Origin of the sequence: Actinoplanes sp. L3-i22 (assembly GCF_019704555.1) — a bacterium.
In the GTDB taxonomy this organism is placed as follows: domain Bacteria; phylum Actinomycetota; class Actinomycetes; order Mycobacteriales; family Micromonosporaceae; genus Actinoplanes.
In genome coordinates, this window is record NZ_AP024745.1 from 4,012,683 (window position 1) to 4,070,353 (window position 57,671).

Sequence of the window (57,671 nt, forward strand, 5' to 3'; positions counted from 1 at the left end):
CGGCGATGATCGAGGACGCGCGGCCAGTGGTCACGATCGTGGTGGACGAAACTGCAAATCTCCTCCCAGAGACGCCAACAATAAAAGCAAATATCGGAAATATACGGAACGGCGGCACGCTGCCGGCGATCAGCCCCGACCAGCCCGCCTACGTGATCTACACGTCCGGCTCCACGGGGCGGCCCAAGGGCGTGCTGGTCCCGCATCGGACCGTGGTCAACCTGTTCGCCAGCCATCATCACCGCATCCTCGGCCCGGCCGCGGAACGACTGGGCCGTCCGATGCGGATCGCCCACAACTGGTCGTTCGCGTTCGACGCCTCCTGGCAACCGCTGCTCGCCCTGCTCGGCGGCGACGAGCTGCACCTGGTCACCGACGAGCCGCGCAAGGACCCGGACCTGCTGGCGGCGCTGCTGCGCGACAACGGCATCGACATGATCGAGGTCGCGCCCTCGCACCTGGACCAGCTCGTCGCGTCCGGTTTCGACGCGGCCGGGCTGGCCGTGCTCGGGGTCGGCGGCGAGGCCGTTCCTGATCAGTTGTGGGCGGCGATGGCGGCGCTGCCGGAGACCGAGTCGTACAACTTCTACGGCCCGACCGAGTGCACCGTCGACGCGCTCGTGCAGCGGGTCAAGGAGGTGCCGCGCGCGCTGATCGGCCGGCCGGTCGCCAACACCGCGCTGTACATCCTGGACGCCCGGCTGCGGCCGGTGCCGCCCGGGGTGGCCGGCGAGCTGTATCTCGGCGGCGCCGGGGTGGCCTACGGCTACCTGCGGCAACCGGCGCTGACCGCGACCCGGTTCGTCGCCGACCCCTGGTCGCCGGGGCAGCGGATGTACCGCACCGGCGACGTGGTCCGGTGGACCGCGGACGGGCGGGTCGACTATCTCGGGCGCACAGACGACCAGGTCAAGATCCGTGGGCACCGGGTCGAGCTGGGCGAGGTCGGCACCGTTCTCAGCGAGCACCCGGAGGTGGGGCAGGCCGTGGTGATCGCCGACGGGGGGCGGTTGGTGGCGTACGCCGTGACCGCTCTTGATCCCGCCCAGCTGCGGGCGTGGGCCGCCGGTCGGCTCCCGGCCTACCTGGTCCCGGCCGCGGTCGTCGCGCTGGACGCGCTGCCGCTGACCGTCAACGGCAAGCTCGACCGGGCCGCCCTGCCCAAGCCGTCGTTCGCGCTCACCGGTCGCGCCCCCGAGGGCCCGGCCGAGGAGCGGATCGCCGCCCTGTTCGCCGAGGTGCTGGGCCTCGACGCGGTCGGCGCGCAGGACAGCTTCTTCGACCTGGGCGGCGACAGCATCGCCGCGATGCGCCTGGTCAGCCGGGCCCGGACGGCCGGCGTGGACCTGCGGTTGCGCGACCTGGTGTCGACGCCGACCGTGGCCGCGCTGGCGGAGGTGACCCGGTGACCCGCGGTGAGCTGCTGAGCTGGGCGGCCCGGCAGTCCCGGGCCGGATTGCTCGCGTCGTGGATCGGCGGGCTCGGCTACCAGGGTGGGCTGCTCGCCCTGCCGTGGGCGATGGGCCACGGCGTCGACGCGGTCCGCACCGGCGACCGGCCGGCCCTGCTGCTGTGGGCCGGCGCCACCCTGGCCGTCTCGGTCGCGCTGACCGGCGCCGAGTGGGCGATGCGCTGGTGGTCGACGCTCGCCGGGGTCCGCACCGGCAACGCGCTGCTGCTGCGCCTGGCCGGGCGGGTGCTCGGCTGGGACGCCGCGACCGCGCACCGGTTCAGCTCCGGTGACCTGGTGGTCCGCGGCACCCGCGACGCCGAGCAGGTCACCGTCTGGCTGTCCACGGTGCCGTCGCTGGCCAGCGGAGTGCTCGGGATGATCACCGTGCTGGTCCTGATCGCCACGCTGGACCCGCTGCTCGCGGTGATCGGGCTGGCCGCGCTGCCGCTGCTGGTGCTGGTCAACCTCTGGTACCCGCGCCGCTACGAGCGGGCCAACGAGCAGCTCTCCGCCGCGCACGGCGCCCGCGCCGATGCCGTCGAGGACCTGCTCTCGGCCAGCACCGCGGTCCGTGGCCTGGGCGGCGAGGCGGTGCTGATCGAGCGGCACCACGCGGCCAGCCGGACCGTCCGGGACCGCACCCTGGCGGTGGCCCGGGTCGCGGCCGGCTGGTCGGCGCACGCCCCGTTCGTCCCCTGGCTGGCGACCGCGGCCGGGGTCGCCGTCGGTGGTCTCGCGGTGCTCGACGGGCGGCTCTCGGTCGGCGGCCTGACCGTCTTCGCCGGCTGGATGGCGCTGCTCGGCCGGCAGGTGATGATGCTGACGCTGCGGTTCAGCCAGTTCGGCGACGCGTGGACGGCGGCCGGCCGGATCGCCGAGGTCCTCGAAGCGTCCCCGGAGCTGGTCGCCCCGGCGGATCCGAAGCCGGTGCCCGAGGGGTCGTTGCGGACCGCCGGGATCACCGTGCGCGACGGCTTCGCGCTGCCGGACCTCGCCGTCGCGCCCGGCGAGTTCGTCGCGGTGATGGGGCCGGTCGGCAGCGGCAAGTCCACGCTGCTGCGGCTGCTCGCCCGGCTCGCCGACCCGGCCACCGGCGCGGTCACGCTCGGCGGGACCGACCTGCGCGAACTGGACCTGGACCAGCTGCGCGGCGCGGTCACCCTGGTCGGGCAGCGGCCGCTGCTGCTGTCCGGGACGATCGCCGACAACCTGCGGCTGGGCCGGCCCGGGGTCACCGACGAGCGGATCCGCGAGGCCTGCCGGCACGCCGCGATCCTCGCGCACGTCGAGTCGCTGCCCGCCGGGTTCGGCACCGAGCTCGGCGAACGCGGCGCGGGCGTCTCCGGTGGCCAGGCGCAGCGGCTCGCGCTCGCCCGCGGCCTGCTGCGCGACGCCCGGGTGCTGCTGCTCGACGACGTGACCTCGGCCGTCGACGCCGGCACCGAGCAACGCATCCTCGACGGCCTCCGTGCGCAGGGGTGCACGGTCGTCTTCGCCACCTCGCGCCCGGCGGTCGCCGCGCGCGCCGACCGGGTCATCCACCTGGGCGTGCACGACGGGGAGCTGGTCCATGGCTGACGTACGGATGCTGACCGAGGAGCCCGACCAGCGGCACGTGCTGCGCCGGTTCTGGCCGCACCTGCGCCGGCACCGGGCCGCGATGGCCGGTGCGGTCGCGGTGAATCTGCTGGCCACCCTGGCGCTGACGCTGGTGCCGGTGGCCGTCGGCCGGGCGGTCGACGCGGTGCTGGACAAAAACCGGCAAGGGCTTATCGCGTACGCCGCAATGGTCTTGATCCTGGTTGTCGCCCGCACGGTCCTGCTGCGGTGGTCGGAGCTGCTGCTGACCCGGGCCGGCGAGCGGGTCGTGCACGACCTGCGCGACCTGGTGGTGGAGCGGCTCGGCGGGACACCGTTGCGGTTCCTGGAGGCGCATCGCGGCGGTGACCTGCTGCAACGGGCGACCGTCGAGATCGCCGAGCTGGCCACCTTCGTCCGCGGGCAGCTGCCCGACCTGATCTCGCTCGCCGGGTACGTGGTGTTCGCCACGGTCGTCCTGCTCACCTCGTCCTGGCAGCTGTTCCTGCTGCTGGTGCTGGTGTTCGCGCCGCCGATGTGGCTGTTGGCCCGGATCGTGCGGCGGGCCGCCGAGCGCGCCTACCCGGCCGAGGCCGCGGCCCGCTCGACGCTGACCGCGACGTTCTCGGAGAGCCTGCTGGCCCGGGAGCAGCTGCAGATCGACGGGGCGACCGGGACGTGGCTGGCCCGGCTGCGCGGGGACACCGAGGGGTACTACCGGCGGGCCCGGGCCGCGCAGGGGGCGGCGACCTGGATCGACGCCACCTGGGTGGTGCAGGGGTTCACCAGCGCGGCGCTGCTGGTCGCCGGTGGGATCCTCGCCGCGAACGGGCACGTCACGGTCGGTGTGGTGGTCACGTTCGTGCTGGCCAGCCGGGATCTGTTCAGTTCGGTCGACGATCTGACCCTGGTGGTCGGGGAGCTGCTGGAGACCCGGGTCGGGCTCGCGCGCCTGCTGGATCTGCTGGAGGCGACCCGGCCGGTTTCCACGCTGATCAAGGCTGATAAATCGGATGCACGCGGTCTGTCGGCCGACCGGGTCACCTACAGCTACGCCGCCGGGGAACCGGTCCTGCACGGCGTCACCGTCCACTTCGCGCCCGGCGAGCACGTCGGCCTGGCCGGCGAGACCGGCTCCGGCAAGACCACCCTGGCCAAGCTGCTCTGCGGCCTCTACCTGCCGGACTCCGGCACGGTCCGGCTCGGCGGCGTCGACCTGGCCGACCTGGACGCGGCCGACCTGCGCCAACGCCTGGTCCTGATCCCGCAGCAGGTGCACATGATCGCCGGCACGCTCGCCGACAACCTGGCCCTGACCCCGGGCGGCAAGACCCACGACGACTTCGCCGCGGCCGCCGGCGCGCTGGGGCTGGCCGGCTGGATCGACGCGCTGCCGGCCGGCTTCGACACCGACCTGGGCCGGCGCGGCGAGCGCTTCTCGGCCGGGGAACGGCAGCTGGTCGGCCTGATCCGGGCCGCGATGACCGACCCCGAGGTGCTGATCCTCGACGAGGCCACCGCCGACCTCGACCCGGGCACCGCCGAGCGGATCGAGCAGGCCCTGGCCCGGCTCCGGGACGGCCGCACGGTCCTGGTCATCGCCCACCGCCCCGCCACCATCGCCCGCCTGCCCCGGGTGGTGCGACTGCACGCCGGTCGCCTGGCAACTCCCGGCCCGGAGAAAGACGAGGAACCATGCCCCTGATCGATATCGGCGGGGTCCGCCTGAACTACGACGAACGTGGCGCCGGCCCGGCGGTGCTGTTGCTGGCCGGCACCGGCGCCCGCGGCCGCACCTGGCACCTGCACCAGGTCCCGGCCCTGGTCAAGGCCGGTTTCCGGGTGGTCACGTTCGACACCCGGGGGATCGCGCCGTCGGACACCCCGCCGGTGGTGACCATGCCGGACCTGGTCGCGGACGCGGCCGGGCTGATCGAGCGGCTCGGACTCGGGCCGTGCCGGGTGGCCGGCTCGTCGATGGGCGCGCGGGTCGCCGCCGAGCTGTGCCTGCGCCGGCCCGAGCTGGTCGACCGGGCGGTGCTGATGGCGACGTTCGGCAGGCCGAGCGCGTTCCTGAGCGCGCTGACCGCGGGGGAGCGGGCGCTGCGCGAGAGCGGGGCGAAGCTGCCGGAGGAGTACCTGGGCGCGGTGCGGGCGATGCTCAACCTGTCGCCGCGGACGCTCGCCGACGACCGGGTCGCGCAGGACTGGCTGGACATCTTCCGGCTGCCGGTGCCGGGGGAGCCGGACGGCGAGGCCAGCCGGCTGGAGGCCGAGTCGGAAGTGGACCGGTTCACGGCGTACGCCGAAATCTCTGTTCCTTGTCTTGTCCTCGGCTTCGCCGACGACCTGATCGCCCCCGCCCGCGGTAATCGCGCCGTCGCGGCGGCCATCCCCGGTGCCCGGTACGCGGAGATCCCCGACGCCGGTCACTACGGCTATCTGGAGCAGCCCGAGCCGGTCAACGCCGAGCTCATCCGGTTCCTGACAGAGGAGAAATCATGATCACCGCCCGCGAGGTCGAACTGGTCTGGCACGACCTGACCCCCAGGCTGCTCGAGGTGGTCCGCACCGAGGCGGTCAGCCCGCGCATGCTGCGCGTCACCCTCGGCGGCGAGCAGCTCGACGGGTTCCGCTACGGCGCGCCGGACGACCACGTCAAGGTGTTCTTCCCGGAGCCGGGCGCCGAGCTGCCGGTGATGCCGACGCTCGGCGAGGACGGCCTGGAGCCGCCGCCGCCCGGCTCGCCGCTGCCGACGTTCCGCGACTACACGATCCGCTACCTGCGGCCCGAGCAGCGCGAACTCGACATCGACTTCGCGCTGCACGGGCACGGCCCGGGCGGGTCCTGGGCGGCGAAGGCGCAGCCCGGCGACCGGGTCGGCATCCTCGGGCCGCGCGGCTCGACGGTGGTCCCGCTGACCTTCGACTGGTACCTGCTCGGCGCCGACGAGACCGCGCTGCCGGCCCTGGGCGCCTGGCTGGAGCAGCTGCCGGCCGGCGCGACCGTGCTCGCCTTCGCCGAGGTCGCCGACGCCGCCGAGCAGCAGCCGCTGGCCCGGCCGGCGACCTGGCTGCACCGCGACCGCGGGCAGTCCCTGCAGGCGGCGATCCTCGCGGCCGAGCTGCCCACCGGCGACGGCTACGTCTGGGTCGCCGGCGAGGCCACCGGGCTCAAGCCGATCCGCCGGCACATCCGGTCGCGGGGCCTGAACCGGGACTGGACCGAGATCGACGGCTACTGGAAGCGCGGCGTCGTGAACCTGGACCACCACGAGGACGAGAATGAGTGAGTCACTGCCCGGCCTGGACCCGCACGTGCTGCTGGTCTTCCTGCTGCAGGTGTCGCTGCTGCTGCTGATCGCGTTCGCGCTGGGCCGGCTCGCGGTCCGGATCGGGCTGCCCGCGCTGGTCGGTGAGCTGCTCACCGGGGTCCTGCTCGGGCCCTCGCTGCTCGGCGCGCTGACCCCGGAGCTGTTCTCCTGGGTGCTGCCGAACGACGCGGACCAGTTGCACCTGGTCGACGCGGTCGGCCAGATCGGCGTGCTGCTGCTGGTCGGCGTCACCGGCATCCAGCTCGACGGGCGGATGCTGCGCAAACGCGGCTCGACCGGGCTCAAGGTCAGCCTCGCCGGGCTGCTGCTGCCGCTCGCGCTCGGCATCGGCGCCGGCTTCCTGGTGCCCGCCGCGCTGCTCGCCGACGGCAGCGACCGCGGCGTGTTCGCGCTGTTCCTGGGCGTCGCGATGTGCGTCACGGCGATCCCGGTGATCGCCAAGATCCTGGCCGACATGGGTCTGCTGCACCGCGACATCGGCCAGCTGACCCTGGCGGCCGGCACGGTCGACGACGCCGTCGGCTGGTTCCTGCTGTCGGTGGTCTCGGCCGCGGCCACCACCGGGGTACGCGCCGGCACCGTCTCGATGTCGGTGCTGTACCTGGTCCTGTTCGTCGCCGCCGCGTTCCTGCTCGGCCGCCCGGCCGTGCGCTGGGTGATGCGGCGCGTGCACGGCGGCCCGCGGGTCACCGTCGCCGTGGTGGTGATGCTGCTCGGCGCGGCCGTGACGCAGTCGATGAGGATGGAGGCGATGTTCGGCGCCTTCATCGCCGGCATCCTGATCGGCCAGGCCCGCGACGACGAGGGCATCCTCTGGCGGGACCTCACGCCGCTGCGCACCGTGGTGCTCAGCGTGCTCGCGCCGATCTTCATGGCCACCGCCGGCCTACGGATGGACCTGACCGCGCTGGCCGACCCGAAGGTGCTGCTCGCCGGGTTCGCCCTGCTGCTGGTGGCGATCGTCGGCAAGTTCGCCGGGGCGTACCTCGGCGCCCGGGCCAGCCGCCTCTCGCACTGGGAGGGGATCGCGCTCGGCGCCGGGATGAACGCGCGCGGCGTCGTCGAGGTGGTGGTCGCCACCACCGGCCTGCGGCTGGGCGTGCTGACCATCGCGACGTACACGATCGTGGTGCTGATCGCCGTGGTCACCTCGGTGATGGGCCCGCCGATCCTGCGCCTGGCCATGTCCCGGATCGAACCGACCCCCGACGAGCGGGACCGTGAGCTCGTGCTGGCCGGAACGGCGGTGCGCCGATGACCGCCGTCTCCACCGCCACCACCGGCGCCGAGCTGCTCGCCGGCTACCAGCCCGGGGAGTCCTCGCTGTTCGCGTCGCCGCGGGGCACGCTGCTCGCCGAGGGCACCTGGTTCGCGGTGCCGCCGTCCGGCCGTCCGGACGGCCACGCCGACCTGGCCCGCCGGGTCGAGGCGGTGCTCGGCGTGGCCGAGGCGGCCGGGCACGAGGTGCGGACCGTGGTCGGCGCCGTGCCGTTCGCCCCGGGCGCCGACGCCCGCCTGATCGTTCCGCAGCGGCTGCGCCGCGGTGGCGCCCCGGTGGCCGCTGATCATCGGCGGTCGGCGCTCGGCATCGCCGGGCTGCGGCCGGTGCCGACGCCGGAGGGCTACCGCGCGTCGGTGGCCCGGGCGGTCGCCGAGATCCGGGCCGGGCAGTACACCAAGGTCGTGCTGGCCCGTTCGCTGCACGCCGAGGTGACCGGTTTCGATCCGGCGCCGGTGGTCCGCGCGCTGGCCGGCCGGGACCCGGGCGGCTACACCTTCGCCGTCGACCTGGGCGCTGGGCGCACGCTCTTCGGGGCCAGTCCGGAGCTGCTGGTGGCCCGGCACGGGCGGACCGTGACCGCCAATCCGCTGGCCGGTTCGGCGGCCCGCAGCGCGGACCCGGCCGAGGACCGGCGCCGGGCCGCGGCGCTGCTCGCCTCGGCCAAGGACCGCCACGAGCACGCCGTGGTCAGCGAGCAGGTGGCCTCGGTGCTGCGCACCTACTGCACGGACCTGGACGTGCCGGCCGAGCCGTCGCTGGTCGCGACGGCCACCATGTGGCACCTGTCCACGCTGGTCACCGGGGAGATCGCCGACCCGGCGGTCTCCGCGCTGGAACTGGCGACCGCGCTGCACCCGACGCCGGCGGTCTGCGGCACGCCGACCCCGGCCGCGCGCGCCGCGATCGGCCGGCTGGAGGAGTTCGACCGGGGCTTCTACACCGGGATGGTCGGCTGGGTGGACGCGTCCGGCGACGGCGAGTGGGCGGTCACCATCCGCTGCGCGACCGCCTCGCCCGAGGGCCTGGACATCTACGCGGGCGCCGGCGTGGTCGGCGACTCGGATCCGCGGGCCGAGCTCGCCGAGACCACCGCCAAGCTCGGCACCATGCTCACCGCGCTGGGAGTGGAGAACGCCGATGTGGCCTGACGACTTCGCCGAGCGCTACCGCAAGCTCGGCTACTGGACCGGCCAGACGCTCTTCGAGCTGCTGTCCGATTCTGACCGGATCGCCGTGGGCGCGCTCACCTATCGGCAGCTCCGGGCGAGATCTCTGCGGCTTGCCGCCGGGTTCCATCAATGGGGGGTACGGCCGGGAGACCGTGTCGTGGTCCAACTGCCGAACGTCACCGAGTACTTCGAGGTGATCTTCGCGCTGTTCCGGCTCGGCGCCCTGCCGGTCTTCGCCCTCCCGGCCCACCGCAGCTCGGAGATCGGCTACTTCTGTTCGCACACCTCCGCGGTCGCGTTCATCACCGAGCACGCCGAGCTGGCCGCCGCGGCCGGTGACGCCAAGGTGATCCTGATCGGCGAGCTGGCCGGCATCGACGGCGACCCGGCCACCCTGCCGCCCGGCCCGCAGCCCTCGGACCTGGCATTCCTGCAGCTCTCCGGCGGCAGCACCGGCCTGCCGAAGCTGATCCCGCGCACCCACGACGACTACCTCTACAGCGTCCGGGAGAGCGCCACCATCTGCGGCCTGACCGAGGACAGCGTCTACCTGGCGGTGCTGCCGGTCGCGCACAACTTCACCATGTCCTCGCCGGGCGTGCTCGGCGTCTTCCACGCCGGCGGCCGGGTCGTGCTGTCGCCCCGGCCGGACCCGGCGACGGTGTTCCCGCTGATCGAGCGGGAGCGGGTCACGATCACCGCGGTCGTGCCGCCGCTGGCGCACCTGTGGCTGGAGGGCAGTTCGCTGGCGTCCGATCTGTCCAGCCTGGAAGTGCTGCAGGTGGGCGGCGCCAAACTCGCCGACACCGTCGCCGAGCGGGTGCGGCCGGTGCTCGGCTGCCAGTTGCAGCAGGTCTTCGGGATGGCCGAGGGCCTGGTCAACTACACCCGGCTGGACGACCCGGACGAGATCGTGCTGCACACCCAGGGGCGGCCGATCTCGCCCGACGACGAGGTGCTGATCGTCGACGACGACGATCGGCCCGTGCCGGACGGGACCGTGGGGCATCTGCTGACCCGGGGTCCGTACACCATCCGGGGTTACTGGCACGCGGAAGAGCACAACAAGACCGCGTTCACCGAGGACGGCTTCTACCGCACCGGCGATCTGGTGCGCCGGGTCGACGGCGGCTACCTGGTCGTCGAGGGCCGGGCCAAGGACCAGATCAACCGTGGCGGCGAGAAGATCGCCGCCGAGGAGGTGGAGAACCACCTGCTCACCCACCCGGCGGTGCACGACGTCGCGGTCGTCGCGGTGCCCGATGTGTACCTCGGCGAGCGCACCTGCGCGTTCGTCGTGCCCAGGACCGGGGCGACCGCCCCGAAGCTTGCCGAGGTCCGCGCCTACCTGCGCGACCGCGGCCTGGCCGAGTACAAGATCCCGGACCGGGTCCGGGTGCTCGACACGTTTCCCGTCACCGGCGTCGGCAAGGTCAGCCGGCGCGAGCTGCGCGCGGCGTTGCGTGCCAGTGCCCGCTGAGTCAATGGAGGCCACCACCATGCAGGACAACGACGTGTACGACCTGGTCGGCATCGGCTTCGGACCCTCGAACCTGGCCCTGGCCATCGCGATCGAGGAACACAACAACGGCTGCCCGCCCGCCGAGCGGCTGCGCGCGGTCTTCCTGGAGAAGCAGGACGACTTCGGCTGGCACCGCGGGATGCTCTTCGAGGACGCGACCATGCAGGTCTCGTTCCTCAAGGACCTGGTCACCATGCGCAACCCGAACAGCGACTACAGCTTCGTGTCGTACCTGCACGCCAACGGGCGGCTGGCCGACTTCATCAACTACAAGAGCATGTATCCGCTGCGGGTGGAGTTCCACGACTACCTGTACTGGGCGGCGAGCCGGGTCAAGGACAGCGTGCACTACGGCCACACCGTCACCGACGTCGTTCCGGTGCGGGGCGGCGCTCTGCTCGATGTGACGGCGGGCGCGCGGACGTTCCGTACCCGCAATGTCTCGGTCGCCGTCGGCCTGGAGTCGAGTCTGCCGCCGGGAGTGGCATCGGCCGAACGCGTCTGGCACAACCTGGACATCCTGCACCGGGCGGCCGCGTTCGAGGTGGCCGAGCCGCGGCGCTTCGTGGTGGTCGGTGCCGGGCAGAGCGCCGCCGAGTCGGTGTCGTTCCTGCACGAGCGCTACCCGAGCGCCGAGGTCTGCGCGGTCTTCTTCCGCTACGGCTACAGCCCGGCCGACGACAGCAACTTCGCCAACGGGATCTTCGACCCGGAGGCCGTCGACCTGTACTTCGACGCGCCCGCCGACGTCAAGCGGATGCTCTTCGACTACCACCGCAACACCAACTACTCGGTGGTCGACGGCGACCTGATCGAGGACCTGTACCGGCGCGCCTACCGGGAGAAGGTGCTCGGCCGGACCCGGCTGCGGATGCTCAACGCGTCCCGGATCGCCGACCTGACCGCCGTCCCGGACGGGATCACCGTGGTCGTCGAGCACCTGCCGACCGGCGAGCGCACGCCGCTGGACGCGGACGCGATCGTGTTCGCCACCGGCTACCGGCCGGTCGACGTCACCCGGATGCTCGGCGCGGCCGGCGAGCACTGCCTGCGCGACGAGCAGAACCTGCTGCGGGTCACCCGGGACTACCGGATGGTGACCGATGATGATCTGCGGGCGGGCATCTACCTGCAGGGTGGGACCGAGCACGTGCACGGGATAACGTCCACGCTGCTCTCCGCCGTCGCGGTCCGCTCCGGCGAGATCGTGGCCTCGCTCGCCGCCTCGCCCCGCGATGTCGCGGACCGTCCGCTGGCCCTGATCGGGGACCGCTGACCTGGAAGTATTGTCGGCCGATGGGTAACGGCCGGATGCTTGCCAAAAATCAGAAATGCCGGATTTTTACGTACGACGTGGGCACCGGTGCCGTGGCGCCGGTGCACACCGGCGCGGACGTGCTGTTCGAGGCGCCGAACTGGACCCGGGACGGCGAGCTGATCGTCAACGGCGACGGGCTGCTGTGGCGGCTCACCTCGGGCGGGCCGATTCTGATCCCGCTCGAGGGGGTGCCCGACCTGAACAACGACCACGTGCTCGGGCCGGGGGACTCGATCTTCCTGTCCGCGAACGACGGGCACCTCTACGAGGCGTCGCTGCGCGGGGGCGCCGCGCGGCGGATCACGCACGAGGATCGGATGCACTTCCTGCACGGGGTCAGCCCGGACGGGACGACGCTTGCGTACGTGGGGATCGAGAATCAGCGCTGGGACGCCGGGAACCTGTGGACGATCGGGGCCGCGGGCGGGCCGTCGACCCGGCTCACCTTCGACGGCGGGCCCGACGACGGCCCGGAGTACACGCCGGACGGTGCGTGGATCTACTTCAACACCGAGCGGTTCTCGGCCAACGCGCAGATCGCCCGGATCCGCCCCGACGGGACCGGGCTTGAGCAGCTCACCTTCGACGAGCGGGTGAACTGGTTCCCGCACTTCTCGCCGGACGGCAGCCGTGCCGTGTACCTGAGCTACCCGCCCGGGACCCAGGGGCATCCGGCCGACCGGCCCGTCGAGTTGCGGCTGGTGACCGGTGGGGACTGGGGGTCGGCGCGGACCGTGGTGTCACTGGCCGGTGGTCAGGGGACGATCAACGTCAACAGTTGGTCGCCCGATTCGCGCAGTTTCGCGTACGTCGACTATCCGTTCCTCTCGCTGTCGTAGCGACCGGCGCGGTGGGCAATCCTGGTTGTCCAGGGTTGTCGAGTTCTTCGAGGTTCTTCGGGGGGCGCACGTGGAAATCACCGGCATCTTCACCGCGATCATCATCGGCCTGGTCGTCGGCGCGCTCGGGCGCCTCGTCGTGCCCGGCAAGCAGGCCATCCCGATCTGGCTGACCATCGTCATCGGCATCGTGGCCGCGCTGATCGGCACGTTCATCGCGGCCGCCATCAACGTCGACGACACCAAGGGCATCGACTGGATCGAGCTCTTCCTGCAGATCGGCCTCGCCGCCATCGGGGTCGCCCTCGCGGCGGGCGCCCGCGCCCGCCGCTGACTCCCGCCGTCGCTGCTTGCTCTTGCCGTCGCGCGCCTGATCAGTCGCATGATCGTTGATCATGCGACTGATCGGACTCGGTGCGGCGTGGGCCGCAGGAGGCGGACAACAGCGTGACGCGGTCAACGGACGACGACGCCCAGATCGAACAGCAGGAGCCGGCCCCTTCGCCTTCGCCGGCCCCTTCGCCTTCGGCAGTCCCTTCGCCTTCGGCAGTCCCTTCGCCTTCGGCAGAACCGGCGCCGGAGGCTCGCCGGAACCGGCTGGCCGATCGGGTGCGGCGGTTGCTCAAGCACGTGGAGGGCCAGGTCAGCTCGGACGGCATCGCCGTGACCGGGCTCGGCAAGGTCGGGGTGGCCGTGGTCCTGGTCTTCCTGGTCGGCGTCGGCGGCTACTGGGTCTTTCAGCAGCTGCAGAAGTCGCAGGTGCCGCCGCTGGTCGGGGTGTCCCGGGCCGAGGCGGAGAAGCAGCTCACACGGGCCCACCTGGTGCTGGGCGGATTCCGTGAGGAGGAATCCGGCGAGCCGAAGGGCACCGTGCTGCGCACCGAACCGGGCATCGGCAGCAACCTGGCGTACGGCACCGGGGTGACGCTGGTGCTGGCCAAGCCCGTCGAGCAGCCGGCCCCGCAGATCGGCATCGCGCAGCTCAAGGCGGGGACGGCCGGACTGCCTCAGCTCCCCGGCCGCGGCGCCGGCCCGCACGTCGACGTCCGGGTGATCCCGGCGCCCGCCGGCCCGGTGAGCCGCCGGACTCTCCCGCCGGCCACCCGGCCGATCGGCACGTCACCGCCGGAGTCGTCGCAGCCGCCGGTCCCGCCGGTGCCGGAGGTGTGGCTCGACGAGGGATCGGCCGAAACGGCTCCGGAGTCGCCCGACTGCCAGTCCGGGCTGCTGACCGTCGTCACCCAGCGGGTCTCGATGAGTGGGCCCGGCGCGCTGACCTTCCAATGGGTCGGCTCGGACGGCACGACGACCCCGGCCGAGACCCGCGAGATCGGCGCCGCCTCGACCACGGTCGTCCGCGGCGAATGGCGGCGCACCGGCCTGCCCGGCGACACGCTGACCGGCTGGCGGCGACTGGCGATCCTGAGCCCGAAGCAGCTGACCGGCGACCCGCTCACCGACGACCACGTGTGCCCCCAGCCGGCGACCTGATCGGGTCGGGTCAGCGGGTGGGGTCGATCATGGTCATGCCGGCGACCGTGGCGCGGTCGAAGGTGGGCAGCAGCGCCGCCGCCTCGTCGAGGCCGACGGTGCGCTCGATCAGCCGCTGCGGCTGCAGCGAGCCGTCCGCGATCAGGGCCATCATCGCCGGATAGTCGGCCGCCGCCATGCCGTGACTGCCCAGCACGTCCAGCTCCCACCCGATCACCCGGGCCATCGGCACCCGCGGGTGCCCGCCGACCGGCGGCAGCAGGCCGATCTGCACGTGCCGGCCGCGCCGGCGCAGGCTCAGGATCGCGTCCGAGCAGGTCTGCTCGCTGCCGACCGCGTCGACCGCGACGTGCGAGCCCCCGCCGGTGAGCCCGGCGACCGCGGCCGGGATGTCCGAGCCGTCGGCGAGCACCACCCGTTCCGCACCGAGCGCGGAGGCGACGGCGAGCGCCTCCGGATTCCGGTCCACCGCGATCACCCGGCCACCCAGCGCCCGGGCGATCATCACGGCGCTCAGCCCGACCCCGCCGGCGCCGACCACGGTCACCCACTCACCCTCGACGACCCGGGCCCGGCCGGCGAGCGCCCGGAACGCGGTCGCGAACCGGCACCCGAGCGCGGCCGCGGTCGCGAAGTCCACCCGCTCGGGCAGCGCGACCAGATTGGTGTCGGCGGCGTGCAGCACGACCAGCTCCGCGAACGACCCCCAGTGGGTGAACCCGGGCTGCTGCTGATCCGGACAGACCTGGCCCTGCCCGGACCGGCACCACTCACACCGCCCGCACGCGCACACGAACGGCACGGTCACCCGGTCACCGGCCGCCCACCGGGTCACCCCGGCGCCCACCTCGGCCACCACGCCGGCCAGCTCATGCCCCGGCACGTGCGGGAACACGATCTCGTCGTCGTGCCCGGCCCAGCCGTGCCAGTCGCTGCGGCAGAGCCCGGTCGCCATCACCCGCACCACCACCGCGCCGGGCGGGGCGACCGGATCGGCCACCTTCCGGACCTCGGGCTGGGCTCGGACGGCATCGAGGACCACGGCACGCATCCCGTCATCCTGTCAGGCCGGGGCGGTACGGTGCGCAGATGTCCGACGTCGTGATCGTCGAGCACGGATCGGTGACCGAGATCCGGCTCAACCGGGTCGCCGCCCGCAACGCGCTCTCCACCGGGCTGGCCGAGCGGCTCGCGGCGGAGGCCGCGGCGGTGGGGGAGTCCGGGGCTCGCGCGGTGGTGCTCAGCTCGGCGGCGCCCGGCGCGTTCTGTGTCGGCGCCGACCTGAAAGAGCGGGACGGTCTGGACGATGCCGGCTTCCTGGCCCAGCGGGTGGTGTTCCGGCGGCTCTTCGCGAGCATCCTGCACCTGTGCGTTCCGGTGGTGGCGGCGGTGCACGGTTACGCGCTCGGCGGTGGGTACGAGCTGGCGCTGTCCTGCGATCTGATCGTCGCGGACGAGACCGCCGTGGTCGGGCTGCCCGAGGTGCGGGTCGGCATCGTGCCCGGTGGTGGCGGCACCCAGCTGTTGCCGCGCCGCGTCGGGCAGGGGATCGCCACCGATCTGATCCTGACCGGCCGGCATGTTCGGGCGGCCGAGGCGGAGCGGTTGCGTCTGGTCGACCGGGTGGTCCCGGCCGGTTCCGCGACCTCGGCGGCCCTTGAGCTGGCCGCTCAGATCGCCGGGAACTCGCCGGTGGCGGTCACGAACGCGCGCACGGCGATTCGCCGGGGTCTCGACGTCGACCTGTCGTCGGGCCTGGAGATCGAGGATGCGGCGTGGCGTTCGGCGGTGCTCTCCAACGATCGGCGCGAGGGCGTCCGCGCCTTCGTCGAACGCCGCCCACCGGTCTGGCCGACCTGACCCTGCTGACCTGACCTGACCGCCTGCCGGCCTGGCCGAGCTGACCGGCCGTGCGGGGCCGGTCTGCGGTGATCGGCCCGCGTCTTTGTTGCCTTTGTTGCCTTTGTTGCCGACCCGGCGGGCGTGGGTCTACCGCCGTACCGAAATGATTTGCTCTTAAATGGTCTTGGGTGTTGCCGAACGACGCAGAGTGACTGCCGCCGCGACCACCGGGATCATGCAGACCGCCTGGGCGATCGTGTACCAGATCGGGCATACGCCGGGGATCAGATCGACCCCGACGATCGCGATCGGCATGATGACCGTCACCGTGCGGACCCGATCGACCGCTCCCGCCCTGGTCATCACATACAGCGTGACGGCGACGGCCGGCAGGAGGAACCCGCGAACCCACATGAACGTGTTGACGGTGTGACCACTCGCGGCCATCGCGATCACCGCCCCGAGGGCGAAGACACTGAGCGCGGCGAATTCCTTGAAGTACTGCTTGGCGTTGTTCATGCCGATAACGCTACGGAGCGTGAAGCCTCTCCAGAATCCGTCTGGCCGCCCGTCCGGGTGGGCCTGGACCCACTCCCGCCCCGGACCAGGATCAGGTCTGTTGGGCCCGTCTTACGACGCAGTCCCGGTCGGCGCTGAGCGAGCCGATGGCCGCAACAGCGTTGTGCGGCATGCGCCACGAGCACGGAGAACTTCGCGGCCGACGGTCAGGCCATCGCAACTGCTCGACGGCCAGCAGAGCTGCCAACGCAATCATCTGCCGATGAGCGGATGCCGCTCGGAGGCCGGCAGGCGGGTGAAGGTGGCCCTGCGCTCACACCTGGGGCCGACGCACATGAGATGACAATCGCGCCCCGGGAGCGAGGTCGTCTCGCCAATAGCGATAGACGAGGCCCATCACGACCTCGGCTGTTTCTGCCGCGATGAGACAGGGGAGAAGGCCCTCCCACTCCAACGACTCGACGTCGAAGGCCACGATCACCGGTGGTTCCTCGCCGACATAGCGACGCACCAACGTGCGTTCGGCCAGAGTAGGTTGCCGGAATTGAGGGTCAGAGAACTGCGTCGGACATGCCAGGTAAGCGACGTCGGTGAAGATGACCTCGAGGCCGTGGTGATATGTCAGGTCGTTGTCGGCGGCCAGCAGTAGTCGCGAGCCGTCGAAATCATGAATATCCCAGTCCCACGTGGACGCACCCTCGGGAAGATCAAGCACGCCATGATTGTCGCATCGACGATCATGGCGCCACGCCGAGGGAACGTCCGGATCTGCCGCGGAGCGGGCGCTGCTGAGGGCACCAGTCGACCCAGGCGGTCGGACCGTGCCGGCGAGTTGGTTGTACAGGTGCTTTCACTCGCAGACGCAGAGTTGAAGCGGCGAATCCCTGGCAAATGGCCGACGCGTCCAGTCGCCGAAGCGCTCGACGAGCCGAAGGCCGCCGAGCGAGACGAGCAGCGGCAACTCCTGCGGGAAGATGCTCCTGATCTCAATCGATGCGACCACGAAATCAGGCTCGGCGTCGGTCGAGAGGTACCACGTTCCGCGGGTCACTTGCGCGGACGCATCGTAGATCTCGGCGACATCGACGCTGACATTGCCACGGTCAGGATCCACGAACGACAGCGACTCCCGGGTGCGCCGCACGCCATCGGCGTCTGCAAGGAGGCACACGCTCGGGTTGAATACATCAAGGACGAACCGTGCTCCGGGCGCCAGGTGTCGTCGAATCGACCGGAAGCAGCTCGCCAGATCCTCAGTTTCATGCAGATGCAGCAGGGAATTGGCCGCGATGAACACGAAGTCGAAGGTGCGGCCGAGATCGAAGGCCCGCATGTCGCCCTGCACCCATTCCACTGTTACACCGCGCTCTTCCGCTTTACGCTGAGCCTCAGCCAGCATCTCCGCCGAGAAATCCAGGCCGACACACGAACGCCCGTCGGACGCGATGGGGATCAGCTTGTGCCCCGTGCCGCACCCGAGTTCCAACACGCTCCCGCCCTGCCGGAGGGCCTCGGCGCGGTAGAAGTCGACTGCGGGCCCGCCGCCCGGAAACATCAAGTCGTACAGCCTCGCCTGCGAGTAGAACGCTTCGCTCATCCAGCGCCCGTCCTTTCCGACGATGTTCCTGCCAGCACACGATGATTGCTTGGCTCATCCTGGCTGACACCAATGTTTTGGCACCATCGGTTAACGGTGAACGGCTCCCACAAGCAATCCCGGGTGACGCCGCGGCGCATCCGCTCGTGCCGCGGTGAGTGGCGCTGCGTTTGCCCTGCCTGGGTGCTATGTAGGAGTGAGCAGGGTTTGGTGAGTCGGTCGGGCGTCGGCCAGCGCGTTGGCGGCGGCGTCGTGAACACGTTGCGGCGGCTCGCGGGGGCTGGTAGTTTCCGAGCGAGCCCCGTATGGGCCTACGCATGGAGGTAGTGGCTTTCCAGCCCCTCACAGGACCGGCATCTGTCGGCACCTGATCGCAGACGTTGACTCCTGATCCACAGGTGAAGTCTGCGTTTGCCACCGCGTACGGCTTGCGGGGTTTCTTTGTGCCTGTCCCGGGCTGGGAGTCGTCCTCCATCCGACCACACATGAGGATGGGAATCGCATGACGGAAACGTACGGTAATTTCGATGTCAATGAATTTCAGCGGCGCATCATCGAGGAGTTTCGCGAGAACGGCGGCAAGGTCGGCGGAATGTTCCAGGACGCCACGCTGGCGCTGCTGACGACCATCGGCGCGCGGACGGGTGAGCAGCGCACCGTGCCGCTCGGCTATCTGGAGATCGACGGGAAATCGATCGTTGTGGCCTCGGCCATGGGCGCTCCGAAGAATCCGGGCTGGTACCACAACATCCGGCACGACCCGGCGGTGACCGTCGAATTCGGAACGGACAGGTACCGCGCGATGGCGGCAATTCCGGACGGCGACGAGTACGAGAAGCTGTGGGGCAAGGTGGTGGAGCAGGCACCCGGCTACGGTGACTACCAGGCTCGGACGACCCGCCGGATCCCGGTCGTGGTGTTGCACCGACTCGACCCCGACCACTCGTGATCCCGATGCCCTGAAACGGGCCGAGGGGCCGCGATCTGCGCAACATTCTCGCCTTACGTGATCCCAGCGGCCGACTGGAGGGATGCTCGATATGGCCGTCCGGTTGTCCGCTGTGGAGATCCTCGACCAAGCCTGGCCGGGCCGCGGTCGATAGACAGCGCTTCTACCACTGGTCGGTGGGTGCGTCGCGTTCGACGAGCGAGGCGAACCGCTCCTCTTCCTCGGCGCTCTTGACGCGGAACCCGGGTATCCCACGCTCACTTTCCCAGCTCAGATCACGGGCAAGGCCCGTCAGCGATGCCGCCACCCGTTCCCCGGACAGCCGAGCCCTGTCCCGCAGGGCGATCCAGTGATCCACCCCATCGTGGGAGCGGGCGATGTCCATGACATCTTCGCCCTGTAGCCGCATCTCCTGCTTCTGGAAGTGGTTCTCCTCAAAATTCACTGAAGTGGACTCGCCGCAAACGGAATCAATATTTGACCACACATTGGAGGTTGTGAAGGTGATTCCAGGCGCGTTCAGGGGGTGCGGCGGTTCGTCACCGCCAACCATCAGTGCGATCTCGATGGATGCGCTCTGATAATACTTGATCAGCGCGACGTCATCGCCGAAGAAGAAACTCCTGGAACGAATCAGAAGCTTGCGATCATCAGGGCTCCTGCGCGATCGTTCGAACAACCCGTCAAGATAGCGATCGAGTGGTTCCCGATACTCGAAATCACCAAGTGTGCCTACTCTTGCCAGGCGCACGGAGCAGAGAGCTCCATACATTTGGAGCCCCAGCGGACTACGAATTTCTTCGAGCTCTGGCAATTTCATCGCGGTTCCCACCATAGCTGCCGAAACATCCAGCCGGCCGGGGCAACGAACATAATGATCTACCGCCGACAATGCTCGCGGATGGCGACCTTCTTGTGGCGCAGCCCGGCGGCCACCGCCGTGCACGAGCGGCCCGGTCTGCTGTGGCGTGATCCCCGCCCCCGGGTCGTCAAGAGCACTCAGGCGACCACCCGTAGGAAAATCGCGTCGCCGGCAGCCGCTGCGGCGGCGAAGAGGTCCGCGACCTCTTGAACGTCCCGCCCGACGCCCTCCACGACGTCGTCGTGCAGTTCCGGCTGGTGGAACTCCGCTGCGAGCGCGCCCCGAAAACGTTCGGCCCACTCCTCAAGAGGAGAATCAACGAGCAAACCCGATATTTCCCGTACGTCGTCAGCCCCGATAATCGACGTCATGAGGTCCTCGTCCCACCTGGACGGCCACACGAGCCTCGCCGCCGGATGGTCGGGTGCCGCGATCTGCACCAGCGCCGGAATCATCTCGCCGAAGTCCTCCGATCCGACAAGCAGCCCGGCCTCGACCGCTTCGGAATAGCCGTCCTCGGCGAAATGAGGCGCGAGCGCCCGAACCTCCGCCATCGACCCGGGCGCCACGAACCCGTCCCCGCTGACCCGCCGCCAGAAAACATCCACACCCGCCATGAACAGGCAATCTATCCACCCTCGGCCGCGAAAGCGTCCAGACCGTCTGCTGCCGACCCGTTCGGCGTACCGGGCGGCCGTGGCGACCGGTTCCGCAGCGTCGTGCGGCTGGAAGGCGTCACCGACAGCCGGCAACAGTTCCGCCCGGGGCAGTGCGGAGTCCGGCTGAGCGGCGGCTACGAGAAGCTCCGGCCAGGACAGCGCCGGCCCCTGGAACCCTTTCTCCAACGCGGCGAGCGTGATGACCGAGTCGGAGCCGGAGAAGAGGGCATGCCTGGAAGCCGAGGAAAACGGCGATGCGTGACGATCAGCAGTCGCGTTAGGGTCTCCGGATGATGGGTCTCCCCGGTGCCACGAAACAGTCCTTCGCGGGCCTCGACTTGCGACACCGGAGCTTCGAACAGCACTTCTTCAAGCTCTGCGACTTCCGAGGAGCCGACCTCCGAGGCGCTTCCCTGAGGGGTGCACGGTTCGCCGGATGCGACCTCCGGAACGCTGATCTGCGCGACACGGACCTGTCCTACGCGGAGTTCAGCAGCGTTCGCACCCACGATCCTTCGTATGGCCGTACCGACGTCACGGGCGCGTTGTGGCAAGGAGCGAACCTACGAGGAGTCGATGCCGAGGATGTCATCGGATGGCCGGACCAGCCGTGAGGTAAGGGCGCTGGATCGTCGGCCGGGATCGCCCGGTCAGGTGCGGGTGGCGTGCAGGTCGGGGACCGTCGGCAGGGTCTGTCTCGTCTCCTCCATGGCGGCCAGCGTCCGCGCGATCCGCCGACTCTTGGCCAGGTGCGGATACTGCCGCTGAGCGTGCCGCAAATCCGCCGCCGCGATCGTCAGCAGCCCCCGATGCCGGAGTGGATCGTTGTCGCCCACCGGAGTGAGCCGCGCGTAGAGCCTCGTCCCGTGATCCACCCGCCGATCGCTGACCTGGATCAGCGCCAGGTCGAAGTGCGCCCCACCGGTCCGTTGTTGCAGGCTGATCGCTTCATAGAGGGTCTGTGCCGCCGCGTCCAGGTTCCCGAGCCGGTACTGACACCAGCCGGCCAGGCTCAGGTCGTGCTTGCTCCGGAAGCTCAGCGCCTCGTCGAGCGACCGCTGGTAGAGCCCCTCGGCCTCCGAACCCGGCGGCCGTCCGAGCGAGAGCACGTTGGCCAGGTTCTTGCGATACCACCGGGTGTCCTTGTTCCGCACCGCCTCCCGCAGGGCGGCTTCGGCGCCGTCGAGGTCCGGCGGGTCGAGGTGGTACAGGCACCACCCCAGCACGTTCCACGTGTCCGCGTGTTCCGGGTGCTCGTCGAGCAGCCGCCGGGACAGCCGGATCGCCGGCTCGAAGGTCCCGGTGTCGGCCAGCGTCCAGATCAGCGTCCCCATCACCCACGGGTTGCGGGGCGCCTCGCTCGTCGCGTGGTCGAGCATCCGGAACGCGTCCCGGTACCGGTCGAGCGAGACGTACGTCTGAGCCAGCCGGGTGGTCGTCGCCGCGTCCCGCGGATAGGCCTCCCGCGCCTGCTCGAAGACGTTCGCGGCGCCCTTGTGGTCGCCGGCGCTCTGCAGCAGCAGCCCGAGCGTGGCCAGTGCGCCGTAGTGGTTCGGCGCCTCGCCCAGCACCTGCTGGCTGCCTTTGATCGCCGCGGTGGTGTTGCCGAGCAGCCGGTGCGCCTCCGCCTTGAGCGCCTCCGCGTCCGGCGTGCCGGCCGGGCCGAGCACGTCCAGCGCGGCCTGGTAGGCCCCGTTGTCGATCTCGAGCTGGCCCCGGGCGATCACGATGTCGACGTTCTGCGGATCGGTGGTTGCCAGCTCGGCCAGTGCCGCGCGGGCGTCGTCGGGCCGGCTCCGGCCGATCAGCTGGGCGTTCAGCAACCGGGCCCGGAGGTCGTCGGGGTCTTGTTCGAGCACCGTCGCGATGTTCGCCGCGGCCTCGTCCGGCTTTCCGGCGAGCAGCAGGGCGGCGGCGAGTTCGTTGCGGGCGTCGTGGCCGGGGGCGTGCCGGCGGATCGCCTGCCGGGCGTAGCCGATGGCGGCCGACGCGTCGCCGACGGTGCGGGCCACGACGGCCTGCCGGATCAGGATGTCGGACCGCTTGGGGTCCAGCTCGGCGGCTTCCCGCAGCGTTCGCGCGGCGTCGGTGAACCGGCCGACGGCGCTCTCCACGCCGGCGCGCAGCAGCAGTGAGTCCGGTGTGGTCGTGACGTCCGGGGCGGACAGCGCCTCGAGCGCCTCGTCGTTGCGGCCCTGGCGGGTCAGGATCCGGGCGAGCCGGATCACGTCCCGGGCCTCGGATCCGGACTCGATCAGCAGGTCCCGGGCTTCCTCCTCGGCCTCGGCGAGGTCGTCGCCGGCGGCCACGCAGATGTCCACCCAGAGCCGGCGCGCCTCGCGGTGCTGGGGCTCGCGCGAGCGCACCTCGGCCAGCGCGGCCCGGGCGCCGTCGAGGTCGCCGCCGGCGAACAGGATCTGGGCGCGCAGCCACCACGGCTCGGCCCATTCGGGGGCCAGTTCGGTGCAGCGGTCGACGGCCCGGAGCGCGTCGGCGCGGCGTTTGTCGGTGGGGGTGCCCTTGAACAGCGCCGTCGCGACGAGCAGGTGGGCCATCGCGTTCGCCGGATGCCGGCGGGCCACCGACCGGGCCTTGGTCAGCGCCGTCCGGGTCTCGCCGCGCGCGGTCATCAGCTCGACCTCGAGCGCCTGCAGGTACAGGTCGTCCGGCCACGCCGTCAGGCCCTGCTCGACCACCGCCCGGGCCTCGTCCGGGCGGCCGGACACCAGCAGGGTGTCCGCGTACTCGAACCAGTCCCCGGCCTGTGACCGCGGGCTGGCGTGCAGTCGTTCGTACTGGTCGATCGCCTCGTCGACCAGGCCCAGCTGCTGGGCCGTCGCGGCGTGCAGGCGCAGCACGTCGGGCTGGCTGCGGGCGTCCAGCGGAACGGCCCGGAGCACGGTGAGCGCGCCCGCGGGGTCGCCGGCGTCGCGCAGGGCGGACGCTTCCAGCACGGCGGCGGGCCAGGCGCCCGGGTCGAGGTCGCGCGCCTGCCGGGCCAGCCGGGCCGCCTCGTCGACCTCGCTCTGGGCCAGTCGCGTCTCCCCGGCCCGCAGCAGCACGTCGACGTCGTCCGGCGCCGCGGCCAGGGCGGCTTGCAGGTCGGCGGAGGCGTGGGCCGAGTCACCGGCGACGGCGTACGCCATCGCCCGCCGCACCAGGAGCCGGGCGTTGCCGGGATCGTTCAGCAGCGCGAGGTCGAACGCCTCGACGGCCTCCTGATGACGGCCCAGCAGCACCAGGGCTTCCGCGCGCACACCGGCGGCCACGCCCGGTTGCTCCCGGTCGGCCTGTTCCAGGGCGGGCAGCGCCTGGCCGGGCCGGCCCGCGGCGAGCAGCAGCCGGGCCGCGTCGATCATCAGGGGCAACGCCGCCGGATCGCGCTGGGCCCGCAGCACTTCGGCGCGCAGCAGGCAGAGTTCCGGATCGGCCGGCAACGCGAGCAAGGCGGATCGGATGATTGCCGCGGCTTCCGGCACGCGGTCGGCCGCGATCAAAGCCCGGGCCAGGGTACGGGCGTGTTCCGGCGCCCCGGCGTCCGCCGTCACGGCGGCCAGCAGGTGCGGCAGAGCCTCCGTCAGGCGCCCCTGACCGGCCAGCGCGATCCCGAAGTCGCCCCGGTCGCGTGCCGACATGGTGGTCGCCGGCTCCCCCTCGAAGATCGCGACCGCCTGGCCGAACAGGTCGGCCGCCCGCGCGTCCTGTCCCCGGTGCCGGGCGGTCTCGCCGCGCAGCGTCAGGATGACCGCTTCGACGACCCGCCCCGTCCCGGCCGGTGCCGGAGCGTCCGCGGACCCGGCGGGCTCGGTGATCCGCTGCGCGGCGGCGGTCAGCAGGGTGTCGCAGCCGGCCAGGTTGTCCAGCCGCAGTTCGGTCCGGGCCCGTTCGACCACCGCCCGCAGCATCAGGTCCGGTACGAGATCACGCATGGGGGAGAAGCCGGCGGAGGCGCGGAGCCACTGCAGCGCCAGCGGAACTTCGATCAGACCCATGTCCGGCCGTCCTCCTGGGGATCGCGGCCCACCTGGATCGGCGGGCCGAACGGGATCTTCGACGCCGAGTCCTTCGCCCGGGTGTGGATCACCTGCGCTTTCTCCGGATCGTTGAGCCGGGCGATCCACATCGCGCTCATCAGATCGCGCAGCTGCATCGGGTCCACCGGCTTCTCCTCGTCCGTCAGCTCGGCGGCCGCGTCGTGCAGCATCGCGATCGTGTCGAGCGGATAGCCGACCGTGCGCATGGTCTTGACCCGGACCAGGTCCTTGCCGAAGCGATCGACGACCTCCTGGTCACCGGGTTCCAGCGGGCGCTCCTCCCCGCCGGCCGCGGCACGGGCCAGGTGCCATGCGGCCTCCACCCGGTCGGCCGCCTGCTCCAGCCGCGCCCGCTGCGGGGTGTCCCGCTCGGCGGACCACGCCCGCAGCTGTCGCAGCAACAGGGCGGCGCGCTGGACGTCCGAGGGCCGGTCGTCGGGCTTGGCCTCGGTGACCGGTTCGGCCATCGGGTCGAATTCCAGGAACACCGTGGCGTACAGATAGCTCGGGCCCAGCGCGTGCAGCGCGTAGAGGTCGGCGCAGAGCAACCGCTGACCGGGCGTCAGCGTGACCTTCTGCGGCTGCCAGACGCTCGCGACCGCCTTGCCGGCGCGCCGGCCGACCAGGGGCAGCGCCCACAGACTCCACTGCGGATACCCCAGCGGCAGGTGCCGGCGCCCGAGCGAGCTCATCAGCGCCAGCGGGGATCGGCGTGGATCCTCCCGGTGGCGCAGCGGCACCGGGCCCATCAGGTGCCCGACCAGTGCCTCGTACGCGGCCATCAGCGTGGCGTCGAGGTCGAATCGGACCAGCGCGGGATGGGCGGACATGCCGTCGGTGTCCACCGGCAGCCCGCGCACCGCCATGCCGGCCAGCAGTTCCAGGTAGCGGCTCAGCAGTTCGTGACCGCGGCGCGGCATCTCGGCCCGGTACCGCTGCCACGGCTCGTCGGACTCACCCAGGTCGCTCAGCAGCTCCTGGTAGTCCTCCTTGGCATCGGTCAACGCCTGGACCGGCAACGCCGCCACCGACCAGCGCCGGACGTCCTGGAACGAGTCGTACACGCCGAGTCGTTCCTCGCTGAGCTTCTTGAGTTCGGCGTCGGCGTCGCGCAGGTGCCGCCGGACCTCTTCCACCCGGGAGATCCGGTCGTTCTCCGGGGCGGCGTCGTAGCGGGGCGCGGGCAGGCCCGGCCGGGGCAGGCCGGTGCGGGGCCGCGCCGGCCGGCCGAGCAGCCCGTCGAGTCGCCGGCGGATCACCGCGATGTGCACGGCGAGGTCGTTCTCCGCGCCGGCCAGGCGCCCGTCCTCGGACAGGAAGCCCTCCACGTCGGTGAGCCGCCGGTTCTGCTCGGCCATCGCGCTGATCACGCTGGTGACCTCCTCCAGCGCCTGGTTCAGCACGTCGAGCCGGGTCTGCAGGATCAGGTCGGCGGGCATGGCGGGTCTCCTTCCCGGCTGCGGATCAGATCAGGGCGCGCGCCCAGGTCTCCAGGTGCTCGGGGGCCGGGCGTGCGCCGGTGGCGTCCAGCCGGGACAGCCAGGCCACGGTGAGCACGTCACGGATCTGATAGCCGGTCTCGGTGTCCGGCTTGCCGCCCGCGGCGAGGGCCTGGTCCAGCTGCCGGAGTACGGCGTTGCGCCACTCGTAGCGCAGCGGCTGGGCCCGCCGCCCCAGCAGGCCGAGGGTGCCGGTCACCTGGAGCCGGACGGTGGACTCCTGAGCGGTGGACAGCTTGGCGGACGCCGAGACGTGCTCGCGCAGGGCGTTCCACGCCGAGGTCAGCTGCTCGTGGGCCATCCGGTAGCGCCCCTCGGCCGGTTCCCGCACGGTGAGCTGGTGCAGCGTCTCCAGCACGACGGCCGCCCGGACCGCGTCCGGCGGGTGGGTCCCGGCCGGCCCGCCCGTCGCGTCGGAGACCGGATCCAGCCGGTGCAGGATCATGGTGCACGGGTACGCGGGCCCGGTCGCGTAGGTGGCGAAGATGTCACAGAACAGCTCCTCGGCCTGCTGGGCGGAGTAGCCCGGCCAGGTCCCGAGCGCCTCCGCGCCCAGCGGCCGGGCGGTGTTGGTCACCGGGTCGTAGAGGTCGAACTGCATGGTCAGCACGTGACCGAACTCGTGGGCCATCACCGGCAGGTCCCACACCCCGTGGTCGGGCACCCGCCGGCGGATGACGTACGCGGCCCGGTGCAGGAACTCCACGTCGCCCGGCACGGTCGGCCGGGCCAGGCCGTTGTCGAGCCGGCCGGCCAGCTCGGCGATCAGTCGATCCGCCTCGGTGCAGGCGCCGTCGTCGAGTCCCCAGCTGCGGGCCAGGGTCCCGGTGGCCAGCGCGAACGCCTCGTCGACCACCCGGGTGGTGGCTTCGGTCCGGGCGGCCGCCTCTTCCAGCCGGGCGGTGTTCACCCCGTAGCGGCGGGCCCGGCCGGCCAGCGCGTCCAGCTCGCCGTCGGCCTGCCCGATCGTGGTCATGATCTGCGGGTGCACGGCCCGGCCGAGGTCGGGCAGCTGCGCGAGCAGGCCGTCCATCGCCTGCCGGGCCCGTCGCAGCCGGTAGCGCTCACGCTCGATGCGCGCCAGCAGGACCTCGGTGTCGGTGGGCATGGCTAACCGCCGAGCGCCGGGGTGCCGGTGGCGTGGGCGACGACCAGGCGTACCCCCGGCACCCGCTCGAACGGGACGCCGGTGTCCAGATAGTCGCGCCCGATCCAGACGGTGATGCCGAGCGCCGTCACCATGCCGCCCCCACCGGCGGCGAGGATCCACGGTGCGATCGGCGGGAACGCCGCGGCCACCGGGGCGATCACCCGGCCCAGCGCCCGCACGATCCGGGCGAGGGCGTCGACGATCCGGCCGTGCCGCTGGTCCAGGTCCTTCAACCGGTCGGCGCCCTCGCGCAGCGAGCTGTCCAGGTCGGCGCGGAAGCGGGCCGCCTCGACCGCCCCGGCGATCCGGGCCTCCAGCTCGCCGACCGCCAGCACGCGCCGGGACAGCTGCTCGGCGATCGTGTCGGCGTGCCCGTCCCACCACTTGCGGGCCCAGCCGCTCACCTGGTCACGCAGGTTGTCCGGGACCAGCTGGGCCAGCGCCCGCAGCGCCCGCATGACGGCCCGCATCCCGGCGCGGGCCAGGGCGGCAATCTGGTCGCCGGTGTGCAGCAGGGCCTCGGCGGTGCTCAGCGCCGCGCCGAACAGTGGCTCGACCTGCGACACCGGAATGGTGGCCAGCCCGGCGACGGTGTCGGTGCCGACCGCCGCGGTACGCCGCACGACGCCGCCGACCGTGGCCGGCAGGTCGGTGAAGAACTCCAGCGGATCGGCGGTGGCGCCGCCGAACAGGTTGGTGACCGCGGACGAGCCGGCCTCCTGGAGCCGGTCGGCGGCGCTCAGCCCGTCCACCGCGCCGGCCAGCAGGCCGATCGAGCCCGGATCCGGTTCGTCCGGCATGGTCGCGGCGGCCGAGGTGAGCAGCACCTCGCCCACCTCGAGTTCGGTGAGCGCGAGGGTCAGCTCGTCCTCGGCGCTGGGCGCCGGCACTCCCTCGGCGGCCGGCGCGGCCTGCTCCTGGAAACCGGCCACCGCCCCGGCCGACTCCCGGGCCAGCGCGGCCGAGAGCAGGTCGCCGGCCAGGGCGTACACCTCGTTCTCGTCGCCCTTGCCGACGACCTCCTCGAGGTTGCGGGCGGCGATCAGGACGCCGCGGACGTTCTGCCGGTAGATGGGTGACGCGGACATGGGACCTCGCCTCGCTGCGGCTGACGTGGATGCCCCCGTGCGGCATTCAGCGAGTGTGCGGTGGCCGGGCCCGGCGGAACTGTCGGGTTGCGGTTTCTGTCAGAACGGACGCTCCGGGCAGCCGGCATGCCGCCGGATCCGGTCTATCGCGGGGTGAGGACCGTGCTGAAGGCGGCGCGGACCTGGTCACGCAGCCAGGCGTGGGCCGGGTCGGTGTCGTAGCGCTGGTGCCATCCGCAGACGATCGGCGCCGCCGGCAACGGGACCGGCAGCGGGACCGTGACCAGGCCGAACGCGTCCAGCATCGGCCGGCAGGTCAGCTCCGGGGCGGTCAGCAGCGCGTCGCCGCGGGCGATCACGTTCGCCGCCGTGCCGGTGGTGCCGACCGAGGCCAGCACGCGCCGGTGCAGCCCGTGCGACTCCAGGATCGCGTCGACCGGATCGGTCAATCGACCGCGCCGAGAGATCAAAACATGAGATTCATCGGCGTACGAGATCAGATCGAGCCCACCCGCGTACCGATGCCCGCCCCGCATGACCACGACGAACCGATCGTTGCCCACGGCCTCGTGCCGGATCTCCGGCAGCGCCGGCACCGAGGCCCCGATCTCCAGGTCGACCCGTCCGTGCCGCAGCTCGTCGGTGTCGACCGCGGCCTCGGCCAGGAAGCGCAGCCGCACGCCCGGCGCCGCCGCGGCGATCCGGTCCAGCAGTGCCGGCGCGAGCGCGGTCGCCAGGCTGTCGTGGCACTGCAGGGTGAACACCCGGTCGAGCCCGTCCAGGTCGAGCTCGCGGCTCGGCGCGAGCACCCCCTGCGCCTGGCGCAGCAGCTCACCGACCTGCTCGCGGATCCGCAGCGCGTACGGCGTCGGCGTCATCGCCCGCCCGGTGCGCACCAGGATGTCGTCGCCGGTGAGCCGTCGCAGCCGGCCGAGACTGCGGCTGATCGCGGGGGAGGACAGGCGCAGCCGCTGGGCTGCCCCGGCCACGCTGCCCTCTTCGAGCAGCGCGTCGAGGACGGTGAGCAGATTCAGATCCAGTTGCATGACGGTAAATCGTACGGTAACAAGGTTGCATTGGACTTAATGGTCCGTCGCGGAGATAGTTACTGCATGACCACTGAGCAGCAGTTACTCGCCACCGTGACGACGACCGTGCACGCGGCGGCCGCGCGTGTCGTGCGGCCGGAGAAGACCCCCACCACCGCGCCGGAGCTGTTCGCGGCGCTCGGCGCCAACGACGAGGCGGTCACCGAGGTGCTGCGGCCGGCCCTGCTCGAGGCGCTGCCGGGCTCGCGATGGACCTCCGACGAGCACGGCTCGGGCCCGATGCCGGCCGGCGACTGGTGGGTCGTCGACCCGGTCGGCGGCAACATGAACGCGGTGCAGGGCATGCCGGACTGGAACGTCGGCGTCAGCCTGGTCCGCGACGGCGAGCCGGTGCTCGCGGTGCTCTACGCGCCGGTGGCCGACGAGACGTTCACCGCGATCGCCGGCGTCGGCACGTTCCTGAACGGCGTGCCGGTGCGGGCCTCGGCGAAGACCGACCTGTCGCTCGCGCTGACCGGAACCGGTCAGGCCAAGCCCAACCGCGACGCGGCCCACGCCGAGCGCGCCGGCGCCGCCGTCGGGGCGATGCTGCAGCACGCGCTGTACGTGCGGGCCTCGGTCCCGGTCGGGCACCAGCTCGCGCAGGTCGCGGCCGGGCGGATGGACGTGCACTGGCAGTTCGACAACCTGCGCTCGCACATCGCGCCGGTCCTGCTCGCCCGGGAGGCCGGTGCGGTGGTGACCGATCTCGACGGCAAGCCGTGGGAGATCGCCAGCGACGGCTACCTGGCCGCCGCCCCCGGTGTCCACCAGGCCGCCCTCGACGTGCTGCGGGCGGTGCGTTGATCATGGAGATCACCGTGCTGGCCGCGTCCGGGGCGACCGGGCTGGAACTGACCCGTCAGGCCCTCGAGCGTGGGCACGAGGTGGTCGCGATCGCCCGTACGCCGGAAAAAATCGCCCTGCCGGACTCGCCCCGCCTGCGCAGGATCGCAGCGGATGTGCGAGATCCCGGCGGCATCGCCGCCGCCCTGGCCGGGCGCGCGATCGTGGTCTCCGGGCTGGGCATCGCGGGCCCCGACAGGCCGGGCGCGCTGACCGCGGGCGCCCGGGCGCTGGCCGCCGCCGGTCCGGAACGGGCGGTCTGGCTCGGCGCGTTCGGGACCGGGCCGTCCGCGCCGGCCGCGGGCTGGTTCACCCGCACCGTGCTGCGGATGCTCGGCGATCAGCTCGGCGACAAGGTGGCCGCCGACGCGATCATGCTGGCGGCCGGTGCGACCGTTTTCCACGCCGGTCCGCTGTCGGCCGGCGAGCTCAGCCCGACGCGCCGGACCGTCGGCCTGCGCGACGCGCCGCGCGGCCTGCTCCCGTCGCGGGTCAGCCGCGCGACGGTGGCCGCCGCGATGCTCGACGAGGCGGAGCAGCCCGGGTACGCGGGCGGGATCGCGCTCCCGCTGACGCGCTGACCCGGAACGGGTGGACGAAGCGCCGTCCACCCGTCCGCCCGGCGCTAGCCGCCGATCCTGCTCAGCACGAAGTCCTCGGCGACCTTGTTGTACTTGCGGGTGTAGCTCAGGTGCACCGCGACGCTCGCCCCGCTCGCGCAGAACGTGTCACCGGTGTCGCAGTAGGACTGGGTGCGGTCCGCGAAGGCGTCCAGTGCCGCGTCGTTCCCCCGGGCGAAAAGGCCTTTGGTACGGGAGGTGCCGGCGTTGAACGACTTGCCCGGCACGTACCGTGGATCGCCCATCAGGATCACCGCGACCACCTTGTCGGACACGCCCGTGCCGATCGCCGCGCTCGGCGTGAACCCGGCCACTCGCCCGGTCCCGGCCAGCACGTCGCCGATCACGTGCGCGCCCTGCGAGTAGCCCATCACCACGATCTTGGTAGCCGGGCAGTTGGTGGCCTCATTCGTCAGCTGCGCGGTCAGCGCCTGGGTCCCGGCCGCGACGCTCGGCGGGTACGGGTTGAGCGCCGCCGGATAGTCGGTCGCCTCGACCGTGATCGTCTGGTCGCTGGCCCGGGTGACCGCGGTCGCCAGCGAGCCGATGATCCCGGTGCCGGGCGCCTCGGTCGAGGCCCGGGTGACCACGATGTGCGCGTCCGGGCAGTTCCCGGCCTTGTCGCCGGTAGACGCGACCCGGGTGCTGCCGCCGATCCCGGCGAACCGCAGCCCACTGCCGGCGGCGCCGAACCCGGTCCCGGTCTGGGCGCCCTGGCGGGAAGCGCCCAACCCGGGAATCGTCGCGGCGAAGCTGTTCTGCACGATCAGCAGCGCGCCGACCGTCACGGCGGCGACCGCCGCCCCCAGCGCGACACGCTTGCGCGCCGACCGTGGGCCACTGCGTTTGCTCGACCTCCTGGGAGACATCGACACTCCTCTCGGCCTGTTTGCACTCGGTGTGCAAATACCTGCCCGTAGATACGGCCGCCTGTCGATATCGGTTGAATGCTTCCGAATATTTGATCTACATCGATGTAGAAGATCGAGTCTGGCGTCGCCGGAACGGCGGCGAGCTTCGCGGGACGGTAGTTAGCGTTAACAAAGTTGCCTCTTGACATCCCCGAAACAGCCACGAAAATCGATGTTAACTTTCACATCTGTGGATCCCCAGGCGGTCAACCGCCCCACATGCACGCGAAAGGTTCCCCCATGATCCGTCGATTTCTCGCGGTCGCGGCGACCGCCGTTCTGGCCGCCGCCGCCCTCGTCGCGGGCGGCGGTGCGGCCAATGCGGCCGGCACCCTGCCGTGTGACCTCTACGCCAGCGGCGGCACGCCCTGCGTCGCCGCGCACAGCACCACCCGCGCCCTGTTCGGCGCCTACAGTGGCTCGCTCTACCAGGTGAAACGCTGGTCGGACAGCGCCACCACCAACATCGGCACGCTCGCCGCCGGTGGCTACGCCAACGCCGCCGCGCAGGACACGTTCTGCTCCGGGACGTACTGCACGATCGTCAAGATCTACGACCAGACGTCGAAGCACAACGACCTGACGATCGCTCCCGGCGGCGGCGCCAACCCGACCGCCGACCAGGGCGCGAACGCGGCTGCGCTGCCGGTGACGGCCGGCGGCCACAAGGTCTACGGCGTCTACATCTCGGCCGGCAACGGCTACCGCAACAACGCGACCAGCGGCATCGCCACCGGCAGCGCGGCCGAGGGCATGTACATGGTCACCGAGGGCACGCACGTCAACGACCGGTGCTGTTTCGACTACGGCAACGCCGAGACGAACAACCTGGACACCGGCAACGGCGACATGGACGCGATCTACTTCGGCAACCTGTGCTGGTTCTCGCCCTGCGCGGCCGGCCCGCGGGTCGCCGCCGACCTGGAGAACGGCCTGTTCGCCGGCGGCAACGGCTCGAACACCGCGAACACCGGCCGCAGCAGTGCGTTCGTCACCGCGGTGCTGAAGAACAACGGCACCTCGACGTACGCGATCAAGGACGGCAACGCGCAGTCCGGCAGCCTGGCGACCAGGTACAACGGGTCGCTGCCGACGCAGTCCGGGTACATCCCGATGACCAAGCAGGGCGCGATCATCCTGGGCATCGGCGGGGACAACAGCAACGGCTCGGTCGGCTCGTTCTTCGAGGGCGTGATGACCAGCGGCTACCCGAGCGACGCCACGGAGAACTCGGTCCAGGCGAACATCGTCTCGGTCGGCTACACCAAGAGCGTCACGTTCCCGGTCAGCGGCTCGACCTACCGGCTGACCAACGCGCAGAGCGGCAAGGTGCTCGACGCGGTCAACTGCGGCACCGCCAACGGCACCGCGGTCGACCAGTGGGCGGCTCTGGGCAACACCTGCCAGCAGTGGAAGTTCACCAGCGTCGGCGCGAACAAGTGGACGCTGACCAACGTCAACGCCGGCAAGGTCCTCGACGCGGTGAACTGCGGACTGGCCCTGGGCACCGCGGTCGACCTGTGGCAGTCGCTGGGCAACACCTGCCAGCAGTGGGCGGTCATCCCGGCCGGCAACGGCAAGTACGAGCTCGTCGTCGAGAACAGCGGCATGGTCCTGGACGACCAGGACTGCGGCACCGCGAACGGCACCCCGGCCCGTCTCTGGATGTGGCTGAACAACCCGTGCCAGCTCTGGAGCATCGCCTCGTAGGAACGAACGCGGGGCCGCCGGCAACGGCGGTCCCGCTACGGCACGTCGCCCTGGAGCGCCGCCTGGGTGAACCAGTCGGCGCCGGCGGTCGGCACCCAGGTCGTCGTGGTCCAGAACTGGCGGATCCGGGTCTCCTGCTCGGGCGACGCCGCGGTCCCGGTGAGCCAGATCGAGGCGTGGGTGAGGCTGGGCGCTTCCGCGGTCGTGACGCCGACCTTGGTGTCCCGCAGGCACGTCTGGTCGCCGCACGGATGATCGCCCGGGTCGGCGGTGTACCGGACGACGACCTTCAGCTCACCGTACGAGTAGATGTCCGTCACGCCCTGCCAGTCCGGCCCTTCCACCGGCGCCAGCAGCACCAACTCGGGTGGCAGCGCCTTCGGTACCACCGCGAAGTGCGTCGTCGCGCCGGTCCGGCGCTGGCGCTCGATCTCGGAGGCGGTCCGCTGCAACGGGGTGCGGGCGGCCCGCTTCTGCTCCTTGAGCTGCTCCAGATAGGTTTCCCGGTGATGCCGGCGCACCTGGCCGTAGACGCCGATCCCGCCGCACACCGCGACGACGAGTACGACCAGGCCGGTCAGGGCACGCTTCATCACGATCCGGGACCCTAACATTCCCGCTGGTCGATTCAGTCGTGCCGGGCGAGCAGCCCCGAGATGGTCACTTCCAGCGACGACCGCAGGATGTCGGTGAACTCCATCCGCATCGCCCCCACCGCCGGGTCGGCGGCGTAGGCGGCGAGCAGCGCCTCGGACGGCTGGCTGTAGGGCCACGCCGCCGCCGTGATCAGGGTCGCCGTCGCGGCCAGCTGACTCGCCCCCGCCGCGCCGAGCTCGGGCACGCATCGCAGGAACAGCCGCATCTGCTCCTGGAAGGTCCGCCCGGTCGCCCGCTTGTGCGCCAGCGCGACCTCGGTGGAGATGTTGTGCTCCAGCACCCCGGCGTGCGCGCTGGCCAGGTCGCACAGCGCCGGCCGCTTGGCCAGGGACTCGGCCAGCACGGCGGCGAGCCGGTCCCCGCGCTCGCGGGGGGTGCCGTCGCCGGCCTCGAGGACGCCGTCCAGGTGGGCCAGCCACTCCCACTGCTCGACGTCGAGCAGTTCGAGCAGCACCGCCTCGCGGGACTCGAAGTAGCGCAGCACGTTCGACTTGGCCAGCCCGACGCGGCGGCTCAGCTCGTTGAGGCTCAGTTTCGCGACCGGCATCTCGGTCAGCATCGTGGCCGCGGTCGCCAGGATCCGCCGTCGCCGCTCCTCGCGCTGCTCGTCGGTCCGGGCGCGTTTGAACTCCATGCCGTGAGCCTACCTTGTCGATTAGACCGGTGGTCTGTTAGCTTGGTGGAAGCAAACAGACCGCCGGTCTCTTAGGAGTGCGTCATGTACCAGGTACCCGCTCAGCACGGCCGTCTCGCCGTCGTGACCGGCGCGAACAGCGGCACCGGCAAGGAGGCCGCCAAGCGCCTGGCCGGCGCCGGCGCGGACGTGATCCTCGCGGTGCGCACCCCGGCCAAGGGCGAGCAGGCCCGCGCCGAGATCCTCGCCGCCCACCCCGCGGCCACCGTCCGGGTGCGCCGGCTCGACCTGGCCGACCAGTCCTCGGTCCGGGAGTTCGCCGACGGCCTGATCGCCGACGGCCGGCCGCTGGACCTGCTGCTCAACAACGCCGGCGTGATGTGGCTGCCGCAGCGCACCGAGACCGCCGACGGCTTCGAGACGCAGCTGGCCAGCAACTATCTCGGCCCGTTCGCGCTGACCACCCGTCTGCTGCCGCTGCTGCTGGCCGCGCCCGCCCCGCGGGTGGCGACGATGAGCAGCGGCACCGCCGCCCAGGGCCGGATCAACCTCGACGACCTGCAGCAGCGCGAGCGGTACAGCCCGACCGGCGCCTACGCCCAGTCGAAGCTCGCCGACCTGATGCTGATGCTGCAGCTCGCCGACATCGCCGCCGAGCGCGGCTGGGCACTGCTGTCGACCGGCGCGCACCCCGGCTACACCCGGACCAATCTGCAGACCGCCGGCCCGAACCAGGGCGGTGACCGGGCGAGCCTGGCGATGCGGATCGGCTTCAAGGTCGTCCCGAGCCAGGGGGTCGAGCAGGGCGCCGAGCCGCTGCTGTACGCGGCGACCAGCCCGGACGCGGTCGCCGGCGGCTACTACGGCCCGCGCTGGCTCTCGCTGGTCGGCCCGGCCGCGGTCGCCCGGCCGACCCGCCGCGCGCTCGACCGGCAGGTGCGCGCCCGCCTGTGGCGTGAATCGGAGCGGCTCACCGGGGTGACCGCGGCCGCGGCGGGATGAGAAAAGACCGGCTTCCTCCGTACGGGAAGCCGGTCTTTCCGATTTTGATCTGTCTTTTGGGTTAGCGGACCTGTCTTTTTGGTTAGCGGACCTGGATCCGGACCGCGTCCATGGCCGGGGTCTGGTTGGCCCGCTCCATCATCGGGATGCGGTGCGAGCCGTCACCCGCCCAGGAGGCGCACTGCGCGGTGCCGGCCTGCGGCAGGCCAGGGACCTGGATGGTCACCGAGTCGGGCGTCTTGCCGCCCTTGCTGTCCTCGGTGGCCACGAAGAACGCGGGCACCGGGTCCGGCGCGGGGGCGGTGTTGGTGCTCTGCAGGATCCGGCACGCGGTGTGGAAGTGTCCGCGAACGATCCCGTTCTGCAGCACGCTCGACTCCACATAGTACCCGCCCTGGCCGGCCGCCAGGAAGCGGTCGCGGATCAGGTTCCGGGTGCTCACCGTCAGCGTGAACGCCTGGTTGACGCGCACCTGGCGCGGCGCCGAGGTGATCAGCAGCGAGGCGTCGTTGGCCGCCGAGGCGACCTCGCCGAACTCGGTGGTGACGCAGCGGTCACCCTTCTGGAAACCGTCGTGCCGCGGCAGATTGCTCTTGTCGCAGTTGTTGGTGAGGATCCCGAGGTTGCCGCCGGGCGCGGTGGTCGCCGCCGCGGTGGTCGGCGCGGCCGTGGCCCCACCGCCGCCGTTCTGGTTCAGCGTGCAGGCCGCCAGGCCCTCCGCGTTCAGGTTCGGCTTCGCGGCGTTCCGGCCGATCGCGGTCTCGATCCGGTTGATCGTGGCGAAGCGCTTGTCCTTCAGCGGGCCGAGGATCGCGTTCTGGATGAAGTTCGCGCCGCCCTGGCCGGTGCTCGACGCGATCCGCTTGTTGGCCTCGTCGATCTGCGTCTTGAGCAGGGTGAGGTTCTGGTTGACCTCGTTCTGCGCCTGCGCCGGGACGGCTACGGTGATCTTGACTTCGGGGCAGTTGACGGTCGGTGTGGACTCCGCCGCCGAGGCGACGCCGAGGCCGATGCCGGCCAGGGTCACGGCGACCCCGACCACCGCGACGATCTGCCAGCGCCGCGACTTGTTGATCTTTGACCGATACATGGCCGGTGCCTTCCCCAATGGCATGAAAATGCGTTCCGGTCATCGATACGGGAACGCTCCCACAAAGGATCAACCCCTCGCACATCTTCTTCCCGCCCGTTTTTCGCCCGTCCCTCGGCCGGGCAAAACCAAGATCAACTTCGCTCCTTGGGTACGGCGTCAGCCCCCGCTCCCCATGCCGCGCCGCCTCGGCCACAGCCCCGGCTGTGTCCCCTTCTCGTGGGCTTTTCGGCCCGGCCTGACCGACTACAGTGCTGGATGTCGTTCTCCCCGATGACTGCGAGGTGCCGCGATGCCCCCGGAACCGGATATCAGCGGCCTGAACACCTCGCGCCGTTACAACCAGTGGCTGGGCGGCAAGGACAACTACTCCGCGGAACGCGAGTCCACCGCGACCATCATCAGCGTCCTCCCGAACATGATGGCGGCCGCCCGCGAAGGCCGAGCCGTAGTCATGCGAATCGTCCACCACCTGGTGGCCGACCACGGAATCCGGCAGATCCTCGACGTCGGAGCCGGCCGCCCGCTGTCACCCAACGTGCACGAGGTCGCCCAACAGGCAAACCCGAAAACCCGGATTGTGTACGTCGACAACGACCCCCTCGTCGGCGTCCAGCACCGAGGCACCACCGTCGGCAACCCACAGGGCGTCACCGAGTTCGTAGACGGCGACCTCCTGAACACCGCCCACCTACTCGCCGACGAGCACCTCCTGGAAGTGATCGACTTCAGCCGGCCGGTAGCCGTTCTGCTGGGCAGCGTCCTACACCTGATCGACGACGACGAGCGCGCCTACGAGGCAGTCCGCACCGTGGTAGCGGCCCTGTCCCCGGGCAGCTACTTGGTGATCGTCCACGGCACGTTCGACACCCTGCCCGGCACCACCCAGCTCAAGGTCCGCGACCTGATCGGCAGCGGCCGGCACGGCACCTACCACGCCCGAACCCGAGCCGAGATATCCCACTTCTTCACCGGCCTGGACCTGCTACCCCCAGGCATAGTCTCCAGCGTCGAATGGCACCCCACCCCCGAAACAACCACCACCGTCCCCGACGCCATGTGCTGGACCGCCGTCGCCCGCATCCCTTAGCCGCCGCCTCGACTCGCCCCGCCTCGCCTCGCGCCGCGCCGCCTCGCCTCGCCTCGCCTCGCGCCGCGCCGCGCCGCCTCGCCTCGCCTCGCCTCGCGCCGCGCCGCGCCGCCTCGCCTCGCCTCGCGCCGCGCCGCCCCGTCGCCAGCCCGCCGGGCCGCCGCACGTCAGGCCGCAGAGCGCCGGTGCCGCGCCGTCAGCGCACCGTCTGGCCACCGGGTCGCATTTCCAGCCGCGCGCCGCGCCTCACCCGGTGCCTCGTGCTGAGGCCCCGCCGGACCGCATCACCTCCGCACCCGATCACCCCTCCCGCACGCCGGCCCGGACCAGCCCGCACTCGTAGGAGAACACCACCGCCTGCACCCGATCCCGCAGTCCGATCTTGGCCAGGAGCCGGCTGACGTGCCCTTTCACCGTCCCCTCGCTGAGGAACAGCCGCCCGGCAATCTCCGCGTTGGACAGCCCGCGGGCGATCAGCTCCAGCACGTCCCGTTCCCGCTCGGTGAGCGTGTCCAGCACCGCCGGGCTCTGTGTCATCGGATCGTCGGACGTACCGATGTGCCGCTCGATCAACCGCCGGGTGACCGACGGCGCCACGATCGCGTCGCCCTTGGCCACCACCCGGATCGCGGACAGCAGGTCGGCGGCGAGGGTGTCCTTGAGCAGAAACCCGCTCGCCCCGGCCCGAAGCGCCGAATACACGTACTCATCGAGATCAAAAGTGGTCAGGACCAGAATCCGCGGCCCGTCGGGCATCTCCGCCCGAATACGCCGGGTCGCCTCCAGCCCATCGACCCCGGGCATCCGGATGTCCATCAGGACCACGTCAGGCTCGGTCGCCACCGCCAGCTCGGCAGCCGCGGCACCGTCGTCGGCCTCCCCGGCCACCACCATGTCACCGGCGTTCTCCAGGATCATCCGCAGACCAGCCCGGATCAGATCCTGATCGTCGACCAGCAGCACCCGGATCACGTGGCCTCCTCCGCCCGGTCGAGCGGGATCCGCGCCCGCACCACGTAGCCACCCTCCGGCCCGGGCCCGGCGTCCACCTCGCCGCCCAGCAGCGCCACCCGCTCCCGCATACCGCGCAGCCCGTTGCCGCGTATCCCGCTGCCGTGCAGCCCATCGCCGTGCGGCCCGTTGCCCTGCAGCCCATCGCCGTGCGGCCCGTTTCCCTGCAGACCGTCGCCATGCGGGCTGTTGCCGCGAAGGGCACCGCCCTGCTGGCCGTTGCCGCGAAGGCCACCGCCGTGCAGCCCACTGCCGCGGTGGCCGGTGCCGGTGCCCTCGGCAGCTCTGTCCCCGATGCCGTTGTCGCTGGCGTCGATCTCCAGCTCCCCACTCCGATACGCCACCACGACCTGGGCGCAGGCGCCGGCCCCACCGTGCTTCATCGTGTTGGTCAACGCCTCCTGCACGATCCGGTACGCCGACACGTCGACCGAGGTCGGCACCGGCCCCGGTGTCCCGTCGATGTGCAGCCGCACCGGGGTGCCCGCCTGCCGGACCTGCTCGACGAGCCGCGGAAGCTGCGCCAGGCCCGGCACCGGCCGCGTCCCGTCGTCGATCTGCCCGGCCGCGGACAGCACCTGCCGCATGTCGGCGAGCGACGCCCGCCCGGTCGCCACGATGGTGTCCAGCGCGGCGAGCGTGTCCGCCGGCCGTTTCGCGAACGCCGCCGCGCCACCCTGCGCCTGCATCACGATCACCGCCAGGCCGTGTGCCACCACGTCGTGCAGCTCCCGGGTGATCCGCGCCCGCTCGGCCGCCACGGCCAGGGCGGCCTGCTGATCTCGTTCGCGCTCCAGGTCGCGGGCCCGTGCCTCGAGTTCGCCCAGGTAGGCCTGGCGACTCCGGATGCCCCACCCGACCGCCCACGCGACGATCAGTAGCAGGCCGAGAACGAGGATGCCGCCCCAGTCCGTCGGCCCGAGCACCGTCTGCCCTGGCGGCCCGGCCGTATCCCCGCCGCGCCCGGGCCCGTCCGCGTCCTCCGAATCGCGGGCCTGCCCGCCGCTGGCGGCCTGCTCGAAGCGCCACCCGTCGAACGCCACATAGGCCGACCAGCTCACCGCCACGGTCAGCGTGACGCCGAGCAGAGCCAGCGACACCGCACGTCGTCGTTGCGCGGCGACCGCATAGAGCAGCACGGGAACCGCCACATCGGCGGCGACCGGCCCGGCCGCCGCGGCCATCTGGGCCACGGTGGCGACCGTCGCCACGGCCAGCGCCGGGATCGGCCACCTGCGGCCGACCGCCACGGCGGCGACGCACAGTCCGATCAGGAGCAGCCTGATCCGCGGCCAGGCCTCGGCGAGCGAACCGTCCAGCACCGGGGTCACGCCGGCGGCCCGTCCCGATCGGCCGCCGCCGAACGCGGGTGCGCTGGCGGCGAGCAGCAGGACGGCGAGGCCGGCATCCTGCCAACCCGCTCTGCGCACCGCATCCGTGAAGCTCACGCGAAGAAACGTAAGCCCCGGCGCCGCCGCTCGGACACTGCCAAAAGTATGTATTGCAAACCAGACTTCAGGCAGATGCGCGCCGGGCCCGGCGCCGAGGAGCCTGGGCCGCATGACGAGAACACCGCTCATCCTGCTGGCGGTCCTGGCTCTGGTGCTGGCCGGCTGCAGGAGCACGAACACGGCGAGCACGGCGCTCACGGGCACGCACACGGCGATGGAGTGGACCCGGGTCGCCGCCCCGCAGGGCGATTGCCACTGCGCCGACGGCAGCCCCTTCGCCTTCTGGGAGAGGCGCGCCGACCCGACCAGAGTGGTCTTCTTCCTCAACGGCGGCGGCGTCTGCTGGTCCGCGGCGACCTGTGCCTTCACCAGCACCGACTCCGAGGGCGAGAACGACGACTACGCCTGGAATCTGAGCAGTGTCGACCCCGGGAACCGCAGCGGGATGTTCGACACCACCCACTCCGGCAACCCGTTCGCCGACTACTCGTTCCTCTACGTCAGCTCCTGCACCGGCGACGCGCACCTGGGAAAGTCCGTGCAGAAGTATTCGCCTCAGCTGACCGTCGATCACAACGGTCTCGCCAACGGCACGGCCGCGATCGACTATCTCGCCGCCCACTATCCCGACGTCAAACAGGTCGTCGTCATCGGGAAGACGGCCGGCTCGGTCGCCGCGCCCCTCTACGGTGGCCTGATCGCCGACAAGCTCCCCAAGGCCCAGGTCGTCGTGTTCGGTGCACAGTCCGGCGCTTGGCCGGACAATGCGAAATTCAACACCGACATCTTGGGTACGACGTGGGGCGCCTACGCCGCGATGCCCGGCTGGGCGATCCAGGGGCTGACCGTCGACCGATGGGCCGTGCCCACGTTCTGGATCCAGGCCGGCCGGCACGACCCCGAGCTGGTCCTGGCCCGCTTCGACTTCGCCTACGACCCGCACGCGTATGTGGAGGTGACCAACTGGACGCATGGCGACCCGACCGGCCTGCTGGCGCTGACCGACGCCAACGAGAAGGCGATCGAGGCCGCCGGGATAACCCTGCACAGCTACACCGCGCCGGGCGCCGACCACCAGATCTTCGAGCCCGACAAGTTCTACTCCCTGGCGGTGAACGGCGTTCATCTCTCCGACTGGCTCGGCAAGCTGGTCACCGATGATCCGCCCGCCGACGTCCACTGCACACAGTGCGGGCCGTGAGATGTCACCGCAACGCTGCTGCCAGCAGGTCATACGTCTGCTGCACCGCGTCCTCCGCGGAGAGGATCACGACCGTTGCCGGGCGCAGGCGCACGACGTCCATCAGGTTGTCGTACATCCCGCCGAGCACGACCGGCCCGCCGGCCGCCTCGACGAGGTGGTGATGGTGCCGGATCCACGGGTCGTCACTGTCCCGGGCCCGGCGGCCGAACCGCTCGATCGCCGCGTCCCGGTCGTCGACCAGCACGACCGTGCGGAAGTCGGCTCCGTGCTCGTGGGCGAGCTTCTCGAACCCGGCGATCTCGTCGTCGGTGGCGACGAACTGCGGCAGGATCACGTCGTGCCCGCCGTCCAGATGGGTCGCCACCATCGCCCGGACCAGCGCCCACACGGCCGGCCAGGTGTCGGTCTCCTCGCTCTGCCACCCGCCGATCAGGTGGTGCAGGGTGTCGACGTCGAGGTTCAGGGCGCCGGGGTTCCGGCCGGCCCAGAGCGCCGACAGGGTGGACTTACCGATTCCCGGCGGGCCGTTCAGGTGTACGAATCGGGGCATCCCGTCACGCTATCGAAAACGGTCGCCGATCCTGACGGGTCGCGCCCGATGCTCGGCCCGATCCCGCCAGGAGCGGCTACCTTCCGCCGTACCTCAGAAGGCTTTGAATTCCAGCAGGCCGACCGAGGAGGTGCCGCTGGCGGTGAGCGCGACCCGCAGCCGTGTCGTGCTGACCGCGGTGAAGGTCACCGTGTTGTAGCCGTTGGCCGCGACCGGATATCCGCCCGCCCCGGGCACGTCGGCGTAGGCGCTGCCGGTCCAGTACTGGAGCTTCCAGGACGCGGGCAGCCGCACCCCGTCGTTGTCGTCGAACAGGTAGACCTGCGCCTTCTTGACGGTGACCGGGTTCGGCCAGGTCAGCTCGGCCCACTGCGCGCCGCTGTTCGGCCAGGTGCCCCACCGCGGGTTGACGGTGTCGTTGGAACTGGCGGGCTCGACCCCGTCGTTGATCGCGGCCAGCGATTCCCACGGCGAAGTGTAGGACGCGGCCGGGGTCGCGGAACGGGCCAGGTTGGTCTCGGCCGGCGTGGTGGTGCCGTCGATGGCCAGATCAGCGCTGGCGAATGTGCCGTGCGACGGGTTGACGTCCGACTCGCCACCGGCGCCGTCGCAGCCGCGGTCCGGGTTGAACTGGAGATATGTTCCGGAGCTGCACGAGATGGCGAGCTCGGCGTCACCGCCGACCACGATGTTGCCGGAGAGATTCGCGCCGCCCTGGATCAGGGCGTTGTCCTTGACCACCGCGTTGCCGCCGACAGTGCCGCCGTTGACCCAGCCCAGCCCCTCGATGCGGGCGTTGCCGCTGACCGTCCCGGCGTAAACGGCCGCTTTCGGGCCGACATAGGCGGTCGACGCGACGCTGGCGCTGCCGGAGACCCAGCCGCCGCCGTTGCTGTGCCAGTGACCGCCGTTGGTCGCGGCCGGTTTCACGTAACCGGGCTCGAAGCCCGACGGTGTGGCGCCGGTGAGGCGGAACTCGTACGGGAAGCGCCGTGCCTTGGTGTATCCGTCGAGGAACGCGTAGTGCGGCACCGCGCTGGGCGTCGCGGTCACCACCAGCCACGCCTCGGTCTCGCCGGCCTGCAGCTGGAAGTCGAGGCGCCCGTCGGTGCCGGTCACCAGCGTGGAGTAACGGGCGGTGCCGCTGCTGTTCTTCGCGACCAGGCCGAACGTCCAGCCGGTCGCGCCGGTCTCGCTGTGGCCCTTGAGCCGCAGCTTGATCAGCGCGCCGCTGCTGGCCGGCACCAGTTTGATCTTGTTGAAGCCGTAGTCCGCGGGCGCCATCCGGTCGTTGATGCGGTAGTGGCCGAGGCTCTGGTCGACGGCCTCGACGCCACCGCCGTTGTAGGCGTTGTTGAGGAACCCGGCGCCGTAGACGTTGGTGATGAACGGCATCAGCGTCGACCGGTTGCCGAAGTCGTAGGTGACCGTCCGGGTGGCGTATTCACCGACCCGGCGGTTGAGCTCGGCCTGGGTGATCCCGGCGATCCGGCGGTAGGTCTCGAGCGGGTGTTCGTTGCTGCGCGCCTCGTTCCAGATCCGGTTGAACATCGCGAGCCCGTCGCGGTCCTTGATGTATTGCGCCAGCATCCAGTTGCCGTAGTGGTGCCGGCTGGAGCTGTAGTACAGGTTCTCCGAGCGCAGCCACCGGGACAGGTCGCCGGCCGCGGTGGTGGGCAGCGCCTGCATCGCCATGAACTCGGCGCTGGTCTCCCAGAACGTGCCCGCGGACGCGTCGGTGAAGCCGTATCCGGAGCGCCCCAGGAACGTGTAGTTCTGGAACACGTGTCCCAGCTCGTGGGCAAGCCCCCAGGAGCCGGGCAGCGCCGCCCGGGGGTCGATGTTGATCACGCCGACCGTGCCGTCGACCGAGCCGCCGGTGGCCCAGGCGTTCAGCTCGGCGCGGTTCCAGGTGTTCGTGACGATCACGATGATCTTGTATTGGGCGAGCAGCCCGGTCTCCGGGGTGAACTGCATGGTGTTCACGTAGAACGAGTACAGGTTCTCGAGCTGCGTGATGATGCTGTTCGGGTCGAAGTTGTACGGCGATGGCGCGCTGGTCGGGCTGGTCCCGGACTTCTCACCCCAGAGCAGGATGAAGTTGTTCGACTGCTGACTGCGGCTCGACGACCACGGGACCTCGCCGGTCTGGGTCCAGTAAGCGGGGATGTAGACGGACTTGGTGGCCGCGGACGCCGGGGATTGCGGCGCGACCAGACTGACGCCCAGCAGGGCGAACACCATCGCGAACGCGAGGCGCCAGGTGCGGGGATGGCTCACGGAACTCACCTGCCATAGATCGGGGGATATCTATGGCAGGCCACGCTCGGGCATGAAAACGGTTTCGGCAAGGTTTCCCGTCGATTAATTTCAGCGAGTGAAGAAAGTCCGGGACGGCAATCGGCCGCGCCCGGACCGCGTGAGCTCAGGACGACGACTCGCGGATGACCAGCCGGCAGTCCACCTTCTCCACCCCGCCGGCCAGCTTGCCGTCGATCGCCGCGAACAGGCGTTGCGCGGCGAGCCGGCCAAGTTGCTCCAGGTTCATGTCCACGGTCGACAGCGGCGGCCGGGCGTTCGCCGCGAGGATGTTCCAGTTGTCGAAGCCGATCACCGCGACCTGCCCCGGCACGTCAAGTCCTTCCTGGTGGAGCGCGTCGAGGACACCCCGGGCGATCTCGTCCGAGCCGGCGAAGATCGCGTCGATGTCCGGGCTGCGCTGCAGCACCATCCGGGTCGCCCCGCGGCCCCAGGCCTCCGACCAGGAACCGAACCAGACCTGATCGCCGGCCAGTTCCAGCCCCTCCTCGTCCAGCCGCGACAGCGCGCCCCGCGCCCGGTCCTGCGCCGCGCCGTAGGTGGCGTCGCCGGTGACGTGCGCGATCCGTCGCCGCCCGTGCCGGATCAGATGGTCCACCGCCAGCCGCCCCCCGCCCACGTTGTCGGTGACCAGCGAAAGGTCGCCGGGGTCGTCCGAGGGGGAGTAGGCGTAGATCACCGGCACAGGAAGGTCGCGCCCGAGCGACGGCCGGGCGTCCGGTCGCGCTCCCACGACAATCAGCCCGTCCACCTTGCGCGAGAGCAGCGCCCGCAGGTGGTGCTTCTCCCGGACGGTGTCCCCGCGCGCGTCGCAGAGAAACACCGAGGTCTGGTCCGATCCGAACGCGTCCTCGGCGCCCATCAGGATCGGTATGGAGAATCGGCCCTCCAGATCGGACGTCAGCAGCCCGACTGTCCCGCTACGCTGCGTGATCAATCCTTGGGCCAGCGTGTTCGGTGAGAACGACAACTGCTCGGCTGCCTTGATCACCCGGGCTCGCGTCTCGGCCCGGACCTGCGGCTGATTGTTCAGGGCCTTCGACGCGGTCGCGATCGAGACGCCGGCGAGCTTCGCGACATCACGCAGGGTGACGGCTCGGTTGGCGCTCTGCGGCGGTTCCGGCCCGGTCGACGGGTCCATCGAAGCTCTTGACAACGGTTTTTCCTCCGTATTACGTTCTCGAAAACGTTTTCGGCTGCGCGGTGAGCAAGCCGCCCAGCTCAATCTCCGCTGTTCAACGAGCAGTTCAACGTCTTCTCCCTGAGGGAGGAGGCTAACCGAAACATACCAGTACCGAAAACCCCGAAAATCCCTGACTGGGAGGCTGTTTTGCGTACCCGGATGGTCCGGCGGGTGATCGCCGGCGTGGCCGCGATCGGCCTGGCGGTGGCGATGGCCGCCTGCGGCGGAAGCGACGACAGCAAGACCGAGGCACCCACCGCGGCCGGCGTCGACGGCGTCGACGACGGCGCGGAACTGACATTGTGGACCCGGGCGCCGCTGGAGTTCCAGGCGAAGGCGCTGGTCGACGCGTACAACAAGGCGCACAAGAACCAGGTCAAGCTGACCATCGTCCCGAACGACGACTACGTCGCGAAGGTCGGCGCCGCGGCCGGTGCCGGCCAACTGCCCGACCTGTTCGCGGCGGACATCGTCTACGTGCCGAACTGGACCAAGGCCGGCCTGTTCTCCGACCTGACCGACAGCATCGGCAAGCTCCCGTACGCCGACAAGATCAACCAGGGGCATCTGCAGGCCGGCACCTACGAGGGCAAGAAGTACGTGCTCCCGTTCGTGCTCGACCTGTCGGTGATCTTCTGGAACAAGAAGCTCTACAAGGAGGCCGGCCTCGACCCGGAGAAGGGCCCGACCACCCTCGACGAATTCAAGCAGCAGGCCCTCGCCGTGCAGAAGCTGAACAAGCCGGGCGTCTACGGCAGCTACTTCGGCGGCAACTGCGGCGGCTGCAACGTCTTCACCTGGTTCCCGATGATCTGGGCCTCGGGCGAGGAGGTGATGAACCCGGAGGGCACCTCGTCGCTGCTCAACGGACCCGCCGCGCAGAAGGTCTACAGCACCTGGCGGGACCTGCAGACCGCCGGCGCGCTCGCGCCCGGCTCCAAGGACGAGACCGGCGCCACCTGGGTCGCCGCGTTCCAGCAGAACAAGATCGGCGTGATGCCGTACCCGGCGACGTTGCTTTCCACCGCGGCGAAAACTGTCGACGTCGGCGTCACCGCGATCCCCGGCGTCAGCGGCGGCAGCTCCACCTTCGTCGGCGGTGACGGCATCGGCATCTCGAAGGACTCCAAGAAGGCCCAGCAGTCCTGGAACTTCATGTCCTGGCTGATGTCCGAGGACGCGCAGGTCAACGTGCTCGCCGCGAACAACAGCAGCGTCGCGCGCACCGACCTGTCCGACAATCAGTACGCCGCCAAGGACCCGCGCCTGGTCACGATCAACAAGGCCGCGGCGTCCCCGCAGAGCAAGACGCCGGTGTCGGTTAATTTCCAACAGGCCTTCAACGCCCCCGGCAGCCCGTGGGTCACCCTGCTGCGCAACCAGGTCTACGGCGACGCCGGCGCCCTCGAGAAGGACAACCAGGCGCTGACGCAGGTGCTGGGTCAGTGACCGCGCTGCAGAGCCAGGGCGAGATGGCAATGACGAAAAAATTCAACACCAAGAGGCGGACGTACGGCCATGGCTGGGTCTACGCCGTACCGACCGCGGTGTTCGTGTTGATATTTTTCGTCATCCCGATCGGGATCGTCGGGCGGATGTCGGTCTCCGACTGGGGACTGTTCGCCGGCTATCGCGGCATCAACGCCCCGGAGAACTTCCAGGACGTGCTCGACGACCGGCTGTTCTGGCCGGCCGTCGGGTTCACGGTCAAGTACACCCTGGTCACGACCGTGATCCTGCTGGCTCTCGCCCTCGGCCTGGCTCTGCTGGTGCAGGAATCAAACCGATGGACCGGATTCCTGCGTACGTCGTTCCTGATCCCGTCCGCACTGGGCCTGGCCTCGGCGTCGCTGCTGTTCTACGCGCTCTACTCACCGCAGAGCAGCCCGTTCGGCGAGATCTCGTTCCTCGGCACGCCGAGTTCGGCGCTCTGGTCCACCGTCGCCCTGATCGTCTGGCGGTACGCCGGCTTCTACATGCTCCTGCTGCTGGTCGGGCTGCAGGGCATCCCCGGCGACGTGTACGAGGCCGCCCGCCTCGACGGCGCCGGCCGGTTCCAGACGTTCTGGCACGTCACCGTCCCACTGATCCGCTCGTCGCTGGCGCTGTGCACGATCCTGTGCGTCACCGGCTCGCTGCTGGCCTTCGACCAGTTCTACATCCTCACCAAGGGCGGCCCGGACAACAGCACGATCACCATCGTCCAGCTGATCTACAACATGGCGTTCCAGGGACAGAACAACCTCGGCCGGGCCGCCGCGCTGTCGATCCTGGTGCTGGCCGCTCTGCTGGTGCTCAACCTCGCGCAGTTCCGGGGCCTTCGCGGAAAGGAGAGCTGATGCTCCGTACGCCGAAATTCGTTCTGACCGGAGGTCTGGCTCTTCTGTTTCTCTTCCCGATGGCGTGGGCCTCGGTCGCGTCGGTCAGCCCGCAGGCCGGCACCCGGCAGGTCACCGGCTGGGGCTTCGGCAACTACACCACGCTGGCCCACTACCAGGCCGGGATCTGGCAGTACCTGCTCAACTCGGTGGCGGTCTCGGGGATGACGGTAATTTTCACCCTCGCCGTGTCGCTGCTCGGCGGCTACGCCTTCGCGAACTTCGCGTTCCCCGGCAAGAACATTCTTTTCCTGGTCACCCTCGCGATCCTGATGGTGCCCTACGCGACCCTGCTGATCCCGCTCTACGTGCTGCTCAACCAGCTCGGGCTGCAGAACTCGCTGGTCGGGCTGTCGCTGGTGCTGACCATGTTCCAGCTGCCGTTCGCCACGTTCCTGATGCGCATCTCGTTCGAGGCCGTACCGAAGGATCTCGCCGAGTCCGCGCAGGTCGACGGCTGCGGAAGCTTCCGCACGCTGCGGCACATCCTGGTGCCCGCGGTGAAACCCGGCCTGATCACCGTCGGGCTGTTCGCGTTCCTGGCCGCTTGGAACGATTTCATCACCCCGCTGGTCCTGATCAGCGACTCCGCCAAGCTGCCCCTCCCGCTGGCCGTGGCCAACATGCGCCAGCAGGTGATGGGCATCGTCGACTACGGCGCCACCGAAGCCGGCGTGGTCGTGCTCGCGCTTCCCTGCATCGTCCTGTTCCTCGCACTGCAGCGGCACTACGTCCGCGGCTTCATGTCCGGCGCACTCAAGGGCTGATCGTCAACGTGACCATTGAAGAAGCACTGACCACCGCGGAGTCCCGGACCTGGATCGAGCGTGGCGGCACCCCCGCCGCGCCCGGAAACGGCCGGCTGCGACCGCTGGGCCTGCGCGAGGTGACCCTGCGCGACGGCTTCTGGCGGCAGCGCCAGCAGACCAACCGGGCGAAAAGTTTCGCCCACATCGAGTACTGGCTGGAGAAAGCCGGCTGGCTGAACAATTTCTCCGCCCCGCCGGAGGAACGCAGCGGGCGGGAATTCTCCGACACCGAGGTCTACAAGTTCCTCGAGGCGATGGCCTGGGAGTACGGCCGCACCCGTGACCCCGCGGTGGAGCAGCGGTACCGGCGCATCGTCGCCCGGGTCGTGGCCGCCCAGCAGCCCGACGGCTACCTCAACACCAACTTCGGGCGGCCCGGTCAGCAGCCGCGCTACACCGACCTGGAATGGGGCCACGAGCTCTACTCCTTCGGCCACTTCATCCAAGCCGGGGTGGCCGCGGCGCGCACGTTCGGCGACGACGAACTCGTCGCCGCGGCGGTGCGCGCCGCCGACCACGTCTGCGACGTCTTCGGCCCGGGCGGCATCGCCTCGGTCTGCGGGCACGCCGAGATCGAGCCGGCGCTCGCCGAGCTCTACCGGGTCACCGGCAACCGCCGCTACCTCGACCAGGCGAAACTTTTCGTCAACCGGCGCGGGCACAAGACGCTGGCCGACATCGAGTTCGGCCGGGCGTACTTCCAGGACGACGTGCCGATCCGCGAGGCCACGTCGCTGCGCGGGCACGCCGTGCGCGCCGTCTATCTCGCCGCGGGCGCCGTCGACGTCGCGGTGGAGACCGGCGACGGCGAGCTGCTCGGCGCGGTCGCCCGGCAGTGGCGCCACGCCGTGGCCCGGCGTACCTACCTGACCGGCGGCATCGGGTCGCGGCATCAGGACGAGGCGTTCGGCGAAGATTTCTTTCTTCCGCCGGACCGCGCCTACTCGGAGACCTGCGCCAGCGTCGGTTCGGTCATGCTGGCCTGGCGGCTGCTGCTCGCGCAGGGCGACCCCCGCTACGCCGACCTGATCGAGCGGATCCTGTTCAACGTCATCGCCACCTCGCCGGCCGACGACGGCACCCGGTTCTTCTACGCCAACACCCTGCACCAGCGGGTTCTCGGCACCGAGCCGTCCGCCGACACCCAGGTGCCGCGCGCGGCGTCCACCCTGCGCGCCTCCTGGTTCGAGGTTTCCTGCTGCCCGACCAACTTGGCGAGAACTTTCGCCAGCCTCGCCGCCTACGTCGCCACCACCGACGACGACGGCGTGCAGATCCACCAGTACACCCCGTCGAGCATCACCACCACGCTGCCCGACGGCCGCGAGATCGGCCTGGAGATCGACACCGAGTACCCGGCCGACGGGCGCATCACGATCCGCGTCGTGACCAGCCCGGACACGCCATGGACGCTGTCGCTGCGGGTACCGGACTGGGCCGCCGGAGCCACCCTGGACGGTCTCGCGATCACCCGCGGTCTGGTCCAGTCCCGGCGCCGTTTCACGGCCGGCGACACGCTGGTGCTCCAGCTCCCGGTCCGCCCACGGTTGGTCGCTGCCGACGACCGGATCGATTCGGTACGGGGTCAGGTCGCTCTCGTGCGCGGCCCGGTCGTCTACTGCCTGGAGTCCGTCGACGTGCCCCGGGGCGTCGACTTCGGGTCCCTGCGCCTGGACCCGCACACCGAGCCGGTCGACCGGGACGGCGCGGTCGTCGTGGGTTGCCGCTCCGCGACCCCGGCCGATCACGACTGGCCGTACCAGCCGGTGGCCGCCGCCCCCGGGACCGGGCCCCTGCTGAAGATTCCGCTGCGGCCCTACCACCGGTGGGCCCGCCGCGGACCGTCCACCATGCGCGTCTGGATGCCCTTAACGTCCGAAAGGTGATTCCCAGACAATGATCGACAACTCGATGTCCCGTCGTCGGCTGATGCAGTCCGCGGCCGTCGTCGCCGGCACCACCGTGGCCGGTTCGATGGTGAATGTTTCCGCCGCGGTCGCCTCCCCAGGTCTTGCTTCCGCAGGTGTGGCCGCCAGCCCCCGCGTCAACGGCCTGCCCGTTCCGTCCTCCTGGCGGGCGGTGCCGTTCAACCTCGACCAGGTCACTCTGCAGCCGAGCATCTTCACCGAGAAGCGCGACCGGATCCTCGCCTACGCCCGCGCCTACCCGGCGGATCGGATCCTCAGCAACTTCCGGGCCGCCGCCGGCCTGGACACTCTCGGCGCCCAGCCGCCCGGCGGGTGGGATGACGCCACCGGCAACCTGCGCGGGCACTACAGCGGGCACTTCATCTCGATGCTGGCCCAGGCATGGGCGGGCACCGGTGAGGCCGTCTTCAAGGACAAGCTCGACTACGTCGTGGGCGCGCTCAAGCAGTGCCAGGACACGTGGACCGCGCAGGTCGGCGTGCCCGGCACGCCGCCACCGGCGCCGACCTGGGCCGGTGGGCTGGTGCTCTCCGGCGACGGCCAGTACGTCGGCCTGCCGGACGCCACCGTCGACGGGTTGAAAGAAATCACCATCGCGATCCGGGTGCAGCTTTCCGAGCTCCGCACCTGGTCGAGAGTCTTCGACTTCGGCACCGGGACCACGGTCAACATGTTCCTGACCGTGGACGCCGGCAGCGGACCACGATTCGCCATCACCACCGGCGGCAGCGGCAACGAGCAGCGGATCAGCGGGACCACGCCGCTGCCGGAGAACCAGTGGGTCCATCTGGCGGTCACCCTCGGCGGCGGTGTCGGCACCCTGTACGTGGACGGCGCGGTTGCCGGCACCAACACCGCGATGACCCTGACGCCGGCCGACCTGGGCGCCCCGAAGAACAACTGGATCGGCCGCTCCCAGTACGGCGACGCCCTGCTCAAGGGCACCGTCGACGAGTTCCACCTGTTCGACCGCGCCCTGACCGCGGCGGACATCACCACCCTGGCCACCACCCCAACCGGTGCCGGCAGCGCCATCGCCCCGGCCGTCATCTCAGGCGGCGCCGGCAACGCCCCGGGCACCACCTCAGGCGGCGCTGGGAGCCGCACTTCGGCCGTCGCTTCAGCCGCCATCCCGGCCGGTGCCGGCAGCGCCACCTTGGCCGCCGCTTCAGTCGGCGCCGGGAGCGCCACCCTGGCCGCCGCTTCAGTCGGCGCCGGGAGCGCCACCCCGGCGGCCGTTTCAGCCGGCGGCGGCAGCGCCGCCCCGGCCGCGGATGACGGCGTGCACGGAAACCTTGCCTGGTACCGGTTCGACGAGACGTCCGGCACCGTCGTTGCGGACTCCTCCGGCCGGCACTGGGACGCGGCGGTCGTCACCGGCCCGGGCGGCGCGCCCGGCCCGAGCCACGCCGGCTTCCTCGCGGCGTACCCGGAAACGCAGTTCATCCAGCTCGAGCAGTACACGACCTACCCGGCGATCTGGGCGCCCTACTACACCTGCCACAAGATCATGCGGGGCCTGCTGGACGCGCACACCCTGACCGGCAACGCGGTCGCCCTGGAGATCGCCCGCGGCATGGGCGACTGGGTGCACAGCCGCCTGTCGGTGCTGCCCCGCGAACAGCTCGACCGGATGTGGGCGCTCTACATCGCCGGCGAGTACGGCGGCATGAACGAGGTGATGGCGGATCTTTTCGCCCTCACCGGCGACGAAAAGTTCCTTCAGACCGCCCGCTGCTTCGACAACACCGCGCTGCTCGCCGCGTGCGTGGCCAGCACCGACGCCCTCGACGGTCGGCACGCCAACCAGCACATCCCGCAGTTCCTCGGCTACCTGCGGATGTACGAGAACGGCGACGGCCGGGACTACCGCACGGCGGCGAAGAACTTCTTCGGCATGGTCGTGCCGCACCGCACCTACGTGCACGGCGGAACCGGCCAGGGTGAGGTGTTCCGCAAGCGCGACGCGATCGCCGCGACCATCGTGACCAGCACGAACGCCGAGTCCTGCGCGGCGTACAACATGCTCAAGGTGGCGCGTAACCTGTTCCTGCACGCGCCGGACGCGGACTTCTTCGACTACTACGAGAAGGCGCTGGTCAACCAGATCCTCGCGTCCCGCCGGGACGCCGAGAGCACCACGAACCCGCTGGTCACCTACATGGTGCCGGTCGGTCCCGGTGCCCGCCGCGACTACGGCAACATCGGTACCTGCTGTGGTGGCACCGGGTTGGAGAACCACACCAAGTACCAGGACTCCATCTACTTCGCCTCACCCCGTGGCGACGTGCTCTACGTCAATCTGTACATACCGTCCACATTGGACTGGAAAGCGCGCGGCCTCACTGTCACCCAGGCCGGTGACTATCCACGCGCCGAGAGCAGCACGCTGACCATCACCGGCCACGGCCGGCTCGACCTGCGGCTGCGTGTGCCGTCCTGGGCCGCCGCCGGGTTCGCCGTGAAGATCAACGGCCGCGCGGTGAAGGCGTCCGGATGCGGCTCCGACGGGTACCTCAGTCTCGCGCGGACCTGGCGTTCCGGCGACCGGGTGGAGATTTCCTTCCCCTATGCGCTGCACGTCGAGAAGGCCCTGGACGACCCGACCCTGCAAGCCCTGATGAACGGCCCGATCGCGCTGATCGCCAAGTCGGCGCAGACCGATTACGTGTCCCGGTCCTGGTACTCGTCGCTGCCGCTGTCCGGCGACCTGACCCCGGTCGCGGGCGGGTTCACGCCGTTCCACTCCGGCGACACCGATGCCTACCACGCGTACTTCCGCCGCGCGGAACCACGGATCGTCTTCGACGGCCAGGACTCCGGCGTCCCCAACCGCGCCGACTCCGCGGGCACGACGTTCCTGGACCGGCTCTGGGCGGGCGCGCCGTTCGCCGACCGGCGGGCCTTCGAGCGAGCGGTCAACTCCACCGCCCGCGTGTGGTCCAAGAGCGGTCTGCTCAGCCGTACCGAAATCTCCGAAGTCTCCGCAGCCGCCGGAAGGGCCTATCGGTGAGAAAGTTTCCTTTGGTCGTGGCGGCAGGTTTGTTGCTGACCGTCCTGTCGCCGGTGGCCGCGGACGCGGCGCCGAACGCCGACACCCCCTATCCCACCTTCAAGGGCGCCGCTGACCCGGTGCCGGACGAGCGCACCGGCTACCACGTCCGCAACCAGCTGCAGGCGATCTTCGACGCCGACGTCGCGGCCGGCGCCGGATCGAGCACCGACGACGACTTCTGGATCGACCGGATGCTGGCCCGCACCGGCAACGCGCCCGGCGGCTCCAACGGCGACGCGAACCAGTACCTGTTCAGCCGCGGTCGCGCGGTGTTCATGAAGACCCACCAGCCCGGCACGCTCGGGTTCGGCGGCGAGGTCGCCTACATCGAGACGATCGCCGGCGGACAGGGTGCCTACACGATCACCGCCTCGGTCGGCGGCGCCGACGTGTCGCTCGCCGAGGACGCCGCGCAGCGCAAGCAGACGCCGAGCTACTGGCGCGGTGTGTTCACCGGCGGCGGGCTCAAGGTGGTGGAGACCAAGTACCTCACCGACGACAATGTCGCGGTCACCGGCCTGGACCTGACCAGCACGACCGGGTCCGCGAAGGACGTCACGCTGACGGCGACATCTTCCTTCGCCAAGACGGCGGCCGACGGCAACGAGCTCACCGGCGCGGCCCGTGCGTTCAACCAGCTGACCACGGTCTTCCCGCGGTTCTCCGGGGACGGCTTCGCGCCGGTGGACGGGACGCTGCGCCGTACCGTCGCGGTTCCGGCCGAGGGAACCGCCCGGACCAAGGTGCAGCTCGGCTTCGTGACCAGGGAGAACCCGGGGGCGGGGACCGAGTACGAGCACTACCGCGATCTCACGCCGGGCGCGGCGTACTCCGAGCACGTCACGGCCTACAACCGGTGGTGGGCCGACAACGTGCCCTACCTGGACACGCCGGAGAACAACATCGACAAGACGCTGTTCTACCGCTGGTGGCTGATGCGCTACAACTTCCTCGACGCCGACCTGCCCGGCAACGACTACCAGTTCCCGACGTCGATGGAGGGCGTGCTCGGCTACAACAACGCGATCGTGCTGACCACCGGCATGTTCGTCGACGACCTCAAGTACTTCCGCGACCCGGTCTACTCCTATGGCCCGTGGGTGTCCGCCGGCGAGGTGGCGAAAAGTTCCAAATACGTCGACAACCCCGGCGACCCGGCGAACTGGTCCAACAGCTACACCGAGTACATCTCCGAGGCGGCGTGGCGGTCCTACCAGCTGCACGGCGGGCCGGCGGCGATCGCCGGCAACCTGGCCAGGTACGCCGAGAACGACGTCAAGGGACTGCAGCAGGCCTACGACTTCGACGGCAACGGCCTGATCGAGTACAACTGGGGCGCGATGACCGGCAACGACGCCGACGCGGTGTCGTTCCACTGGAAACCCGGCTACATGGACCGCACCGAGAACGCCTACCTCTACTCAAACGCGCTCGCCTCGGCGAACGCCTACCGGACCGCGGGGAACACCGCGAAGGCCGCCGAGATGGAAAGTTTCGCCGCGAGCATCAAGGCCGCGGTCCTGAAGTACCTGTGGGAACCCAAGCGCAGCGCCCCGGACCAGATGGGCCTGGACGGCAACCTGCTCAAGCACCGGTTGGTTTCCTCCAACGAACTGGTCCCGTGGAAGGAAATCAACAACTACTACCCGTTCTCGGTCGGCCTGATGCCCAAGCCCGGCGACGCCGACTACACCCAGCCCTACGTCGAGGCGCTGCGCCTGTTCGCCGACGACACGCAGTACCCGATCTTCCCGTTCACCACGGCCAACCAGGCCGACAAGGCCGCCGCGGCGGCCGCCGGTGAGCCCGGCAGCAACAACTTCTCGATCATCAACTCGACCGTGACGTTCCGGATGCTCTCCTCGGTGCTGCGCAACTACCCGAACCAGTACATCGACGCCGAGTGGTACAAGAAGCTGCTCTACTGGAACGCCTGGGCCCAGTACCAGGGCAACGGCGACAACCGGTACCCGGACCAGAACGAGTTCTGGGCCGACGGCTCACCCGCGAACGGCGGGAGCGTCGACTACCGCTCGTGGATCCACCACACCATCCTCGGCGCCACCAACTTCACCATGATCGAGGACGCGATGGGCCTGCGCCCGCGCGACGACGCCAAGGTGGAGCTCGACCCGATCGACATCGGCTGGGACCACTTCACCGCCAACAACATCCGCTACCGCGACAAGGACCTGACGATCGTCTGGGACAAGCCCGGTGGCACCCGCCACTACGGCGCCGACGTCCCCGAGGGCTACTCGGTCTACCTCGACGGCAAGCTCGCCTTCACCGCCGACAAGCTGGGCAAACTCGTCTACGACCCGGCCACCGGCGAGGTTCAGGCGGCCGCCGGGGTGACCGTCACGTCCACGGCGAAAATTTCCGTCAAGGCGCCGGCCGACGTGCGGTTCGCGGCCGACGACCGGATCGTCGACGTGATGGCGAAGGCGGGCGCCGACATCGCGCCGGAAAGCACCGGCAGCGCCGACGTCGCCCAGGGCCGCCCGGCCACCGCCACCTTCTCGGCCGCGGGCCGGGCACCGCAGGGCGCGGTCGACGGCACCACCGTCAACGAGCCGTTCTGGGGCACCGCCGGCTCACCGAACGCCACCGACGCGATCGACCTCGATCTGCAGGGCGAACGCGACATCGACGACGTGCGCGTGTACTTCTACAACACCTCGACCAGCGCCACCGTCGCCGGCTACGCGCCACCCGCGCAGTTCACGGTCGGCTACGACGACGGCGACGGCTGGAAGACCGTGCCCGGCCAGAGCCGCAGCCCGGCCTACCCGCGCGGCAACCTCAACCGGATCCGCTTCCCGTCGCTGAAGGCCACCAAGCTGCGGATCACCGTCCAGCACGCGCCCGGGGCCAAAACCGGAATCAAAGAAATCCAGGCTTACGGTACGGGCGTTGCCGCGCCCGCCGCGAGCGACAAGCCGCCCCTGGCCGACGCGTGGCTCGACTCGAGCTACAACCAGGCCGGATCCGCCCGCCTGATCGGGCTCGCCCAGGACGACGGGAACCCCGGCGGGAACCTGACCGTGGCCTGGTCCGTTGTGGACGCCCCGGACGGCGGCGCGGTCGCCTTCGACCCGGCGAGCACGCCCACCACGGTTGCCCGGTTCACCAAGTCCGGCCGCTACACGCTGCGGCTGAGCGTCACCAGCGGGGACCAGACGGCGTACCAGGACGTCGTGGTCAACGGCACCGCACTGGCCGAGGGGCAGATCAACGTGGCGGCCACCGCCACCGCGTCGGCCAGCTTCACGGCCGGCTGGAACGCGGTCGGCGCGGTCAACGACGGCAAGCCGGCGCTGTTCACCGGCGGCGCGCAGACCGATCTGTGGGGCACCTGGACCGGGAGCGAGCCGGCGACCCGCTGGCTGCAGTACGACTTCCCGTCCGCGGTGCGCGTCGACCGTGCCTCGATCGACTTCTGGTCGGACAGCACCACCGGAGGCAGCGGCGTCTCGGTCCCGAAGTCCTGGAAACTCCAGTACTGGGACGGGACCACCTTCAAGGACGTGACCGGTGCGAACGGGTTCGATCCGGCGGTCCGGGGCAGCACCAACCAGGTGTCGTTCGACCCGGTCACCACCACCCGGCTGCGGGCCACGTTCAACGCGCTGCCGAACGCGGCCGGGACCGCGTACTCCGCGGTCGGCGTCTCCGAATGGCGGGTGTTCGCCTCGGCCGCCTCGTCGATCGCCGGATATGACGCGCGTACCCAGGTCGGCGTCCTGCCCACGCTGCCCGCGACGGTCGAGGTGACCTACGCGGACGGCGCCCGGCTGCCGATGGCGGTCGCGTGGGGGACAGTTTCCGCCGACCAGGTCAAGGCGGTGGGAGATTTCACCGTCGCCGGCTTCGTGGCCGGCACCACGCTGACCGCGACCGCACACGTCTGGGTCCGGGGCAGCGATCCGGTGCAGATCAACACGGT

47 protein-coding genes (2 of these 47 cut by a window edge) are annotated in these 57,671 nt (G+C 70.7%); 27 read left to right on the top strand and 20 right to left on the bottom strand.

Annotated features, from left to right (window positions below):
- From L3i22_RS17625 to L3i22_RS17680, 12 genes are all read left to right on the top strand, one after another.
- A protein-coding gene (locus tag L3i22_RS17625) for a non-ribosomal peptide synthetase (RefSeq protein ID WP_221328053.1) crosses the window boundary here: on the top strand, window positions 1-1,409 show its 3' portion. It extends 11,059 nt beyond the left edge of the window; only the last 1,409 of its 12,468 coding nucleotides appear in the window; its start codon lies beyond the left edge, outside the window; it ends in the stop codon at window positions 1,407-1,409.
- Window positions 1,406-3,031 carry an ABC transporter ATP-binding protein gene (locus L3i22_RS17630; protein WP_221328054.1) on the top strand — a complete coding sequence of 542 codons (1,626 nt, stop codon included), beginning with the start codon at window positions 1,406-1,408 and terminating at the stop codon, window positions 3,029-3,031. The genes L3i22_RS17625 and L3i22_RS17630 overlap by 4 nt, the downstream gene beginning before the upstream one ends.
- A complete protein-coding gene (locus L3i22_RS17635; RefSeq protein ID WP_221328055.1) occupies window positions 3,024-4,736 on the top strand; it encodes an ABC transporter ATP-binding protein in 1,713 nt (570 codons plus the stop codon). The genes L3i22_RS17630 and L3i22_RS17635 overlap by 8 nt, the downstream gene beginning before the upstream one ends.
- On the top strand, window positions 4,727-5,536 hold the full coding sequence (locus L3i22_RS17640; RefSeq protein ID WP_221328056.1) for an alpha/beta fold hydrolase: 810 nt from the start codon (window positions 4,727-4,729) through the stop codon (window positions 5,534-5,536). The genes L3i22_RS17635 and L3i22_RS17640 overlap by 10 nt, the downstream gene beginning before the upstream one ends.
- The gene (locus L3i22_RS17645; protein WP_221328057.1) at window positions 5,533-6,324 is read left to right on the top strand and encodes a siderophore-interacting protein; all 792 of its coding nucleotides are present in this window, start codon (window positions 5,533-5,535) and stop codon (window positions 6,322-6,324) included. The genes L3i22_RS17640 and L3i22_RS17645 overlap by 4 nt, the downstream gene beginning before the upstream one ends.
- The gene (locus L3i22_RS17650; RefSeq protein ID WP_221328058.1) at window positions 6,317-7,624 is read left to right on the top strand and encodes a cation:proton antiporter; all 1,308 of its coding nucleotides are present in this window, start codon (window positions 6,317-6,319) and stop codon (window positions 7,622-7,624) included. The genes L3i22_RS17645 and L3i22_RS17650 overlap by 8 nt, the downstream gene beginning before the upstream one ends.
- Window positions 7,621-8,796, top strand: a complete 1,176-nt coding sequence (locus tag L3i22_RS17655; RefSeq protein WP_221328059.1) for an isochorismate synthase — start codon at window positions 7,621-7,623, stop codon at window positions 8,794-8,796. Before L3i22_RS17650 ends, L3i22_RS17655 begins: the two co-directional genes overlap by 4 nt.
- Window positions 8,786-10,297 carry a (2,3-dihydroxybenzoyl)adenylate synthase gene (locus L3i22_RS17660; RefSeq protein WP_221328060.1) on the top strand — a complete coding sequence of 504 codons (1,512 nt, stop codon included), beginning with the start codon at window positions 8,786-8,788 and terminating at the stop codon, window positions 10,295-10,297. Before L3i22_RS17655 ends, L3i22_RS17660 begins: the two co-directional genes overlap by 11 nt.
- A gap of 4 nt (window positions 10,298-10,301) precedes the next feature.
- The gene (locus tag L3i22_RS17665) at window positions 10,302-11,615 is read left to right on the top strand and encodes a lysine N(6)-hydroxylase/L-ornithine N(5)-oxygenase family protein (protein WP_221328061.1); all 1,314 of its coding nucleotides are present in this window, start codon (window positions 10,302-10,304) and stop codon (window positions 11,613-11,615) included.
- A 20-nt stretch (window positions 11,616-11,635) separates the two neighbouring features.
- The gene (locus tag L3i22_RS17670; protein WP_221328062.1) at window positions 11,636-12,496 is read left to right on the top strand and encodes a hypothetical protein; all 861 of its coding nucleotides are present in this window, start codon (window positions 11,636-11,638) and stop codon (window positions 12,494-12,496) included.
- 70 nt (window positions 12,497-12,566) lie between these two features.
- Complete coding sequence (locus L3i22_RS17675; RefSeq protein ID WP_221328063.1) at window positions 12,567-12,830, top strand: GlsB/YeaQ/YmgE family stress response membrane protein; 264 nt, start codon at window positions 12,567-12,569, stop codon at window positions 12,828-12,830.
- Window positions 12,831-13,114: 284 nt separating this feature from the next.
- Window positions 13,115-13,987 carry a PASTA domain-containing protein gene (locus tag L3i22_RS17680; RefSeq protein ID WP_221328064.1) on the top strand — a complete coding sequence of 291 codons (873 nt, stop codon included), beginning with the start codon at window positions 13,115-13,117 and terminating at the stop codon, window positions 13,985-13,987.
- Between the two features lie 10 nt (window positions 13,988-13,997).
- Here the strand turns inward: L3i22_RS17680 and L3i22_RS17685 are convergent, their stop codons facing one another.
- Window positions 13,998-15,038, bottom strand: a complete 1,041-nt coding sequence (locus L3i22_RS17685; protein ID WP_221328065.1) for an alcohol dehydrogenase catalytic domain-containing protein — start codon at window positions 15,036-15,038, stop codon at window positions 13,998-14,000.
- Window positions 15,039-15,076: 38 nt separating this feature from the next.
- Between L3i22_RS17685 and L3i22_RS17690 the strand changes: the two genes are divergently transcribed.
- The gene (locus L3i22_RS17690) at window positions 15,077-15,847 is read left to right on the top strand and encodes an enoyl-CoA hydratase/isomerase family protein (protein ID WP_221328066.1); all 771 of its coding nucleotides are present in this window, start codon (window positions 15,077-15,079) and stop codon (window positions 15,845-15,847) included.
- A gap of 156 nt (window positions 15,848-16,003) precedes the next feature.
- Here the strand turns inward: L3i22_RS17690 and L3i22_RS17695 are convergent, their stop codons facing one another.
- The 3 genes from L3i22_RS17695 to L3i22_RS17705 form a co-directional block, all read right to left on the bottom strand.
- The gene (locus tag L3i22_RS17695; RefSeq protein ID WP_221328067.1) at window positions 16,004-16,348 is read right to left on the bottom strand and encodes a hypothetical protein; all 345 of its coding nucleotides are present in this window, start codon (window positions 16,346-16,348) and stop codon (window positions 16,004-16,006) included.
- Between the two features lie 313 nt (window positions 16,349-16,661).
- Window positions 16,662-17,063, bottom strand: coding sequence for a hypothetical protein (locus L3i22_RS17700; protein WP_221328068.1), 402 nt, complete (start codon window positions 17,061-17,063; stop codon window positions 16,662-16,664).
- Between the two features lie 135 nt (window positions 17,064-17,198).
- Window positions 17,199-17,945 (bottom strand): class I SAM-dependent methyltransferase, encoded by a 747-nt coding sequence (locus L3i22_RS17705; RefSeq protein ID WP_221328069.1) that lies wholly within the window; start codon window positions 17,943-17,945, stop codon window positions 17,199-17,201.
- 502 nt (window positions 17,946-18,447) lie between these two features.
- On the opposite strand from L3i22_RS17705, the gene L3i22_RS17710 reads away from it, so the two are divergent.
- Entirely contained in the window at window positions 18,448-18,894 is a 447-nt protein-coding gene (locus L3i22_RS17710) for a nitroreductase family deazaflavin-dependent oxidoreductase (protein ID WP_221328070.1), read from the top strand.
- 163 nt (window positions 18,895-19,057) lie between these two features.
- Here L3i22_RS17710 and L3i22_RS17715 read toward each other — a convergent pair whose 3' ends face one another.
- Together L3i22_RS17715 and L3i22_RS17720 are read right to left on the bottom strand one after the other, a co-directional pair.
- Window positions 19,058-19,714 carry a hypothetical protein gene (locus L3i22_RS17715; protein ID WP_221328071.1) on the bottom strand — a complete coding sequence of 219 codons (657 nt, stop codon included), beginning with the start codon at window positions 19,712-19,714 and terminating at the stop codon, window positions 19,058-19,060.
- Between the two features lie 179 nt (window positions 19,715-19,893).
- Complete coding sequence (locus L3i22_RS17720) at window positions 19,894-20,601, bottom strand: hypothetical protein (protein WP_221328072.1); 708 nt, start codon at window positions 20,599-20,601, stop codon at window positions 19,894-19,896.
- Window positions 20,602-20,708: 107 nt separating this feature from the next.
- Here L3i22_RS17720 and L3i22_RS17725 point away from each other — a divergent pair, with 107 nt between their 5' ends.
- On the top strand, window positions 20,709-21,029 hold the full coding sequence (locus tag L3i22_RS17725) for a pentapeptide repeat-containing protein (protein WP_255658685.1): 321 nt from the start codon (window positions 20,709-20,711) through the stop codon (window positions 21,027-21,029).
- A gap of 36 nt (window positions 21,030-21,065) precedes the next feature.
- On the opposite strand, the gene L3i22_RS17730 is transcribed toward L3i22_RS17725, so the two are convergent.
- The 5 genes from L3i22_RS17730 to L3i22_RS17750 all read right to left on the bottom strand — a co-directional run bounded on the left by L3i22_RS17730 (window position 21,066) and on the right by L3i22_RS17750 (window position 29,232).
- On the bottom strand, window positions 21,066-24,407 hold the full coding sequence (locus L3i22_RS17730; protein ID WP_221328074.1) for a tetratricopeptide repeat protein: 3,342 nt from the start codon (window positions 24,405-24,407) through the stop codon (window positions 21,066-21,068).
- Complete coding sequence (locus L3i22_RS17735) at window positions 24,398-25,888, bottom strand: hypothetical protein (protein WP_221328075.1); 1,491 nt, start codon at window positions 25,886-25,888, stop codon at window positions 24,398-24,400. Before L3i22_RS17735 ends, L3i22_RS17730 begins: the two co-directional genes overlap by 10 nt.
- 25 nt (window positions 25,889-25,913) lie before the next feature.
- A complete protein-coding gene (locus tag L3i22_RS17740; protein WP_221328076.1) occupies window positions 25,914-27,056 on the bottom strand; it encodes a hypothetical protein in 1,143 nt (380 codons plus the stop codon).
- 2 nt (window positions 27,057-27,058) lie between these two features.
- The gene (locus tag L3i22_RS17745) at window positions 27,059-28,186 is read right to left on the bottom strand and encodes a hypothetical protein (RefSeq protein WP_221328077.1); all 1,128 of its coding nucleotides are present in this window, start codon (window positions 28,184-28,186) and stop codon (window positions 27,059-27,061) included.
- Window positions 28,187-28,329: 143 nt separating this feature from the next.
- The gene (locus L3i22_RS17750) at window positions 28,330-29,232 is read right to left on the bottom strand and encodes a LysR family transcriptional regulator (protein ID WP_221328078.1); all 903 of its coding nucleotides are present in this window, start codon (window positions 29,230-29,232) and stop codon (window positions 28,330-28,332) included.
- A 66-nt stretch (window positions 29,233-29,298) separates the two neighbouring features.
- On the opposite strand from L3i22_RS17750, the gene L3i22_RS17755 reads away from it, so the two are divergent.
- Window positions 29,299-30,081, top strand: a complete 783-nt coding sequence (locus L3i22_RS17755; RefSeq protein WP_221328079.1) for an inositol monophosphatase family protein — start codon at window positions 29,299-29,301, stop codon at window positions 30,079-30,081.
- A gap of 2 nt (window positions 30,082-30,083) precedes the next feature.
- The gene (locus L3i22_RS17760) at window positions 30,084-30,701 is read left to right on the top strand and encodes an NAD(P)-dependent oxidoreductase (RefSeq protein WP_221328080.1); all 618 of its coding nucleotides are present in this window, start codon (window positions 30,084-30,086) and stop codon (window positions 30,699-30,701) included.
- Between the two features lie 44 nt (window positions 30,702-30,745).
- Here the strand turns inward: L3i22_RS17760 and L3i22_RS17765 are convergent, their stop codons facing one another.
- Entirely contained in the window at window positions 30,746-31,609 is an 864-nt protein-coding gene (locus L3i22_RS17765; RefSeq protein WP_221328081.1) for a cutinase family protein, read from the bottom strand.
- Between the two features lie 282 nt (window positions 31,610-31,891).
- Here L3i22_RS17765 and L3i22_RS17770 point away from each other — a divergent pair, with 282 nt between their 5' ends.
- The gene (locus tag L3i22_RS17770) at window positions 31,892-33,361 is read left to right on the top strand and encodes an arabinofuranosidase catalytic domain-containing protein (RefSeq protein WP_221328082.1); all 1,470 of its coding nucleotides are present in this window, start codon (window positions 31,892-31,894) and stop codon (window positions 33,359-33,361) included.
- A gap of 35 nt (window positions 33,362-33,396) precedes the next feature.
- Here L3i22_RS17770 and L3i22_RS17775 read toward each other — a convergent pair whose 3' ends face one another.
- Both L3i22_RS17775 and L3i22_RS17780 read right to left on the bottom strand, forming a co-directional pair.
- Complete coding sequence (locus tag L3i22_RS17775; RefSeq protein WP_221328083.1) at window positions 33,397-33,957, bottom strand: hypothetical protein; 561 nt, start codon at window positions 33,955-33,957, stop codon at window positions 33,397-33,399.
- A 32-nt stretch (window positions 33,958-33,989) separates the two neighbouring features.
- Window positions 33,990-34,652, bottom strand: a complete 663-nt coding sequence (locus tag L3i22_RS17780; RefSeq protein WP_221328084.1) for a TetR/AcrR family transcriptional regulator — start codon at window positions 34,650-34,652, stop codon at window positions 33,990-33,992.
- A gap of 84 nt (window positions 34,653-34,736) precedes the next feature.
- On the opposite strand from L3i22_RS17780, the gene L3i22_RS17785 reads away from it, so the two are divergent.
- Window positions 34,737-35,654 carry an SDR family oxidoreductase gene (locus L3i22_RS17785; RefSeq protein WP_221328085.1) on the top strand — a complete coding sequence of 306 codons (918 nt, stop codon included), beginning with the start codon at window positions 34,737-34,739 and terminating at the stop codon, window positions 35,652-35,654.
- A gap of 82 nt (window positions 35,655-35,736) precedes the next feature.
- On the opposite strand, the gene L3i22_RS17790 is transcribed toward L3i22_RS17785, so the two are convergent.
- The gene (locus L3i22_RS17790) at window positions 35,737-36,744 is read right to left on the bottom strand and encodes a hypothetical protein (RefSeq protein WP_221328086.1); all 1,008 of its coding nucleotides are present in this window, start codon (window positions 36,742-36,744) and stop codon (window positions 35,737-35,739) included.
- Between the two features lie 292 nt (window positions 36,745-37,036).
- Here L3i22_RS17790 and L3i22_RS17795 point away from each other — a divergent pair, with 292 nt between their 5' ends.
- Window positions 37,037-37,834, top strand: coding sequence for an SAM-dependent methyltransferase (locus L3i22_RS17795; RefSeq protein WP_221328087.1), 798 nt, complete (start codon window positions 37,037-37,039; stop codon window positions 37,832-37,834).
- Window positions 37,835-38,134: 300 nt separating this feature from the next.
- Here L3i22_RS17795 and L3i22_RS17800 read toward each other — a convergent pair whose 3' ends face one another.
- Window positions 38,135-38,806 carry a response regulator transcription factor gene (locus L3i22_RS17800; RefSeq protein WP_255658342.1) on the bottom strand — a complete coding sequence of 224 codons (672 nt, stop codon included), beginning with the start codon at window positions 38,804-38,806 and terminating at the stop codon, window positions 38,135-38,137.
- Window positions 38,803-40,293, bottom strand: a complete 1,491-nt coding sequence (locus L3i22_RS17805) for a sensor histidine kinase (RefSeq protein ID WP_221328088.1) — start codon at window positions 40,291-40,293, stop codon at window positions 38,803-38,805. Before L3i22_RS17805 ends, L3i22_RS17800 begins: the two co-directional genes overlap by 4 nt.
- Window positions 40,294-40,405: 112 nt before the next feature.
- Here L3i22_RS17805 and L3i22_RS17810 point away from each other — a divergent pair, with 112 nt between their 5' ends.
- The gene (locus L3i22_RS17810) at window positions 40,406-41,497 is read left to right on the top strand and encodes a pectin acetylesterase-family hydrolase (RefSeq protein ID WP_221328089.1); all 1,092 of its coding nucleotides are present in this window, start codon (window positions 40,406-40,408) and stop codon (window positions 41,495-41,497) included.
- 4 nt (window positions 41,498-41,501) lie between these two features.
- Here L3i22_RS17810 and L3i22_RS17815 read toward each other — a convergent pair whose 3' ends face one another.
- From L3i22_RS17815 to L3i22_RS17825, 3 genes are all read right to left on the bottom strand, one after another.
- Entirely contained in the window at window positions 41,502-42,050 is a 549-nt protein-coding gene (locus tag L3i22_RS17815) for an AAA family ATPase (protein ID WP_221328090.1), read from the bottom strand.
- A 93-nt stretch (window positions 42,051-42,143) separates the two neighbouring features.
- Window positions 42,144-44,330 (bottom strand): DUF6055 domain-containing protein, encoded by a 2,187-nt coding sequence (locus L3i22_RS17820; RefSeq protein ID WP_255658344.1) that lies wholly within the window; start codon window positions 44,328-44,330, stop codon window positions 42,144-42,146.
- A 145-nt stretch (window positions 44,331-44,475) separates the two neighbouring features.
- Window positions 44,476-45,510: a LacI family DNA-binding transcriptional regulator gene (locus L3i22_RS17825; RefSeq protein WP_221328091.1), complete on the bottom strand. Its 1,035-nt coding sequence runs from the start codon at window positions 45,508-45,510 to the stop codon at window positions 44,476-44,478.
- 189 nt (window positions 45,511-45,699) lie between these two features.
- Here L3i22_RS17825 and L3i22_RS17830 point away from each other — a divergent pair, with 189 nt between their 5' ends.
- The 6 genes in view from L3i22_RS17830 to L3i22_RS17855 are tightly spaced (at most 17 nt apart) and all read left to right on the top strand, a layout consistent with a single transcriptional unit that may run on beyond the window.
- Window positions 45,700-47,001 carry an ABC transporter substrate-binding protein gene (locus L3i22_RS17830; RefSeq protein WP_255658345.1) on the top strand — a complete coding sequence of 434 codons (1,302 nt, stop codon included), beginning with the start codon at window positions 45,700-45,702 and terminating at the stop codon, window positions 46,999-47,001.
- Complete coding sequence (locus L3i22_RS17835) at window positions 46,998-47,891, top strand: carbohydrate ABC transporter permease (RefSeq protein ID WP_255658346.1); 894 nt, start codon at window positions 46,998-47,000, stop codon at window positions 47,889-47,891. Before L3i22_RS17830 ends, L3i22_RS17835 begins: the two co-directional genes overlap by 4 nt.
- The gene (locus L3i22_RS17840) at window positions 47,891-48,697 is read left to right on the top strand and encodes a carbohydrate ABC transporter permease (protein WP_221328092.1); all 807 of its coding nucleotides are present in this window, start codon (window positions 47,891-47,893) and stop codon (window positions 48,695-48,697) included. Before L3i22_RS17835 ends, L3i22_RS17840 begins: the two co-directional genes overlap by 1 nt.
- 8 nt (window positions 48,698-48,705) lie before the next feature.
- Entirely contained in the window at window positions 48,706-50,625 is a 1,920-nt protein-coding gene (locus tag L3i22_RS17845) for a glycoside hydrolase family 127 protein (protein WP_255658347.1), read from the top strand.
- Between the two features lie 10 nt (window positions 50,626-50,635).
- On the top strand, window positions 50,636-53,680 hold the full coding sequence (locus L3i22_RS17850) for a beta-L-arabinofuranosidase domain-containing protein (RefSeq protein WP_221328093.1): 3,045 nt from the start codon (window positions 50,636-50,638) through the stop codon (window positions 53,678-53,680).
- Between the two features lie 17 nt (window positions 53,681-53,697).
- A protein-coding gene (locus tag L3i22_RS17855) for a discoidin domain-containing protein (protein WP_255658348.1) crosses the window boundary here: on the top strand, window positions 53,698-57,671 show its 5' portion. The gene runs 1,498 nt beyond the window's last position; the window shows 3,974 of its 5,472 coding nt (coding positions 1-3,974); its start codon is at window positions 53,698-53,700; its stop codon lies off the right edge, out of view.

Coding starts and splice junctions, on each gene's coding strand:
- L3i22_RS17650 (WP_221328058.1), top strand. CDS start 6,317: ATGAGTGAGTCACTGCCCGGCCTGGACCCGCACGTGCTGCTGGTCTTC.
- L3i22_RS17640 (WP_221328056.1), top strand. CDS start 4,727: ATGCCCCTGATCGATATCGGCGGGGTCCGCCTGAACTACGACGAACGT.
- L3i22_RS17825 (WP_221328091.1), bottom strand. CDS start 45,510: ATGGACCCGTCGACCGGGCCGGAACCGCCGCAGAGCGCCAACCGAGCC.
- L3i22_RS17715 (WP_221328071.1), bottom strand. CDS start 19,714: ATGAAATTGCCAGAGCTCGAAGAAATTCGTAGTCCGCTGGGGCTCCAA.
- L3i22_RS17780 (WP_221328084.1), bottom strand. CDS start 34,652: ATGGAGTTCAAACGCGCCCGGACCGACGAGCAGCGCGAGGAGCGGCGA.
- L3i22_RS17660 (WP_221328060.1), top strand. CDS start 8,786: ATGTGGCCTGACGACTTCGCCGAGCGCTACCGCAAGCTCGGCTACTGG.
- L3i22_RS17730 (WP_221328074.1), bottom strand. CDS start 24,407: ATGGGTCTGATCGAAGTTCCGCTGGCGCTGCAGTGGCTCCGCGCCTCC.
- L3i22_RS17750 (WP_221328078.1), bottom strand. CDS start 29,232: ATGCAACTGGATCTGAATCTGCTCACCGTCCTCGACGCGCTGCTCGAA.
- L3i22_RS17765 (WP_221328081.1), bottom strand. CDS start 31,609: ATGTCTCCCAGGAGGTCGAGCAAACGCAGTGGCCCACGGTCGGCGCGC.
- L3i22_RS17710 (WP_221328070.1), top strand. CDS start 18,448: ATGACGGAAACGTACGGTAATTTCGATGTCAATGAATTTCAGCGGCGC.
- L3i22_RS17690 (WP_221328066.1), top strand. CDS start 15,077: ATGTCCGACGTCGTGATCGTCGAGCACGGATCGGTGACCGAGATCCGG.
- L3i22_RS17815 (WP_221328090.1), bottom strand. CDS start 42,050: ATGCCCCGATTCGTACACCTGAACGGCCCGCCGGGAATCGGTAAGTCC.
- L3i22_RS17840 (WP_221328092.1), top strand. CDS start 47,891: ATGCTCCGTACGCCGAAATTCGTTCTGACCGGAGGTCTGGCTCTTCTG.
- L3i22_RS17645 (WP_221328057.1), top strand. CDS start 5,533: ATGATCACCGCCCGCGAGGTCGAACTGGTCTGGCACGACCTGACCCCC.
- L3i22_RS17635 (WP_221328055.1), top strand. CDS start 3,024: ATGGCTGACGTACGGATGCTGACCGAGGAGCCCGACCAGCGGCACGTG.
- L3i22_RS17735 (WP_221328075.1), bottom strand. CDS start 25,888: ATGCCCGCCGACCTGATCCTGCAGACCCGGCTCGACGTGCTGAACCAG.
- L3i22_RS17705 (WP_221328069.1), bottom strand. CDS start 17,945: ATGAGCGAAGCGTTCTACTCGCAGGCGAGGCTGTACGACTTGATGTTT.
- L3i22_RS17810 (WP_221328089.1), top strand. CDS start 40,406: ATGACGAGAACACCGCTCATCCTGCTGGCGGTCCTGGCTCTGGTGCTG.
- L3i22_RS17785 (WP_221328085.1), top strand. CDS start 34,737: ATGTACCAGGTACCCGCTCAGCACGGCCGTCTCGCCGTCGTGACCGGC.
- L3i22_RS17695 (WP_221328067.1), bottom strand. CDS start 16,348: ATGAACAACGCCAAGCAGTACTTCAAGGAATTCGCCGCGCTCAGTGTC.
- L3i22_RS17670 (WP_221328062.1), top strand. CDS start 11,636: ATGGGTAACGGCCGGATGCTTGCCAAAAATCAGAAATGCCGGATTTTT.
- L3i22_RS17740 (WP_221328076.1), bottom strand. CDS start 27,056: ATGCCCACCGACACCGAGGTCCTGCTGGCGCGCATCGAGCGTGAGCGC.
- L3i22_RS17790 (WP_221328086.1), bottom strand. CDS start 36,744: ATGTATCGGTCAAAGATCAACAAGTCGCGGCGCTGGCAGATCGTCGCG.
- L3i22_RS17850 (WP_221328093.1), top strand. CDS start 50,636: ATGATCGACAACTCGATGTCCCGTCGTCGGCTGATGCAGTCCGCGGCC.
- L3i22_RS17665 (WP_221328061.1), top strand. CDS start 10,302: ATGGAGGCCACCACCATGCAGGACAACGACGTGTACGACCTGGTCGGC.
- L3i22_RS17770 (WP_221328082.1), top strand. CDS start 31,892: ATGATCCGTCGATTTCTCGCGGTCGCGGCGACCGCCGTTCTGGCCGCC.
- L3i22_RS17725 (WP_255658685.1), top strand. CDS start 20,709: ATGGGTCTCCCCGGTGCCACGAAACAGTCCTTCGCGGGCCTCGACTTG.
- L3i22_RS17755 (WP_221328079.1), top strand. CDS start 29,299: ATGACCACTGAGCAGCAGTTACTCGCCACCGTGACGACGACCGTGCAC.
- L3i22_RS17655 (WP_221328059.1), top strand. CDS start 7,621: ATGACCGCCGTCTCCACCGCCACCACCGGCGCCGAGCTGCTCGCCGGC.
- L3i22_RS17760 (WP_221328080.1), top strand. CDS start 30,084: ATGGAGATCACCGTGCTGGCCGCGTCCGGGGCGACCGGGCTGGAACTG.
- L3i22_RS17745 (WP_221328077.1), bottom strand. CDS start 28,186: ATGTCCGCGTCACCCATCTACCGGCAGAACGTCCGCGGCGTCCTGATC.
- L3i22_RS17685 (WP_221328065.1), bottom strand. CDS start 15,038: ATGCGTGCCGTGGTCCTCGATGCCGTCCGAGCCCAGCCCGAGGTCCGG.
- L3i22_RS17795 (WP_221328087.1), top strand. CDS start 37,037: ATGCCCCCGGAACCGGATATCAGCGGCCTGAACACCTCGCGCCGTTAC.